The sequence below is a fragment of the Rathayibacter sp. AY1A3 genome (genome assembly GCF_002930975.1).
Classification (GTDB): Bacteria; Actinomycetota; Actinomycetes; order Actinomycetales; family Microbacteriaceae; genus Rathayibacter.
The window spans coordinates 1-56,733 of sequence record NZ_PSTO01000020.1 but is presented as its reverse complement, the minus strand read 5'-3'; the positions used below and the strand labels follow the sequence as shown (position 1 = coordinate 56,733).

Below are 56,733 nucleotides of genomic sequence, written 5' to 3'. Positions count from 1 at the left end.
CCCGGGAGTAGCTTCCCTGGCCATGATGCTCCCTCGATCGCGCTCCGTCCCCGCGACGGCCGCGACGGCGGCCCTCGTGCTCGCGCTCTGCGGATGCTCCGCGGACGGCGCGGCGGCCCGCCACGCGGCCGACGCCTTCCTCTCCGCGCTCGCCGACGCCGACGGCGCCGCGGCGTGCGCGCTGCTCACCGATTCCGCCCGCGAGGCCGTGGAGGACCGGGAGGGCGACTGCCCCGACGGCGTGCTGGAGCTCGGGATCACGGAAGACGGAGCAGGAGACGCCGAGGTCTACGGCCGGGCGGCGATCGTGCGCTCCGGCGGCACCGCGGTGTTCCTCACCCCGGGTGACGACGGCTGGCTGGTGCGCGCGGCCGGCTGCACGCCGGTGGCGGACGCGCCCTTCGACTGCGTCCTGGACGGGAGCTGATGTGCGCACCGTCTCCGCCCTCTACTACGCCGTGATCGTGCTCGGCCTGATCGGGTCTTCGCCGTCGGGATCCTCGGGAGGTGAGCCGGATGCGCCGCTTCCTGCGCGAGAACGGGCTCTCGCTGTTCTTCCTCGCGATCTTCCTGCTCGCTCTCCTCGGGCAGTCGTTCGCCGGGCTCGCCGCCTACAACGACACCCAGGTCGCGGAGGGGCTGCGGGAGGTCGGCTACTGGCGCTTCGTCACCTCCTCCGACTTCGCGATCGACGTCGCCGAGAACTGGCAGTCGGAGTATCTCCAGTTCTTCCTCTACATCGGCGCGACCGTCTGGCTCGTGCAGCGCGGGTCGCCCGAGTCGAAGCGGGTGGGCGAGGAGGGGCTCGAGACCGACGAGCAGCAGAAGGCGGGCGCGTCCGCGGAGGACGATTCACCGCCCTCGGCGTCCGCCGGCGGCCTGCGGCAGGCGCTGTTCTCGCACTCGCTGCTGCTGGTGATGGGGGCGGTGTTCCTGCTGTCCTGGGCGGCGCAGTCGGTGACGGGCGTCGTGGCCTACAACGAGGAGCAGCTGACGAGCCTGGAGGCGCCCGTCGACTGGCTCGGCTACGTCTCCTCCGCCGACTTCTGGAACCGGACGCTCCAGAACTGGCAGTCGGAGTTCCTCGCGGTGGGCAGCATGGCGGCGCTCGCCGTGTTCCTGCGCGAGCGCGGGTCGAGCGAGTCGAAGAAGGTGGGCGATCCGCACGGGCGGACGGGGATCTGAGCGGTCAGGGGGCGTCGGATCGGACGCGGATCTCGTCGCCCTCGAGGGCGAACCGCAGGGACGTGCCGATCGGGAACCGCTCGCGCAGGGCCTCCGGCGCCGCCGACGTCACGGTGAACTGCGCGACCGCGGGGAACGGTCCGGCCGTGCAGCCCTGGAAGAACAGGCCGTCCTGCGGCTCGGCGGTCCGCAGGATGTAGAGGCAGGAGCCGGCGCTCGAGGAGCGGCGCTGCCGGACGACGGTGAGCCCCGTGTCGGCGGGCAGGCTCTGCCGCACGACGGTGAGCCCGCCGAAGTCCTCGGTGGTGACCGATCCGTCGAACCCCAGTCCCTCCCAGCCGGGGAGGTCGGTGCCGTTCGACAGCGGCAGCACGGCGACCTCGCGGCCGGGCTGTCCGTCCCCGGCGGTGGCGAGGAGGGTGGCCCCCGCGGCGACGGCGGCCGTCGCGGCCAGCGCGGCGAGGAGGAGGAGGCCGCGCCGACGGGAGCGGCGGGGCGGGACGTGGCCGAGGGGGTCGGACTCCTCGTCGGCGGAGGCGTCCGCGGAAGGTGCCGCGTCCTCCGGCGCCGCCTCCCCGGAGACCGCGGGAACCACCGCGTCCGGCAGTGCGGTGCCGAGGGCGGGACGGACGCGGGCCTCGAGCGCGGAGAGCCGGGCGAGCGCGCCGGGGTCCCGCTCGATGTCGGAGCCTCGGCCGTAGGCGCGCCGCTGCAGCTCCGCGAGCTCGTCCGGTCGCTGATCGTCCACCCCCGGATCCTCGCAGGCCCGGCGCCCGAGCGGGACCCGCCGGCGCGTCGAGGTCCTGGCGGTCGAGCAGCCCGGACGGCTCATCGAGACCCGGTGGACGGTGCGGCCGCTCGGCCGGCGGGGGAGGTCAGTCGTCGTCGTCGTCGAGGTCGTCGTCGCGGTCGGCGGCGATCATCTCGACGATCGTGTCGACGGTGAGCCAGGGGCCGTTGCTGACCTCGCCGATCTTCTCGCGGTCCTTGAACACGACGATGCGGTCGCTGAGGCGCACCACCTCCTCCAGCTCGGACGAGATGTAGACGACGGTCACCCCCTCCTTCGCGAGCTGCGCGATGTGCGCCTGGATCTCGACCTTCGACGCCACGTCGATCCCGCGCGCCGGCTCGTCGAGCACGAGCAGCCGCGGACGGGTCGCGAGCCACCGCGCGAGGACCACCTTCTGCTGGTTGCCTCCGGAGAGGTACTTCACCGGGATGTCCGGGTCGGCCGGCGTGATGTTCAGCGCCTCGACGTAGGTGCGCACCAGGGTGTCGGTCTCGGCGGCCGACAGCGGGTGCGCCCAGCCGCGCAGAGCCTGCAGGCCCAGCACGAGGTTCTCGCGGAGGGAGAGGTCGCCGATGATCCCGTCCTCGCGGCGGTTCTCGCTCGAGTGGGCGATGCGGTGGCGCAGGCCCGACACCGGGTCGGAGATGTGCGCGGGCTGGCCGTCGATCAGCACCTCGCCGGTGTCCGGCTTCTCGACCCCGCTCACCAGCGACGCCAGCTCGGTGCGCCCCGAGCCGCGCAGGCCCGCGAAGCCCACGATCTCGCCGCGGTGCAGCTCCAGATCGGTCGGGCCCACGGCGCCGCGGCGGCCGATCCCGTGCGCGCGGTAGATCGCCGGGCCGACCGGCTGGCGGCGGTGCTCGCGGCGGTCGGAGCCGATCTGCCGCAGCGCGTCGATGTCCTTGCCGATCATCTTCGCGATCAGCTCGGCGCGGTCCATGGTGTGCGCCGGGTACTCGCCGACGGTGCCGCCGTCGCGGAGCACCGTCAGCCGGTCGCTGAGGGTGAGGACCTGCTCGAGGAAGTGCGAGACGAACAGGATCGCGACGCCCTGGTCGCGCAGCCTCCGCAGCACCGTGAAGAGGCGGGCCACGTCGCTGAGGTCGAGGCTGGAGGTGGGCTCGTCGAGCACGAGCACGCGCGGACGGTCGACCATCGCGCGGCTGATCGCGACAAGCTGGCGGATCGCCGGCGAGAGCGAGCGCAGCGGCAGGTGCGGGTCGAGGTCCTCCAGGCCCAGCTCGGCGAGCATCTCGGCCGCGCGGTGGTGGGTGCGCGACCAGGAGATGCCGAAGCGGCCGCGGACCTCGTGGCCGAGCATCACGTTCTCGCCGATGCTGAGGTTGTCGGTGAGGCGCTCGTCCTGGAACACGGCCGTGATGCCCGCCGCCTTCGCCTCCGCCGGACCGCTGAAGCGCCGGGCGACGCCGTCGACGAGGATCTCGCCCGCGTCGGGCTGGTGGATGCCGGTCAGCGTCTTGATCAGCGTGGACTTGCCCGCGCCGTTCTCGCCCATCAGCCCGTGGATCTCGCCCGGCACCAGCCGCAGGTTCCCGTCCTTCAGAGCGGGTCCGGAGGCGAAGGAGACGCGGATGCCGGTCATCTCGACGACGGGTGCCGCGGAGCTCCGGGTCGTCCTCGATGAGATCGCCACGTGCCGTCCTCGGTTCGTGTGCGGCGCGCCGTCAGGGTCCGGCGTGCCAGGGGCTGCCGCCGATGATACGCGAGCGCATGCGGCGGGACGGGAACAGGAGGGTCACGATCGGGGAGCGGCCGTGGAGGAGCGGATCACCAGCTCCGTGGGGATCCGGGTGCGCTGCGGGATCTCCTGGCCGCGGATCCTCGCGTGGATCACCTCGGCGACCGTCGTCCCGAGCTTGTCGAAGTCCTGGCGGACCGTCGTCAGCGGCGGGAGGAAGTGGCGGGCGGTGGGCAGGTCGTCGAAGCCGACGATGCTCACGTCCTCGGGCACGCGGATCCCGCGCTCGACGAGGCCGTGGATCACTCCGAGCGCCATCTCGTCGTTCGCGACGACCATCGCGGTGAAGTCGGGCACCGACTGCAGGCTCGCGGCGAAGTCGTACCCGGAGTCCGGGGTCCAGTCGCCGATGACGATGGGGCGCTCGTGCATCCCCCACGACTTCGCGCGGCTGTGGAAGGCGCGCTCGCGGGCGCGCGCGTCGAGCCAGTCGAGGGGGCCGGAGAGGTGCAGCACGTCGCGGTGGCCGAGGTTGCCCAGGTGGTCGACGGCCTGGAACATGCCGGCCTGCTGGTCGACCGAGACGGTGAGGAAGCTCGGATCCTTGTCGCTCTTCACCACGAGCGTCGGCACGCCGATCTCGACGGTGCGGAGGGTCGCCACGGAGGAGGAGCGCGGCGCGATCACGCAGAGCGCGTCGATCCCGAGGCCCATCAGGTGGTCGATCGCGTCGGTGGGGGTCATCTCGAGGTCCGGCCGCAGCGCGACGGAGGTGATCGAGTACCCCTTCTCGCGGGCGGCGCGCTCGATCGCGCGGAGGGTGCTCGACGGACCGTACTCGGCGCCGCTCTCGATCATCACGCCGATGCGGTCGGTGCGCTGCGTGACGAGGGAGCGGGCGGCGATGTTCGGCCGGTAGTTGAGCTCGTCGACCGCCTCGAGGACCTTCTGGCGGGTCGACTCCTTGATGTTGGGGTGCCCGCTGAGCACGCGCGACACGGTCATGTGCGAGACGCCCGCGACCGCCGCGACATGGCGGAGGTTCGGCCGATCGGCCATGAGAGGACCTCCTCCGCTCCCCGGGCGGGTGAGCCGCGCCACCCCGGCGCGGACGAGGCTCAGAGGGCTCGGCTGTCGGGGGTGGCACCAGCATAGTCAGGCGGGGCCGACCTCCCGGTGGGCGCCTCCTGAGCGGGCGGGCATCGTCCGTTCCGCTGCGGGATCCGCCGTGGCGCGGGGCGGGCGAGTACTCTCGGGAGCCTCATGGCACGCGACAACGAACCGACCGTCACCCTCACCGATCCGCTCGAGGAGCGCCTGCGCGCGCAGGTCGCCCGCGAGGGGGAGCGCAACGTCGCTCTGCGATCCGCGGCCCTGCTCACCGGCGGGTACGAGGGCGAGTCCTTCCTCCTCACCGTGGGCGGCGAGCACGCCGACGGGATCCTCAAGGGAGCGCCCTCCCTCTACTGGCCCGAGCTCTGGGGTGCCCGCGCGCTCCTCTACGTCTGGGACGACGACGCCGCCGACGCGGTGACCGCCGGACTCGCGAACCCCTCCTGGCGCGTCCGCGAGATGTGCGCCCGCGTCTGCGCCGAGCGCGTGCTGGGCGGGCAGAAGAAGCTGTCCCGCCTGACCACCGACGAGCACCCCCGGGTCCGCGCGGCAGGAGCGCGCGCTCTCGTGGCGGCCGCTCTGGCGGGGATCTCCTCCGGTCGCGACGCGAAGGGCGAGTTCGCGGCGAGCGTCGAGGCCGTCCTGACGGGCATGCTCCGCGACCCGGACCGCGACGTCCGCCGCGCCGCGCAGCAGTCGGCCGACGCGCTGCGGGACGCCCGCTCGGCCTGAGCGGACCGCCCGCCGGCGGTCGAGGCGTCGCGAAGGGCCGCCTCCCGGCTCGGATGACGACCGTTCGTGACGCCTCGGAGCCCCGGGGGCTCAGCCGACCAGGTGCGTCGCGCGCTCGAAGGCGCGCTTCAGCTCGTCGCGCTTGCGGGGCTGGCTCATCGCCCGCTGGCCGGGGCTCCACGAGTCGATGACCGTCGGGCCGTCGACCAGGTACGGCTCGATGTTCTTCTTCCAGCCGCTGGTCGGCGCGGTTCCGGCGTTGACGACGACCCGCAGGTCGGGGAGCAGCGGCAGGAGCCGGCGCAGCTCCATCGCGCCCTGCCGCACCTCGTCCGCGTCGGGGGCGCCGTCGAGCTGCCACGGCACGATGTTCCAGACCAGGGTGCGGGCGTGCAGTCCGACCTCGTCGCGGAGGGTCCAGGTCGAGGCGGCGGTCGCATCGTCGTTGTCGACCGAGACGAAGCCGGAGCCGTCGGGGCCGGCCGACATCGGTCCCGGGGCCTCCAGCACGATGAGCGCACGCGCCTCGACGCCGGCCTCGGCCGGGTCGAAGTCGGGCACCACGGCACCGGGATGCCTGCGCGTGCGCCGGGCGAGGAGCTCCTCGCGGAACGCCCGGAGGGGCTGCACCGAGGGCTCGTCCTCGAGCAGGGCCCGGCGCTCGTCGAGGGCGGAGCGGTCGCGGAAGCCGTAAGGCTCGGTCAGGAACACCCTCCGAGGCTAGTCGCGATCCGCCCAGCCGCGGGAGGCGGGCCTGCGGGCGCCCTCCTGGGTGACCCCGGCAGGGCCTGGCTCGCGCCGCCCCCGGCTCCTACGGTCTGACTGCAGTCGAGAATCTGGACCGGAGGGGGTCACCGTGTCGGACGAGCCGTCAGTGAGCATCGGGGTTCCGTACGTCGAAGGGGGGTCGTCGCCGCAGGTGCTGGACGTGTACAGCAGGTCGGTGTCCCCGGCCGAGGACGCTGCTCGGCCGGCCGTCGTGCTGATCCACGGCGGCGGGTGGTTCCGGGGGGACAAGAGCAAGGAGCGGGCGCTCGCGACGATGCTGGTCGACGCCGGCTACCTCGTGTTCGCGGCGGACTACCGCGAGGCTCCGGACTCGGTCTTCCCGGCCAGCAGGGACGACGTGCTCGCCGCGGAGCGGTGGGCGGTCGCGTCCGAGTGGGCGTTCGACCGGAGCAGGCTGGCGTTCTTCGGCGGATCGGCGGGCGGGAACCTGGTCGTGGAGGCCGCGATCGCCACCGGTCGGCCCGCCGTCAGCTGGTCGGGGATGTTCGACCTCCTCGGCATCGTCGAGGCGACCGACGACCTCCCGGCCACGCCGACGACGCAGGACCTCGACGCCATGAAGAGCGCCGACATCAACCAGACCGGCCGGAACGACGCCTTCCTGCGCTGGACGATCCTCAACGAGGTCGGGGGCGACCGCGGGCTGCTCACCGCCGCCTCCACGACGCGCCACGCCTCCCCGGACGGCGGGCCGGTGTTCCTGGCCAACTCGCTCGGCGAGTTCGTCCCCGTGAGCGACGCGCAGGCCATGCAGGCGGCGCTCTCCGCGGTCGGAGTCGCCAGCACGCTGCAGCTGATCCCGGGCACCCGTCACGCCGAGGGGTACACGGAGGCGGCCATCGGCCCCTCGCTCGCCTTCCTCCGCGACGCCCTCCCGCCGGCCCGAGCATGACGACGACGGAGTTCGCCGGAGTCGGAAACGTCTTCTACTTCGTCGACGACCTCGACGCCGCGATCGACTGGTACTCGGCGCGGCTCGGGCGCGAGCCCGTCGTCCGCGGCGGGGCGCTCGTGGCCTACGACCTGGACGGCACCCGCCTGACGCTGCACGAGCGGGACGAGCTGAACCGGCCCGGACCCGACGGCACGAGCCCGTACTGGACGGTCCCCGACGTCGACGCCGTCGTCGCCGACTGGACGGCGAACGGCGCCGTCGCCCACCGCGGTCCGAAGACGGTGTTCACGGGGGAGCGGCTGTGCCAGCTGCTGGACCCGTTCGGCAACCTCTTCTCCGTGCGGCAGGCCGTGCCCCGTGACTGAGGACGTCGCTCCGGCTCCCGCTCCCGCCGCCCCGGCGCAGACGTCCGCGCCGGCGCAGCCGTCGGCCTGGGCGCCCATGGCGATCACCGCCTTCCGCGTGCTGTGGTTCGCCCAGCTGGGCAGCAACATCGGCACCTGGATGCAGACCGTCGGAGCCCAGTGGTACCTGGTCGAGGCGGCCGCGGGCGCGGCGGTCGTCGCGCTCGTGCAGACGGCGAGCCTGGCGCCCTCGATCCTCGTCGCCCTCCCCGCGGGCGTGCTGGCCGACTCGCTCGACCGGCGGCGGCTGCTCATCTGGGGGTCGTCGGCCAGCGCGCTGCTGGCGGCCGCTCTGACGGTCGTGGCGGCGGTCGGCGCGCTGACGCCGTGGACGATCCTGGCCTTCACCTTCCTCCTCGGCATCACCTCCACCCTGACCTCGCCGGCCTGGCAGGCGATCCAGCCGGAGCTCGTGCCCCGGAACCTGATCGCGGCGTCGTCGGCCCTCGGCGGCGTGACCGTGAACGGCGCCCGCGCGGTCGGCCCGGCCCTGGCGGGAGTCGTCCTCTCGGCGTTCGGCGCTCCGGTGGTCTTCGGCATCAACGCCCTGAGCTTCATCGGCGCCGTGCTCGCCCTGCTCTGGTGGAAGCGGCCGGCGCAGACCGGCCTCGACGACCGCGAGCAGTTCGGCGCCGCGCTGAAGGGAGGGATCCGGTACGTCGCCTCCGCCCACCTCGTCCGCCGGATCCTCCTCCGCTCCGCGCTCTTCGCCCTGCCCGCCAGTGCGCTCTGGGCGCTGCTGCCGCTCACCGCGAAGCGCCTCCAGCTCGACTCCAGCGGCTACGGCTTCCTCCTCGGGGCCCTCGGTGCCGGTGCCGTGCTCGGCGTCTTCGCCCTGCCGCTCGCCCGCCGGAAGCTCTCGGACGACGTCGTGATCGGGGCGAGCGCCGTGCTGTTCGCGGCGGGGACGCTCGCGGCGGCCTTCCTGCCCCTCGTCCCGGCGCTGCTGCTGCTGGTCCTCGCGGGGCTGGCCTGGATCGGCACCCTCACCGTGCTGAACGCGGCACTGCAGCTCACACTGCCGCAGTGGGTGCGGTCACGCGGAGCCTCGATCTACATCCTGGTCTTCATGGGGACCATGGCGGTCGGCTCGATCGGCTGGGGCCTGGCCGCGCAGGTGCTCGGCACCGCGCCCGCGTACGCCGCGGCGGCCGCTCTGCTCCTCCTCGTGGCGGCCAGCGTGCGGGTGCTGCCCCTGCTGCCGGGGACGGGAACCGTCGACCGCAGCATCTCGATGTCGTGGCCCACGCCCACGCTGGTGTTCGAGCCGGAGCCGACGGACGGGCCGGTGATGGTGCAGATCTCGTGGACGGTCCGCCCCGACTCCCTCGCGGACTTCCGATCGGCCATGCGGCTGCTGGAGAGCTCCCGCCGCCGGACCGGCGCCTCGCGGTGGGCGCTCTACCGGAGCGGGGAGGAGGCCGACGTGCAGCTGGAGACGTTCATGGTGCCCTCGTGGGGCGAGTTCCGGCGGCAGGAGACCCAGCGGCTGACCGGCCGCGACCGCGAGATCCGCGCGGCGGCGCTGACGCACGCCGACGGCGATCCCGTCGAGCGGCACTTCTTCCCGAGCGCGACGCCCTCCTCCTGAGAGCGGGAGCGGCGGCGAGCCGTCCTCGCGATCGACGAGACGGCCGGCGTGCGAGCGGTGTCTCGGCGGCAGGCGGATGTCTCGGCGCGCGTCCCGGGCGCGCGGGCGGAGGTGCGCTGCGGTCAGCCGCCGACGGTGGAGCCGAAGCCGGACTTGCCGGAGGAGCCGAAGCCGCCCGAGAGGGTCGCCTTCGAGCCGACGGTCGAGCCGGCCGGCGCGCGCTGCACGACGTCGGGCTGGGTCGCTCCGCGGGCCGCGAAGCCACCGGACGCGACGGGCGCCCAGCTGGTCGCCCGCGTCGAGTTCCAGCGCGAGGACGCGAAGATCAGCGGGCCGAGCCAGAAGCCGCCGGCGTAGTGCCCGCGGTACTCGTCGGTCGCCTCGCACAGCTGCTCGGGGTCGTCGCCGACCTCCTCGCCCTGCGCCTGGAGCTGGGCGATCTGCTCCCGCACGTCGGCGAGGCAGTCCTCACGGCTCGCGTAGACGGGGCGCTCGGCGTTCTCGGGGATGACGTAGTCCTGGCCGTCGGCTCCCGTGGCGACGACGCCGTCGGTCGAGGGGCCGCCGTTCGCGAGGGCGACGGCGAGGCCCACCGCGCCGACCGCGACCGCGCCGCCGATGAGCAGGCCGCGACGGTTCTTCGCGATGCCGCTGATCCCGACGCTCCGGGAGCGGTGGGGAGCGGTGCGGGTGGAGCCGTCGCCTCGGCCGGTGCCGCCGCTCGTTCCGCCGCTCGGCGTGCCGGAGCCCGCCGCGGGCTCGCGGCTGCCCCAGTCGTTCCCGGAGCTCGACTTCCCGGAATCGCGGGGGGTGCGGTCGTCGTCCGTCATCGGGTCTCCTCGTCCTGCGGGCGGGCCGCGCGGGTGTCCTGCGGCCGGTCGTGCTCGGGGGCGCCGTACTCGGGCGCGGGGGTGCCGGGCGCGGGAGCGCCGTAGGCGGGGGTGGCGCCGTGCCCGGGGCGGGAGGCGGCCGACGCGGCGTCCGCGGCCGTCGCGGCCCCGTCGCTCCGTCCGCCCTCGATGTAGTGGGGGACGAACTCCGCCAGGTCGCCGGTGATCAGGCCGCTCGTCTCGCGCACGTCGATGCCGGCCGGGGTCTCGCCGACGATCCAGCTGCCGATGACGACGGTCTTCCCGTCGACCCGGGCCAGCTCGGCGCGCTCCTGGTGGATGAAGCCCTCGGCGCCGTAGCTCCCGCCGTTCTCGGCGACGACCGAGCCGTCGGCGTCGAGGACCGTCACGTTGGCGCCCTCCCGGCCCAGGCGCGGCTTGCGCACCTGGGCGGTGCCGGGCAGCGGATGCACGGAGGCGGGCAGCAGGTTCGGGTGGCCGCGGAACATCTCCCACAGCACCACCAGCAGCTGCTTGTTGCTGAGCAGGAGCTTCCACGCCGGCTCGACCCAGCGGGTGCGCTCGCGCCGGTCGAGGAGGAGGCCGCCGAACTGCTCGCCGAGCATCCACTCCCACGGGTACAGCTTGAAGACGTGGCGGATCGGCTCGCCGTCGCCGTCGAGGAAGCCGGCGCCGTCGAGCTCGTAGCGGATGTCCTCGACGAAGATCAGCTTGGGGTCGAAGCCGGCCTGCGCCGCGGTCTCGGCCATGTAGGCGACGGTGTCGGCGTCCTCGACGATCAGCTCGCCGTCTCCGGAGTCGTGCAGCGACGCGAGGTGCAGCCGGGCGCCCTCGTCGAGGCTCCAGCGCTCGAGGCGGAGGTGGCGCCACTGCTCGACGAGCTGCTCGTGCAGGCTGTTGAACTGGTCGGCGTCGGGACCCTTCGTCTCGACGAGCCACTGCCACTGGGCCGCGGCGGTCTCGACCAGCGAGGTCGGGGTGTCGGCGTTGAACTCGAGCAGCTTCACCGCGCCCGCGCCGTCGTAGGCGAGGTCGAAGCGGCCGTAGACCGTGGGGTCGTCCTCGTCCCACGAGGTGCGCACCAGCTCGTGGAAGCGGGGCGGGATGCCGAACTCGGCGAAGCGGCCCTTCCGCACCACGAGCTCGCACGCCTCCATGCAGAGGTCGAAGAGCTCCGAGGTCGTGCGCTCGAGCAGGTCGATCTCGGCGGGCTCGAAGGAGTACGCCGCGGACTCGTTCCAGTAGGGGCGGCCGCCCTCGGAGGGGAGGTCGTAGAAGCTGAAGCCGATCTCGTCGCAGCGGGCTCGCCAGTCCGGTCGCGGAGTGAGGGTGTGTCTGCGCATGATGTCCGGCAAGTGTAGGTCGGGCGTCCGCCTGAGGGCAGGGGGTGGCGCCGTCCTCCGCGCTAGCCTCGACGGGAGCGAAAGGCCGTGCCATGACCGCACCCCTCCCGCTCGCGGGCGTCCGCGTCCTCGAGCTCGGCAACTTCATCGCGGCGCCCACCGCGGGCCGGCTGCTCGCCGACTTCGGCGCCGAGGTGATCAAGGTGGAGCGGCCCGGCACGGGGGACGAGCTGCGCCGCTGGCGGCTGCACGAGGGGTCCGAGACCTCGCTCCTCTTCCACACGATCAACCGCAACAAGCGCTCGATCGCGCTCGACCTGCGCACGGACGAGGGGCGGGACGCCGTCCGCCGCCTGGTCGCCGAGTGCGACGTGGTGCTCGAGAACTTCCGGCCCGGCACGCTCGAGCGCTGGGGGATCGGGCCGGCCGTGCTCGACGAGGCCCGGCCCGGAATCGTGATCGGCCGCATCTCCGCGTTCGGGCAGACCGGCCCGCTGTCGGCCCGGCCCGGGTTCGCGGCGGTCGCGGAGGCGATGGGCGGGTTCCGCGAGCTGGTCGGCGACCCGGACCGGCCGCCCGTGCGCGTCGGCGTCTCGATCGGCGACTCGATCGCCGGGCTGTACGCGGGCTACGGAGTGATGATGGCGCTGTTCCAGCGCGAGACCCGCCGCTCCGCGGGGCTGGATCCGGCACCGCTGGCGGAGCGGGTCGTCGACGTCGCGCTGCACGAGGCGATGTTCTCGATGACGGAGTCGCTGATCCCCGACTACCAGGCGCACGGCATCGTCCGGGAGCGCGTCGGCGGGCGGATGGAGGGCATCGCCCCGACCAACGCCTACACCTGCGCCGACGGGGCGAGCATCGTGATCGCGGGGAACGCGGACGCGATCTTCCAGCGGCTGATGGCGGTGATCGGCCGCGCCGACCTGGGCGAGGACCCGGCGCTCGCCTCGAACGAGCAGCGCTGGGCCCGGCGCGACGAGCTGGACGCGGTGATCGGCGCGTGGACGGCGGGCCGCACCGCCGCCGAGGCGCTCGCGGTCCTCGACGACGAGGGCGTCCCCTCCGGCCCGATCTACACGGCCGCCGACATCAGCGCGAGCGAGCAGTACGCGGCGCGCGACATGATCCAGGCCTTCGACGTCGAGGACGCCGGCGGCACCCTGCGCGGCGTGGGCTTCCCGGGGATCGTGCCGGTGCTCGGCGGCCGCTCCCTCCCCATCCGCTCGCTCGCGCCCGACCTGGGCCAGGACACCGAGGAGGTGCTGGGGATGCTCCGGCGCACCGGTCCCGCTGCTCCCTCCGCCGGCGGGGCTCCTGCCGCTCCCTCCGCCGCCGCTGCCGAGGAGGCCGGCCGGTGACCGCGCTCACCTCCGCGCGCCTGCGAGACGTCACCCTCCGCGACGGCCTGCAGCTCACCGGCAAGCTCCTGACGACCGAGCGCAAGGTCGACCTCGCGCGCACGCTGCTCGCCGCGGGAGTGCCCGAGCTCGAGATCGGCTCGCTCGCGCGCGGCGACCTCGTCCCTCCGATGGCCGACACCCTCGACGTGATCGCCGCGCTCACTCCCGAGGAGCTGGAGCGGTGCTGGGTGTGGGTCGCGACTCCGCGCCACGTCGAGCGTGCGGCCGCCGCGGGGGCGCGCCGCTTCCAGTACTGCTTCTCGGCGTCGGACTCGCACAACCTCGCCAACGTCGGCAGGCCGACCGAGGCGAGCCTGGCCGCGATGCCGGAGGCGGTCGCGCTCGCCGAGAGCGTCGGCGGGCGGATCCAGCTGTGCATCGCCACCTCGTTCACCTGCCCGTTCGAGGGCCCGGTCGACCCGGAGCGCGTGCTCGCGATCGCGCGTGACCCGCGAGCGGCGGGAGCGGCCGACGTGGTCGTCTGCGACACGCTCGGTCAGGCGCACGCCGGCCAGGTGGCGTCGCTCGTCTCGCGCGTGGCCGCGGAGACCCCGCCCCGCGAGATCGTGTTCCACGGCCACGACACCTGGGGCTCGGGCGTCGCGAACGCGATCGCCGCCGTGCAGGCCGGGGCCGCGGTGGTCGACGGCGCGCTCGGCGGCCTCGGCGGCTGCCCCTTCGCGCCGGGCGCCAGCGGCAACACGGCGACCGAGGACCTCCTGTTCGCCCTGCGTCCCGACTGGTTCACGCCCGGCGCGCTGGCGGTCCTCGTCGGCGAGTCGGAGGCGCTGCTCGCCGAGCTCGGCGAGCCCGGCCGCTCGAAGGCCGCGCAGGGCGCCCGCTCGAACGCCCCCGCCTTCCCCTGGGCGCTCTGAGCGGATCGTCCCCCGCTCGCCGGTCCGAGGCGTCGCGAACGGCCGCCTCCCGCCGCGGAGGACGACCGTTCGCGACGCCTCGACAGCGTCGTGCGGGTCAGCGCGCGAGCAGCGCGCCGAGGCGTGCGCGCTCGGCGCGGAGGACGTCGACCAGGAGGGAGCCCTCGGGCGCGGCGAGCCAGCGCTCCAGGGCGAGGTCGAAGAGGGCGGAGGCCGCGAGGGCGGCGAGGGCCGCGTCCTCCGGCGCGACTTCGGCGTCGACGAGGGCGGCGCGCATGCTCTCGGCGAGGGCGGCCGACTTCAGGAGCTCGCGCTCGCGCAGCTGCGGCTCGGAGCGCACGACGGCACGGCGGGCGGCGATCGGAGCGCGCCAGGTCTGGAGGTCGCCCGAGGCGGCCGCCTCGAGGCCGTGCATCACGAGGTCCATCGGCGCGAGGCCGGCGGGGGCGCCGGCGAGCAGGCGGCCGACGATCTCGGGGAACTCGCGCTCGCGGAGGAAGAGGACGTCGCGCTTGTCGGCGAAGTGGCGGAAGAAGGTGCGGGTGGTGAGCCCGGCGCGCTCCGCGATCGCGGGGACGGTGGTGCCCGCGTAGCCGTGCTCGGCGAAGAGCTCCATCGCCGCCTGCTCGAGGCGGAGGGCGGCGTCGGGAGCCCAGCGTGACATCCGCCCAGGATAGCTGACGACACGACGTGTCATCAGGAGTAGTGTGACGACACGTCCTGCCATCACTTCCGACTGGAGCCGCCCGTGCCCGAGAACGCCGCCGCCCTGCTGACCGCCCCGCGGGCCGACCTCGTCGTCCGCCCCGCTCCGACGCCCGTCCCCGGTCCGGGGGAGGTCCTGCTGCGCAACCGCGCCCTGGCCGTGAACCCGGTCGACGAGATGAAGCAGTGGACGGGCGATCTGATGTTCCGGTGGGTGCCGTACCCGGCGGTGCTCGGGGAGGACGTGGCCGGAGTGGTCGAGGCGGTCGGCCCTGGAGTCACGCGCTTCGCCGTCGGCGACCGGGTCGTCGCGTACGCGGTCGGGATGGAGCGCGGGCGGCGGAACCGCGACGAGGGCGCGTTCCAGGAGTACACGGTCGTGCGCGAGGACCTGGCGGCGCCGATCCCCGACCGGCTGGGCTTCGAGGAGGCGGCGGTGCTGCCGCTCGCGGTCTCGACGGCGGCGACGGCGCTGTTCCAGCGGGACCACCTCGCCCTGCCGCACCCGAGCGCCCCGGTCCGGCCGACGGGCAGGACGGTCGTGGTCTGGGGTGGGACGACGAGCGTGGGGAGCAACGCGATCCAGCTCGCTGTCGCCTCCGGGCACCGCGTGGCGACGACCGCGTCCCCCCGCAACCACGATCGGATGCGCGAGCTGGGCGCCGAGATCGTCCTCGACTACCGCAGCCCCACCGTCGTCGCCGACCTGGTGGCGGCGCTCGCGGGCCACGAGGTCGCGGGGGTGCTCGCGATCGGGACGGGCTCCGGTGCCCCGTCGGTGGCGGTGGCCGCGGGCACCGGAGCGCGACGCGTCGCCCTGGCCAGCCCCTCCGTCTCGTTCGGCTCGCTCCCGCGTCGGCGCGGTGTCAGCGCGGCCTTCGTGCGGACGATGCTGCGCGTGGTCGGCGGCACCGCGGCGCTGCAGATCGCGGCCCGGCGCCGCGGCATCCGCGCCCGCTTCGTCTGGGGCGGCTCGCTGATGACGAACGAGGTGGGGCCGATGCTGTGGCGCGACCACCTGCCGGCGGCGCTCGCCGAAGGCCGTCACGTCTGCGCCCCGGCGCCCGAGGTGGTGGGTGAGGGGCTCGCCGCGCTGCAGCCCGCCCTCGACCGGCTGCACGAGGGTGTGTCGGCGGTGAAGCTGGTCGTCCGCCTCTGAGGGGCGGGCTCCGGGAGGCCGGGCTCCGACCGGCCCCGTGCGGAGGGATCGAGCGGGGTCCGGCCCCGAGCGACCAGCCCGGGGATCCGGCCGGGTTCCTCCGGTCCGCCGCCGCCCGCCGCAGCCGCTCCGCCCGAGCCGTGCCGCCGAGTGGCCGCAGCGCCGGAGCCTCGGTATCGTGGCGCGCTCCGACGCGACCCGAGGAGATCCCGTGATCCGCCGCACCGCCCCCGGAGCCGCCGCGCTCCTCCTGCTCGCCCTGACCGGCTGCTCCGCCGGGTCGTCGCCCGCGGCGTCCCCGTCCGCCACTCCGGAGCCCGTCGGCGGCCTCGGGGTCGCCGTCTCGGCGCTCTGCGAGCCCGGCTCCGATCCGCAGTGCGTCCCGGTCGGCGGGCAGGACGTCCTCGTCGATCCCGAGGACTTCACCCGCGCGGGCGTCGCCGCGGTCGAGGCCGATCCGAGCACGGGAGTCGTCGACGTCCGGTTCGACGAGGCGGGCGCCGCCCTCCTGCGCCGCGGCTCGCAGGCGGCCATCGACGAGGGGGCCGACGCCCGGCTCCTCCTCCGCGCGGGAGACCGGGTCGAGTCGGCGCTCTCCGTGATGCAGCCGATCGAGGGCGACACCGTGCAGATCGTTCCCGCGGAGGGCGACGCGCAGGGGCTGGTCGACCGGATCCTCGCCGGCTGACGCCCGCCTAGGATCGGCGCATGGCGAAGGGTTTCCGCACGGAGCGCACGCAGGCGCTCCTCCTCGCGCAGCCCTGGGCGCTCTCGCTGGTGAGCGCCGTCTTCGTGGCGGGGATGCTCTGGCTGGCGGCGGACGCGGGCTGGGATCTCGGCGCGGTCGTCGGCGGCGGACGCCGGCACGCGCCGCTGTGGCTGGTGCTCCTGCTCGGCCTGCCGCTGTTCGGCGCCGGAGTGGTGCTCGGCGCGGTCCGGCAGGTGCGGCTCCTGCGGCGGCCGGCGGCGCCGCCCGTCCCGAGTCCGGAGGCGGAGCGGCTGCGGCGCGAGGGCCCGGGCTGGCTCAGCCGGCGCGAGGACGAGCGAGCGGCGCAGGGCGGGACCGGGAGCGCGCAGGGCGGCACCGGCGGCACACCGGACGTGATCGGCAGCGCTCCCGACGGCACGGACGACCCGCGCGACGAGGCCCGCTGACCGCGCCTCAGAGGTGCAGCATCCCCCAGTCGATGATCACGGCCAGCGCCGTGTAGGCCGCGGCCACTGCTCCGACCGCCTTTCCCGCGCGGTCGAGGTCGGCCTGCGGGTCCGGACCGGCGTCGGCGACGACCCGGAGCAGCGCTCCGACCAGCGCGATCAGCGTGATCGCCAGGATCCAGACCTTGAGCGACGCGTGCGGATCGACGTGCGCGAGCGTCAGCGCGACGACCGGCACCGCCACCACGAGCACCGACGCCAGCACCAGGAGGCAGCCGCGCCGGGTGAGGCCGGTCGGCCCGAAGGAGCCGCCGCGCATCCAGGCCCGCACGCGCTGCCTCCGCGACGCGGGCGGACCGCCGGCGGAGTCCGCGTCGGTCGAGGGCCCCCAGTCCTGCGCGGTCGTCATCGCGCGGTGCCGGAGCGGTCGGGAGTCGGGCTGGGCCGCATCGGGTCCTCCAGGAGACGAGGGGGCACGTCGGACGGTGGTGCCGACCCCTCAGTCTCGGGAGCGCCTCCGGCAGCGGCAAGCGCCTCTTCCGGACATGTCCGGAAGAGGACGCTCAGGCCCGTCCCTGCAGGATCAGGTTCCAGTACACCCACGGCAGGACGCGGCGGTCGGCGAGGTAGGTGAGGCGCCGCTCCTTCGCCAGGCCCGTCCAGAAGGGGACGGTCGGCTTCGGGCGGTAGCGGTCGTCGAACTCGGCGAACACCACGCTCGAGCGCGAGACCACGAAGGGGCAGACGGAGTAGCCGTTGTACACGCGGGGGAGCGGGCGCCCCTTCTGCGCGGCGACGAGGTTCCTCGCGAGCGTGGTGGTCTGCTGGCGCAGTGCTCCTCCGGACTTCGAGTTGACCGTGGCCGCCGCGTCGCCGAGCGCCCAGACGTCGGGGAACCGCGGGTGCCGCAGGGTCAGCGGGTCGACCTCGACGAAGCCGCCCTCGTCGCCCTCGGCGGCCAGCCCGGTGCCGGCCAGCCAGTCGGGGGCCGACTGCGGGGGCACGGCGTGCAGCACGTCGTACGACAGCGTCTCGCGCGGGCCGTCGGTCGAGCGCCGCGCGCGGTCGGGGCCGGGGAGGGCGGTCGCGCGCTCGTCGACGGCGAGGACGACCCGCCGCTCGGCCGCGTCGACCTCGACCAGCTCGCGGCCGTAGCGGACCTCGATCCCGTACTCCGCCACCTTCCGCTCGAGCTCGGAGTCGATCAGCGGCATCCCGAACAGGGTGGGGGTCGGCACGACGAGCACGACGCGGATGCGGTCGAGGACGCCGGTCGCGCGCCAGTAGTCGCAGGCGAGGTACATCGGCTTCTGCGAGGCGCCGGAGCAGGTGCCGGGGCCGCCGGGCTGCGTGAAGACGACGGTGCCGGAGCGGACCTCGCGGAGCACCTGCGACGCCTTGCGGGCGTACTCGTACTCGTAGTTGGACACTCCGAACGGCGAGTCCATCGCCTCCTGGAGCCCGGGGACCGCGGCCCAGTCCTTCTGGATCCCGGGGCAGACGACGAGCTGCCCGTAGCCGACGGTGCGGCCGGAGAGGAGGGTGACCGTGTGCGCGACCGGGTCGATCGTCTCGACGCGGTCCTGGATCCAGACGACCCCCTTCGGCGTCACCGAGCCCTGGGGCCGGGTCGCCGCGGAGGCGGGTGCGGTGCCGCCCGCGACGTGGGAGAGCATCGGCTGGTAGACGTGGGTCGACCGGGGCTCGATCACCGCGACGTCGTCCACTCCGGAGCGCCGCAGCCGTCCCGCGGTCGAGAGTCCGGCGTTGCCGCCGCCGATGATGAGGACGTCGTAGCGGGCCGCGCCGGGATCGGTCATGGCCTCACCCTAGGGGCGCGCCGGGGCGAGCGGACGGGCTTGCGCAGACCCGCGGAAGGGGGGTGCGCTCGGAGCGCCCCGGGACGGTGATCCCGCACGGCCGCCCGGCTCGCGTCAGGCCGCCTCGAGCGCCTGGATCGCGGTCCTCGCGGTCGCGCAGGGGTAGGAGTCGTACCCGTCGTGGGCGTCGAAGGCGCGGCACTCGGCGCAGCGGAGCCGCACTCCGGCGCCGCCCTCGAGGACGCGCTCGGGGCGGTGCCCGTGCAGGATGACGGCGAGGCTCGCGACGAGGGGGTCGCTGCTCACCAGCGCGCTCCGCAGCGCCTCCGACCGGCGGCGGAGGTAGTCGTCCGCCACGGCGTCGATCGACTGCTCGGGGAGGTCCGGCTCGGGCCAGGAGGCGGGCCGCTCGACAGGCAGGTCGAGCTCGTCGAAGCCCATCGACCAGTCCGGGAAGCGGCGCTGCTCGTGCACGCTGGTCCAGACGGTGACCACGCCCTCGTGCCGCGGGTCGGCGAGGATCCGCGCGTAGAGCGAGCGCACGTCCGACTCCTCGCCCTCGAGCAGCTGCATCACGCGGCGGCCGCGGAAGACGAGCATCCCCGAGATGCCGTGCTCGACGTTGTTGCGGCGGCTCGTCTCGAGCAGCCGGCGGATCTCCCCCGAGCCCAGGTCGCGGTCGAGGGTGCTGACGTAGACGACGGTGAAGACGAGGGAGTCGCGCCGCGGCGAGTGCTCGACGAGGTGGAGCGTCGCGGGGGAGTGGGCGCTGGTCTCGGGGTCCATCAGGGCCGCGACCTCCGGGAACTCGAGCCAGATCAGGTCCTCCGGAGCGCTCGGCTCCACGGCGGTGACCGCCGGGACCGCGTCCAGCCACTGCGTCCGCTGGCGGAGGTCGGCGGCGACCGCCTTCTCGTCGAGCCCGGGCAGGAGGCCTGCGGCGCCGGAGACGAAGAGGCTCGTCGCGGAGTTGAGCAGCAGTGTCACGACCGTCGCGTGGCCGTCGCCGCCGAGCACGGGGAGCTCGACACTGTCGGTGCGGCCGTGAGCGGCGAGCCCGGAGGCGTAGGAGACGAGTGCGTCGGCGACCGCGTCCCCCACCTGGAAGGTCGCGCCGGCGTACTGGATCTGCTTCACAGCCCTACGATGCGCCTGCGGCGGATCCACGGGTAGGGGTACCGGTGCCGGGTGGAGCGTGCAGGGGTCGCGGCTGCTCCTACCCGAGGAGCACGGAGCGGCGGGACCGCGCCCAGTCGGCCGTCGAGCGGGCCGGCGTCCCCGTGATCCGCTCGACTTCGTCGGTGAGCACGTCGACGCCGTCCAGGCCGCGGCGGGCGACGACACCGAACTGCCGGCGGAGCCCCTCCGCCTGCCACGCGGACATGCCGGTGAGGCGCAGGACACCGGCGAACACGCGGCTGGGCAGGTGCAGGTAGCGGACGCGCCGCCCGAGGCCCGCGGTCAGCTCGCGGGCGGCGCCGGGCCCGTCGAGCAGGGCCGGTCCGGTGAGGACGGGCTCGGCGCCGGTGTGCCCTCCCGCCTCGAGGACGCGCGCGGCGACCCGGGCGATGTCGGCGGTGTCGATCCACGGGATGACGCCGCGCCCCATCGTCTGCGGGAGCAGACCGCGCGAGATCGCGGGTGCCGAGGGCTCGAGGTTCGTCAGGAAGCCCGAGGCGTGGAGGATCGTCGCGGGCAGCCCGGAGGCGCGCACCCGCTCGTCGGTCCGCCAGATCGCGCGGCCCCAGGGGAGCGGCGAGTGCTCGGCCGCGTCGCCGCCGGAGAGCTGCACGAGCGCGCGGACGCCCGCCTCCTGGGCGGCGCGGACGGCGGTGGCGCCGTGCTCGGCCTGGCGCGGGGTGGCGGCGGTGACCAGGAAGAGCTGGTCGGCGCCCCGGAGGGCGGCGGTCAATGCGGCCCCGTCGCCGAGGTCGGCGATCCGCGCGTCGAGGCCGCGGGCCGCGAGGGCCGCCGCCTGCTCCGGCCGGCGGACGATCGCCCGGACGGGCGCGCCGGCCGCCACGAGCCGCTCGAAGGTCTTGCCGCCGACGTCGCCGGTGACTCCGGTGATCGCGATCACGTCGCTCATGATTCCTCCTAGGTATCAACTAACTGATACTTGAAGACTACGCCGCTACGCTCGGTCCATGTCCTCGGAGTTCTCCCTGACCCGCGACGACGTCGACGCGATCGCCGCCTGGACGGTCATCCGCGCCGCCCGCGACCTGGCGAGGCGGGTCGGCGACGCGCTCGCGCCGGTCGGGCTCAGCCCGGTCGAGTTCGGCGTGCTGGCGCAGCTCTCGGCGGCCGACGGGCTGACGCAGGCCGACCTCGCCCGCGCCGTCGGCGTCCGCCCGCAGAGCATGACCGCCCTGGTCGCCGGGCTGGCGGAGCGGGGCCTGCTCGACCGGGGCGCCGAGCGCGGCCGCGGCCGTCACTCCCGGATCGCCCTGACCCCGGCGGGGCGCGACCTCCTCGAGGCCGCCTACCCGCTCGTCCGGGCGGGCAACGCCTGGTTCGGCGGCGAGGAGCGCGCGGACGCCGTCGCGACCGCGCTGCGCCCGCTGCTCGGCGGGCAGGCGGGCCGGGGGCACGAGGTCCCCTGAGTGGAGCGGGCGAGGTGGCTCGGCTGCGGGAGGGGCGGCTCCTCCTCCGAGCGCTCGTGCACACCCGGCCCCCTCGCGGGTGCCACCGGTACCCTGGTGCGGTGCCCCTGACCCTCCCTCCGCTGAGCCGCGCCCGCGCGCGCGCCGCCGCGGCGTACCCGACCCGGCAGCTGCTGACCAAGCGCGCCTCGGGCACGAACGGATGGCTCAGCTCGTGGGGGACGAACGCGCACGGCGAGATCGCCGGCTGCCCGCCGCCGCGCGGCTGACCCGCGACCGCCCCTCCTCCGGAGCCCGCGGCCGCGTCCCCGCGCTCACCCACCCCTCCGGACGGAACCCCTCATGCCGCACCAGCCCCTGCCCGCCGATCAGGCCCCCCACTCGATCTGGCGGGGACTCCGCCAGACCCTCCAGAAGGACACGGTCGGCGGAGCGTTCCTGCTCACCGCGACCCTCCTCGCCCTGATCGTCGCCAACAGCCCCGCGTCCGCGCTCTACAGCGCGGTCCGCGACTTCCGCTTCGGCCCCGAGGCCCTGCACCTCGAGCTGAGCGTCGGGTCGTGGGCGGCCGACGGCCTGCTCGCGATCTTCTTCTTCGTCGTCGGGCTCGAGCTCAAGGAGGAGTTCGTCGCCGGCAAGCTCCGCGACCCCAAGACGGCGCTCGTGCCGATCGTCGCGGCCGTCGGCGGCGTGGCCGTCCCCGCCCTGATCTTCACCGCGGTGAACCTGCCCCGCGGAGGAGCCGCGCTGGACGGCTGGGCGATCCCCGCCGCCACCGACATCGCCTTCGCCGTCGCGGTGATCGCCGTGGTCGGCCGCTTCCTCCCGCCGGCGCTGCGGACGTTCCTCCTCACGCTCGCCGTGGTGGACGACCTCATCGCGATCACGATCATCGCCGTCTTCTACACCGCCGGCATCGACGTGGTGATGCTCCTGCTCGCGCTGGTGCCGCTGGCGGTCTTCGCGGTCTGCGTGCAGCGCGGCGTGCGCGCCTGGTGGGTGCTGATCCCGCTCGGAGTGGCGACGTGGGCGCTCGTGCACGCCTCGGGGATCCACGCCACGGTCGCGGGCGTGCTGCTCGGCTTCACCGTGCCGGTCGTCGCGTCGAGGCGCGCCCGGGTGCAGGTGGGGTCGGATGCGGAGGGGCGCCCGGTCTACGACGGCCTCGCCGCCCACTTCGCCGACCGCTGGAGCGTCCTCTCGACCGCGGTCGCGGTGCCGGTCTTCGCGTTCTTCTCGGCCGGAGTGACGGTCGGCGGAGTCGCGGGCCTGGTCGACTCGTTCCAGGACTCGATCGCCGTGGGTATCATCGCAGGCCTCGTGCTCGGCAAGCCGCTCGGCATCGCCGGGAGCACCTTCCTCCTGACCCGGTTCCGCGGCATCGGCCTGGATCCGTCGCTGCGCTGGGTGGACGTGATCGGCATGGCGTTCGTGGCCGGCATCGGATTCACGGTGTCGCTGCTGGTCGGCGAGCTCTCGTTCGGCGCGGGCAGCGAGTCCGACGACCACGTGAAGGTCGGCGTCCTGGCCGGCTCGTTCCTCGCGGCGGTGATCGGAGGCGCGATCCTCTCGGTCCGCAACCGCCACTACCGCCGCCTGCAGGGCTGACGGCCGACGGGATCTCGCGGCGCCCGCTGCTCGATCAGCAGGCGCCTCCTGCTGGTCGAGCAGCCGCCGCAGGCGCCCTGTCGAGATCCCGCGCGGCCCAGCCGTGCAGGCCGTGGACGACTGCGTGGCCGCGGCCGCGGGAGATGAGCAGGCGGTTCACCGGGGTCGTGACGACGAAGGCCAGGGCCAGGGCGCCGGCGAGCGAGCCCCAGAAGAGGCCGGACGAGAGGCCCGCGTCCATCGCTCCGGGGATCGCGAGCACCACCGTGTTGTCGACGACCTCCATCACGGCGATCGAGACGGTGTCGGCCGCCAACGCGATGCCGACGGCGGCGCGCCACGTCACTCCGGAGCGGAGCACGCCCCGCAGCGTGAGCGCGTAGCCGAACACGAAGGCGAGGACGATCGAGAGGGCGACCGTCGCCAGGGCGGGCAGCCCCAGGGCGGAGCCGATCACCATGCCGAGGACCTCGCCGATCGCGCAACCGGTCAGGCAGTGCAGGGTCGCGAGGGCGGCGGCGCGCCAGGTGGTCGGGTGGTGGTGGGCGTGGTCGGCCATGGTGTCTCCTCCGGTTCGGTCCAGGGGAGTGCAACATACCCCCGGGGGGTATATTCCCGACTCGGTCGCCCGCGTGTCCTCCGGCTCCGCAGGCGCGCGAGCTGTTCGCCCGGGCGCGCTACCCTCGCTCCGTGCTCCTCCGAGCACCGCCCCTCGACACCAGGAGCCCCGATGGCCGCCCCCACCGTCCTCTTCGTCTGCATCCACAACGCCGGCCGCTCGCAGATGGCCGCCGGCTACCTCCGCGCCCTCTCCGGCGGCGCCGTCGAGGTCCGCTCCGGCGGCTCCGAGCCCGGCGACAGCATCAACCCGATCGCGATCGAGGCGATGGCGGAGGAGGGCATCGACATCTCGCAGGCCGTCCCGCAGCTGATGACCACCGAGCAGGTCCAGGCCTCCGACGTCGTGATCACGATGGGCTGCGGCGACGTCTGCCCCGTCTTCCCCGGCAAGCGCTACGAGGACTGGGACCTCGCCGACCCGAAGGGCCGGCCGCTCGAGGAGGTCCGCTCGATCCGCGACGACATCAGGGCCCGCGTGCAGGCGCTCGTCGCGGAGCTGCTGCCCGCCTGAGCCGGTCGATCCCGTCCGGCCGCGTCAGCGTTCGGCGCGAGGCGGGAACATCCGCCCGACCGGAGGCGAGCCCGCAGGGAGCGCCGCGCGCGCCCGGTGCAGGAAGACGGCGGTCATGACGACCCGGGCGCGGGCCGGCGACGAGTCGAGCGGGCCGATCAGCTCCTCGATCCGCGCGAGCCGGTCGTAGAGGGTCTGCCGGCCGATGCCGAGCGCGGACGCCGTCGCCGTCTTGCTCCCCCACAGCGACGCGAAGGCCTCGAGGGTGGCGAGCAGCTCGCCGCGCTGGGCGCGCAGGGGCCCGAGCACCTCCTCGACGAGGTCGTCCGCCTCCGGATCGTCCTGCAGGGAGCTCGCGAACCGCTCCAGGCGGTACTGGCGCGAGTCGACGACTCCGCCTGCGGGCGCCCACTCGAGCGCGCCGCGCACCTCCGCCAGCTCCCGGGGCACCCGCTCCTGCCCGCCGAGCCCGCTTCCGACGCAGAGCAGAGCGTCCGAGTCGAGGGCGGCGCCGAGGCGCAGGAGCTCCGTCCGGCCCTCCTCCATCGCGGCGGCGGTGGCGAACGGCAGCAGCGCCAGCAGCTCGGAGCCGACCACGCAGAGCACCGGGCCGGGATCCGCTCCCGCGCCCGTCAGGAGGCGGAGCAGAGCGCGGAGCCGCCGGTCGTCGTGACCGGTGTCGGCCCGGACGCCGAGGTAGCGCTCCCGGGATCCGGCGCCGAGGCGGCCGAGGAAGGCGTCGATCTGGAGGTCGGCCGCCGGGTCCGCACGCTCGACGGACGCGATCGCGAAGAGCTGGGCGGTCAGCCGCTCGGTGACCGACGGCGGGCGGTGCCGGAGCACGGCGATCGCGAGGACGTCCGGCGCCCGGTCGAGCGCGACGGCGACGGCGTGGAGGTCGGCGTCGGCGTGGGCCCGCAGATGCAGGGTGCCCAAAAGGGAGTCGCCCGCGTGCAGCACGTTCGAGAACGTCCCGGCCGTCGGCTCCGTGTCGACGCCCGGCCCGGGCGAGGCGCGGGCGATCTCGTCGCCCGTGAGCGAGACGAGCGAGGCGGAGGCGCCCGTCGCGGAGGCGACGACCTGCAGGAGCTCGTCGACGCCGGCGTCCCCGGAGGCCCCGTCGGCCAGCAGACCGGACACTCTGTCCGCCAGTCGGATGCTCCGGAACTTCTGCTCGGTGAGGTGGGTGTTGATGCTCTCGCAGACCTGCACGAAGGGGACGCGCCGGGGCAGGGCGAGCACGGGGAGGCCGAGCTCGTCGGCCGCCGCGACGATCGGCGGCGGCACCGCGGGCAGGCGCGGCGAGAGCTCGAGAGCGAGGGCGCCGACTCCCGCGTCGACCAGAGACCGCACGTACTCGCGGCACTCCGCCGGGTCCTGGTCGGTCGAGAGGAGCGCGCCCTCCATCAGGAGCAGCTCGCCTCCGAGGAGGAGGGGCGCGATGTCGAGCTGCTCGCTCGTGTGGGCCCAGCGGATCACGGCGCGCTCGGCGGCCGCGTGCCCGGCGGCCACCACCGGGAGCATGGCGGCGAGGCGCGGATCCCGCATCGCGTCCGACAGCAGGTAGGCCATACAGAACGTCCTCTCGCGTCACGGCGAATTTACACGCGGACGCGCCGCCCGAAACGGGTCCGCACGAGAGTGGAGCCTCACCGGGCGCCCCGCCCTCCCCTTCATCCCCCTCCCCGAGAGGATCCGCCATGAGCACCGACACCCTGCACGGCACCGCCGACGCCGAGGACGCGCTGAGTCCCCTGCCCGACTCCCGGCGCACCGCCCGGCTCGACGGGCAGTTCTGGATCTGGGCCGGCGCCAACATCGCCCCCATCAACTGGGTGCTCGGCGCCCTCGGCGTGAACATGGGCCTCGGCCTGGCGGACACCGTCACCGTCCTCGTGCTCGGCAACGTGGTCGGGATGGCGGTGTTCGGCTTCTTCGTCCTCCTCGGCCAGCGGACGGGGGCGACCGGGATGCTCGTGGGACGGGCGATCTTCGGCCGGCGCGGCAACTACGTCCCGGCCACGATCCAGGCCGTGGTCGTGATCGGCTGGTGCGCCATCAACACCTGGATCGTCCTCGACCTGGTCATCGCGCTCCTCGGCTCCGTCGGCGTCGTCGACCCGGAGCAGGCGAACGTCGGCTGGAAGATCGCGGTGGCGGCGGTGATCATGGCGGTGCAGGTCGCGATCTCCTTCCTCGGCTACCGCGCGATCGCCGCCTTCGAGCGTTGGACCGTGCCGCCGACCCTCCTGGTGCTGGCGATCATGTCGGTCGTCGCCTGGTTCTTCCTCGACATCGACTGGTCCTACGCCGGCCCCGCGGAGGGCGCGCTCACCGGAGGCGACCGCATCGCGGCCATGTCCATCGTGATGACCGCCATCGGCATCGGCTGGGGCCTCACCTGGCTCGCCTACGCCGGCGACTACTCCCGCTTCGTCGGGCCCCGCTCCTCGAAGCGGGGGCTCTACCTCGCCAGCGTCCTCGGCCAGTTCATCCCGGTGGTCTGGCTCGGCGTCCTCGGCGCGACCCTCGCGACGAAGAACGGCTCCGTGGATCCCGGGGAGCTGATCGTCGAGAACTTCGGCGCCCTCGCGATCCCCGTGCTGCTCCTGGTGGTGCACGGTCCGATCGCGACCAACGTCCTGAACATCTACTCGTTCGGCATGGCGACCCAGGCCCTCGACATCAGGCTCGGGCGCCGCGCGCTCAGCCTCATCGTCGGCGTGCTGGCCTTCGCGGCCGCGGTGTTCTTCGTGTTCCAGGACGACCTCGCCACCACGCTCGACGCGTGGCTGGTCGGCCTCGTCGGCTGGGTCGCCCCCTGGGGTGCGATCGTGCTGGTGCACTACACGGTGTTCGAGCCGCGCGTCCGCTCCTTCGGGCACCTGTTCGCCCCGGTCGGCTCGCCGCTGCTGCCGGACGTCCGCTGGCGGGCGCTGCTCTCCTTCGCGATCGGCGCGACCCTGACCTGGCTGTTCATGAACGGCTCGGTGCCCGCCCTGCAGGGTCCGGCCGCGACCGCCCTCGGCGGCGTCGACGTCTCGTGGCTCGCGGGCGGAGTCTCGGCCGGCATCGCCTACCTCCTGCTCGGCCGGGACGCTCCCGCCTGGGTCGAGCGCCGGGAGTCGGCCGCGCCGGTCGCCGCGGAGCCCGAGCCCGTCCGCGGCTGAGCCCGAGCCCCTCCGCGGGCCGGCCCCCTCGCGAGCCGGCCCGCCCCGTCCCACCCCGCACCACGAACGGAACCGCCATGCCCCTCTTCCTCTCCGACGCCGCCGTGATCACCATGGACCCGGTCTCGGGCGCCGTCCCGATCACGGCGAGCATCCGCATCGTCGACGAGCTGATCGTCGCGATCGGACCGGGCCTCGTCCCCGAGCCGGGCGACGAGGTGATCGACGGGCGCGACCGCCTGGTCGTCCCCGGCTTCGTCAACGCCCACACCCACTCGTGGGAGTACCTCTACAAGGGCCGCTACGACAACCTGCCGCTCGAGCTGTGGATGCTGCTGTCGTACCCGATCCTCGGGAACAGCCGCGTCGCTCCGGATCTGGTGCGGCTGCGCTCGTCGCTCTTCGCCCTCGAATCGCTGAAGGCCGGGGTCACGACCCTGGTCGACGACGTGCTCGAGAACCCGGACCAGGACGCGGAGCAGCTCGCCGCGGTCTTCGACGCGTACGACGAGATCGGAGTCCGCGCCAACATCTCGGGCCACGTGATCAGCAGGCCCTTCCACGAGACGATGCCGTTCCTCGAGGAGTACGTGCCCGCGGAGATCCTCGACCAGGCGCGGTCGGCGTCGCGCCCGACGACGGAGGGCTACCTCGCCTTCAGCCGCGAGGCGTTCGCGACCCAGCACGGGAGGGGAGGCGGGCGGCTGCGCTACATGGTCGCCCCGTCCGCTCCTCAGCGGTGCGGGCCCGAGCTGCTCGTGGGGGCGACCGAGCTGGCGCTCGAGCACGGGGCGGAGTGCCACATCCACGTCCTCGAGACGAAGACGCAGCTGGTGACCGGCGAGCTGTCCTACGGCTCGACCCTGGTCGAGTACATGGAGCGGATCGGCGCGCTCTCGCCGAACACGACCTTCGCCCACGGGATCTGGCTCACCGACTCCGACATGGAGCGGATCGCCGCCGCCGGCACGTCCGTCTCGCACAACCCGATCTCGAACCTCAAGCTCGGCTCGGGCATCGCCCCGTGGCGCGCGCTGCACGACGCGGGCGTGAACCTCGGCCTCGGCACCGACGGCTGCTCGAGCAGCGACTCGCCGCGCATGCTCGACGTCGTGAAGGCCGCGGCGCTCCTGCACAAGGTCACGGATCCGGACATCGCCACCTGGCCGACCGTGTCCGAGGTGCTCACCGCCGGCACGATCGGAGGCGCGCGCAGCGCCGTGCTCGACGACGTCACCGGCAGCATCGAGGTCGGCAAGCAGGCCGACCTCGTCGTCTACGACCTCGAGACGCTGAACTTCACCCCGCGCCAGCGGCTCGAGAACCAGCTCGTCTACTCCGAGAACGGCTCGTCGATCGACACCGTGATCGTCGCGGGCCGGATCGTCGTCTCGAAGGGCGTCTCGACCACCGTCGACGAGGCGGCCCTCCGCGCGGATCTCGCCGCGCAGCTGGGGGAGATCGTGGCCTGGCAGGACTCGCTGGACCGCACGAACGGCGTGCTCACCGAGCCGTTCCGGCGGATGTACGAGCGGGCGATGCGCCACGACGCCCCCGTCGACCGCTTCAGCGGCCGCCGGCTGGTCTGAGGGCGGGCCGGCTCCCGGCGGACTCCCGGCCCGGCACACGGACGGGCGGGGGCGCGGCTCCAGTAGGTTGCGCACATGAGGTGGCGAGCGGGAGCGGTGGCGGTGCTCGTCCTCGCGCTCGCCGGGTGCACCGCGCCGGCCGACCCCGAGCCGACGACCGGGCCCACGGCCGCCCCCGTCTCCGGGCAGGTGGTCGGCGGCTACGGCGACCTGCACGTCGCGCCCGACGGGTCGATGATGTTCTGCTACTCCGACCCCGACCCGGGATTCACGGGCGTCTGGCGCGAGTGCCAGGACGGGATCCGCACCGTGGGCGTCGACTCGGCCGCGATCGACGCGACCCTCGGGGAGACGGCGACGGCCGATCCGGGCGGGCACCGCTGGGTCGGCGCGGCGGCCGGGAAGCGCACCACCGAGGACGGCACCGATGTCTACACCGTCTTCCTCGCGGGGACCCGCACGGACGACGCGTTCACCGTGACCGCGGTCGGCGAGGGCTCCTACCGCGTGCCGTCCGAGTACCAGGAGCTGCAGCCGGGAGTGCCGGGCGGGTTCCTGGTCCGGCTCGAGCCGATCGGCTGAGCGGGGGCGCCGGCGCGGCCGGTACCGCTCGATCAGCGCGTCGAACAGGCCGTTCATCCGCTCGTCGACCACGCGGCGCGACTCGTCGGCGTCGTACCACTCCACGATCTCGCGGGCGCCGTCGCGGAAGCGCACCGAGGGGGAGTAGGCCGGGACGAGGCGGCGGATCTTCGCGTTGTCGAACACCATCGAGTGCGCCTTGTCGCCGACGATCCCGGCGCCGAGCTCGGGGTCGGCCGCGGCGATCGCGTCGGAGGCGACGTGCACGAGGCGCGGCTCGACTCCGGCCGCCGCGGCGAGGTCGCGGTGGATCTCGTCCCAGGTCGGCGTCTCGTCGCCGGTGATGTGGAAGGCCTCGCCGATCGCGGCGGAGGCGCCGAGAAGGCCGACCAGGCCGACGGCGACGTCGTCGGCGTGCGTGAGCGTCCAGAGCGAGGTGCCGTCGCCGAGGACGACCACCTCCTGGCCGCGGCGCATCCGGTCGACGACGGTCCAGCCTCCGTCGACGGGCAGCGCGGTCCGGTCGTAGGTGTGCGAGGGGCGGACGATCGTGACCGGGAAGCCGCTCGCGCGGTACTCGGCCACGAGCAGGTCCTCGCACGCGATCTTGTCGCGGGAGTACTGCCAGTAGGGGTTCCGGAGCGGAGTCGACTCGGTGACCGGGAGGCTGCGCGGCGGCTTCTGGTAGGCCGAGGCCGAGCTGATGAAGACGTACTGGCCCGTGCGGCCGGCGAACAGGTCGATGTCCTGCTGCACGTGCTCGGGCGTGAAGGCGACGAAGTCGATCACGGCGCCGAAGGTCTTGTCGCCGAGGGCGGCGGTGACGGAGTCGCGGTCGCGGCCGTCGGCCTGCACCTCGCGGACGCCCTCGGGCAGCGGGCGGAGCGACGTCCGCCCCCGGTTCAGCACGGTCACGTCGTGGCCGAGCCGCAGCGCCTCGCGGACGCAGGCGGCGCTGATGATGCCCGTCCCGCCGATGAACAGCACGCTGAGCGACATGGATCCTCCTCCGGCGGCGCCCGCAGCGGACGCCTCCCGATCCGATTCCCCCACATCGGGACGCCGCACGCGAGTCCCTTGACCCGGCTACCGCTCGACGGGACGCCGTTGCTCGTCCTCCGGCTCGGGGGCGAGCAGCGCCTCCGGAGCGGCCGCCGCGGTCGGCACGTCGGGCGCCGTCCGCTGCTCGAGGGAGCGGCCCCAGGCCGTGCCCGCGAGGATCAGCGCGATGCCGAGGAAGCCGACCGGCGCGATCGGGTCGCGGGCGAGCGCGACTCCGACGACCGCGGCCCACACCGGCTCGGTGCCCAGCAGGAGGCTGACGCGGGAGGGGGAGGTGCGGCGGACCGCCCACGTCTGCACGAGGAAGCCGAAGACGGTGCAGACCAGGACGAGGTAGAGGAACAGGCCGGTGCCCACGGGGTCGAGCCCCGCGACGTACTCGGGGATCGGCACGCCGACGACGAGCGACGCGGCGCTGAAGACGACGGCGCAGGTGCCGAGCTGCACCGTGGTCAGGCGGAGGGAGTCCATCGGCGCCCGCGCCGAGAGGCGGTGCATCGACGTGACGTGCACGGCCCGCACGACGGCGGCGCCGAGGATCAGCAGGTCGCCGGGGGAGAGCGGGCGGAGGGCGCCGTTGCCCGCGAGCAGCGCGACTCCGACGACCGCGACGAGGCATGCGAGCAGGAAGCGGCCCGGGAGGCGGCGCTTCGAGACGGCGGAGTCGAGGATCGGCGTGATCACGATCGTCAGGCTGATGATGAGGCCCGCGTTGGTGGCGGAGGTGCCGGCGATGCCGTAGGTCTCGAGCGCGAAGATCGTCGCGAGCAGCGCCCCGATGGTCACGCCGACCCGCCACTCCGCCGCGGTGATCCGGTGCCGCCGCGCCGCGACGATCACGGCCAGGCACAGCGCGGCGAGGGTCATCCGCGAGCCGAGCAGCGCCATCACGCTGGAGTCGGTGACGAGCTCCTTCGCCGCGAAGTAGGTCGAGCCCCAGGAGGCGGCGACCACGAGCAGGAGGAGGTCGACCCGGGAGCGGGAGAGGAGAGCGCGCACGGCTCATCGTGGCGGCACGGAGACCCGAAGGACAAGACTGCATCTTCTTCGCCGACGCGTAAGTTGGAACTCATGGAACTCGGACAGCTCAGGGCTCTGCGGGAGCTCGGCGAGCGCGGGAGCATCGCCGCCGTCGCCGCCGCGATGCGGGTGTCCCCCTCCTCCGTCTCGCAGCAGATCAGCGCGCTGCAGCGCCGCACTCCGACGGCGCTGACCTTCCGCGACGGGCGCCGGACCGCGCTGACCCCCGCCGGCCGCGCTCTCGCGGCGGCCGTGGTCGAGGTGGAGGTGGCGCTCGAGCGCGCGGCCCGGGCGGTCGCGGACTTCGAGGGGGAGCCGAGCGGCACCGTCTCGGTCGCCGCGTTCCACAGCGCGGGGCTGGCGATGTTCGGCCCGCTGCTGGAGGCGCTGCGCGCACCGGGTCGGCCGGGCGTCGCGCTCGCCGACTTCGACGTGGCGCAGAGCGCCTTCGCCGGGCTGACCGCGGACCACGACCTGGTCGTCGCGCACCGGCTCGCCGGCAGCGCCGAGTGGCCCGGGACCGTGCGCTCCACGCCCCTCCTCTTCGAGCCGCTCGACCTCGCGCTGCGGCGCGATCATCCGCTCGCCGCGAAGGACGTCGTCCGCCCCGCCGACCTCCGCGACGAGGAGTGGGTCGCGGTGCACGAGGGCTTCCCCCTGGAGCGGGCGATCGACGCCATCGCGGTCCTCGCGGGCGGCGACGCGCGCATCCCGCACCGGATCAACGACTTCCTGGTCGCGGCGGCGGTCGTGTCGGCGGGCGACGGCGTCGCGCTGCTGCCGCGGTACACGACCGACCTGCGGCGCACGCCGGAGGTGGTGCTGCGGCCGCTCGGGATCCCGGGGCTCGGCCGTCACATCGACTGCCTCGCCCGGCCCGAGACGCTGGAGCGCTCGGCCGTGCGGGTCGTGCTCGAGCAGCTGACCGGGATCGCCGCGGGGCTCGCCGCCGCGCCGTAGCATCGTGCCGTGCACCGCCTGATCGAGACCACGGCCGGAGACCCGGCAGCCACGGACCTCTTCGCCCTGCAGGAGGCCGACCTCCTCGCCCGCTACGGCGGCGACGACACCGGTCCGCGTCCGCCCGCCGACGCTCCGACCCTGCTGCTCGAGGTCGACGGCGGGCTCGTCGGCTGCGTGGCGCTCGCGGTCGAGGACGGGATCGGCGAGATCAAGCGGATGTTCGTGGTGAGCGCCGCGCGGGGCCGCGGGCTCAGCCGCGTGCTGCTCGCCGGCGTCGAGCGGCTGGCGGCCCGCGAGGGCGTGGAGCTGCTCCGACTGGTCACCGGCACGGAGCAGCCGGAAGCGATGGCGCTCTACGCGAGCGCCGGCTACGACCCGATCGCGGGCTACGGCTACTGGGGCGACGAGCCGAGCGCGCGCTGCTACGCGAAGCGGCTCGACCGCGAGGCGCTGCTCGCCGACGCGGGCTGACGCCGGGCTGGCGCTGGGCTGATACCGGGCTGATGCCGGGCTGGCCGTTCGGCCGTCGGGGCGTGACGCCGGGCTGACGCCGGGCTGCCCGTTCGGCCGTCGCGGGCCGGCGCCGGACTGACGTCGGGTTCTGCGCTCGGCCGTCGCGGGCTCGCCGGGCCACTCGGTCCGGGGTGCTCGCGAGTCGGGCCGCCCGCTCGGAGCGTCCGTGTCGGCGAGTCCGATGGGGCATCTGCGACGTCGTCCACGACTGGTCGGCGCTGCGGAGAAGCTGCTGAGGATGAGGCGCGGGGGGCGCGGCGCGCCGCCTCTGGGCAGGTTCGCGCCAGAGCGGCCTCGAGCGGCGCGCCCCGTCGCGGAGCAGGCGACTCTGTCGGAGCGGCACGGGCATCCTCCCGCGCCTCTCACCCGACTCTGCCCCCGATACCCAGGGGTGCACGATGACAGAAGGACTCCGATGCAGAACGAAGACACCAGCACGCCGAGCGGCGCCCCCGATCGTCTGACCCAGCGCCGAACCGTGGTGAAGGGCGCCGCATGGGCGATTCCTGTTGTGGCCGCCTCGATCGCCGCTCCGATGGCGACGGCCTCAACCGCCCCCCAGTGCGCCCTGCAGGACGCGCAGCGCATCGACGCCACCTCGACCACCGCGCTCGCGGCCCGGACGATCCCCGTGCCCGCGGGAACCCAGTGGGTCCGCTTCACGGCGGTCGGCGGAGACGGCGGCGGCGTCCGCACCGGGTCGGACGTCACCAGCGCCGGTGCGCGGGTGACGGGCACCATCCCCGTCGACGCGCTCGGCGGAGCGTCCGAGATCGTCATCACCGCGGGCTCGGGCGGCAGCAACCAGGCCGGCGGCCGGGGGCTCGGCAACGGCGGGGCTCCGGGCACTCCGGGCTACATCGGCTCCGGAGGAGGGGGCGGGGCCAGCGGGATCACCGCCGCGGGCTCCCTGCTCGTCATCGCGGGCGGCGGCGGCGGTAGCGCAGCCGGCTTCACCTCGAACGACTTCACCCGGTCCGCCCGCGTCGGGCCGAACGCGGGGTCCGGCGGTCCCGTCGGCGGCTCCGGCTACGAGAGCGCCGTCTCGCGCGCGGACAGCAGCACCGGCTCCACCGAGCAGGCCCGGAGCACTGGCGGAAGCCAGACCGGGCCGGGGCAGCCCGGTGTGACGACGGTCAACGTGACCGAGACGGTTCTCGGCAGCCCGGGCTCCGGGCGCGACGGCGGTGCCGGCGCAGCCAGGACGAACGCGAGCCGCCAGGTGACCTACGCGTCCGGTGGTGGCGGCGGCGGCTACTTCGGCGGTGCCGGCGGCGGCACCTCCCTGTGGGTGCGCGGTGGCGGCTCCTACGCGGCCAACGCGTCGACGGGCGCAGGAGGCAGCAGCTTCGCCGCGTCCGGCGTGACCGTCGAGAACTCCGACGTCGACACCCGTTCGCAGACGATGGGCTACGTGGAGGTCGCCTTCTTCGTCTGCGAGTAGCGCCTGCCCGAAGGCCAGGTGAGCCTCCGTGGTCGCCCGCTCCGGCGTGCGACCACGGAGGCTCGTCGTCGTCACCGTCCGCTCCACGTCGTCCCCGTCCTCCTGATGTCTCAGCACCATATCAGTATGGGACGGGAGGCGCCAGCCCTCACTCCTCCTGCGGCTCCGCGCCGTCGTGCTGCAGGCGCACCAGGACGCGGCGGAGGTGCATCGCCGCGAGGACGCCGGGCCCGAGGGTCCGGGAGGTCGCGGCGGTCCGCTCGTCGACGACCTGCACGAGGTGCCGGATCGCGCGGGCCGCGCCCCCGATCGCCCGGTGCGCGGCGGGGGAGCCGGCGTCGTCGCGGTCGATCGCGTCGGCGACCGCCCGGCAGGCCTCGCTCAGCGGCGGGCCGAGCGCCGGATCGAACGGGAGCGCGCCCGGCCGCTCCCAGATGGTGTCCGCGAGGGCGCCGCTCAGATCCCGGACGTGGAAGAGGATCGCGTCGAGCGTCTCGAGGCGGAGGTGGTCGGGTCGGGAGTCGCGCCGGTGCAGCAGTGCGCGCGGGTTGCCCTTGCGGCTCTCGTCCGCGTCCGCGAGGGCCGCGCGGACCTCCTCCGCCGTCCGGGCCAGCTCCTCGCCGTTGCGCGCCCACGCCTCGTGCTCGGGCGGCCACGTCTCCTCGAGCGCGGCGGCCAGCTGGCGCAGGTGCTCCGCGAGCTCGCGCTGGAACGCGTCGACCCGGGCGGACGCCGCCTCGACGGTGAGCCCGGGGGCGACGACGACGTTCACCAGCAGCCCCACCACCACGCCCACCGCCATCTGCACGAGGTAGCCGAGGGAGTAGTCCTCGGCGTCGGCCCCGCCGATGATCAGCACGAAGAGGGCCGCCATCGGCACGTACTCGCGGCCCGCGCCGAACCACCCCGTCCCCGAGAGGACCACGCCGATCCCGACGACGAGCGGGATCGTCCACCAGGTCGGGCCGACGGTGACCACCACGAGGGCGGCGAGCCCGATCCCCGCCGCCAGGCCGAGCAGGGTCTGCAGTCCGGTGCGGACCGAGCCCATCAGGGTCGGGTACATGCTGACCAGGGCGCCGAGCGGCGCGTAGTACGGGTACTGCTCCGCGACTCCGGGAGCGAGCGGCGCGACGGCCCAGGCGATGCCGACCGCCAGCGCCGTCTTGAGAGCCAGCATCAGGCGCGAGCCGGTGACCGCCTCCCGCCAGGCGAGGGCGGCGCGGGACGTCCGGGTGCGGGGCATCCCGGCACCCTAGGCGAGGGGCGCGGCCCGTCTCTCCCCTCTTGACAGCGGCGGCGGAGGTGCGGAGTGGCGGCAGAGGAGGGCCGGGAACGGCGGCTCGGGAAGGCAGTGCTGTTCGCAACTCAAGGGCGAACGTCCGATCCGGCCCTCCTGATCCGCGCCGTTCCGCGGGGCACCGCGAACCCTTCCTCCGTGACGAACGCGACCGCGGGGACCGCAGGTGCCGCGAGCCGATGCCACCCCCTCTGACGGGGGCCGTTGAGTTTGCGCAAACGCCCTGTTACCGTGAACAAACCGTGCGGCCAGCGGCGTCGGAGACCTCGAGGTGGAGGTCGCGCCGAATCCTGCGAGTCACGGCCAGTCCTTCTCCGAGGTCCACCGGGCCTCTCCCCACGGCGCCCTCCGGCGCCTCTCTCCGCGGTGCCCGCCGGCGCCTCCCCGGAGTCCTCCGCCCCCGGGGGCGCGCCGCTCACGGTGCGTCTCCGGGCCCCACGCCGCCCCCTGACGATGGAGTCACGATGACGACCGCACCGACGCCCGCCGACACCGAGCGCCCCCGATCCGCGGGGCTCCGGCGCCGCCTCACGGCCGGGCTGCTGATCCTGCTCGCCGCGGTGGTGGCCCTGCCCTTCACCGCCGCCTCCCCGGCCGTCGCCCTCGGCGAGCCGACCTTCACCAACCCGATCGCTCCGGACACCGCCGATCCCACGATCGAGTTCCACGACGGCAACTACTACATGGTCGCGACGACCTGGGACAACCGCGTCGTGATGCGGAAGGCGCCCACCCTCGCGGCGCTCGGCACCACCGCCCCGACCACCGTCTACACCGACACGAACCCCGGCCGGAACGCCAACATGTGGGCGCCCGAGCTGCAGCGGCTCCAGGGCCCGAACGGCTGGCGCTGGTACCTCATGTACACGATGGGGACCGCGGGGAACTTCGACGGCCAGCACCTGCAGGTGATCGAGAGCGCCGGGGACGACCCGATGGGCCCGTACACCTACAAGGGCCGCCCCGTGCCGACCGACCGGTGGAACATCGACGGCGCGTACCTGGAGCTGAACGGCGAGCTGTTCATGACCTGGTCCGAGTTCCAGCCCGGGAACGGCCTCCAGAGCAACTACATCGCCCGGATGTCGGACCCGTGGACCGCGACCAGCACCGGCACCGTCCTCTCGGAGCCGGTCGAGCCGTGGGAGACCATCGGCATGCCTGTCAACGAGGGTCCGATCCCGCTGCAGAAGGACGGCCGGACCTGGATCGTCTACTCGGCGAGCTTCTGCGGCACCGAGGACTACCAGCTGGGCACCCTCGAGTACGACGGCACCGGCGACCCGGTGCTCGCCTCCTCCTGGACCAAGAGCGACGGACCCGTCTTCTCGAAGGCGAACGGCGAGTACGGCACCGGTCACAACGACTTCTTCGACTCGCCCGACGGCACCGAGACCTGGAACCTGTACCACGCGAACCCCGGCCCGAACGACGGCTGCAGCCGCCAGCGCTCGGCCCGCGCGCACATCGTGGAGTGGACGGCGACCGGCGAGCCCGACTTCGGCGCTCCGCTCGGCACCGCGGCCCGCATCCCCGTCCCCAGCGGCGAGAACGCCCCGATCACCGCTCGCGTCGAGGGCGCCCCGTGGCAGCTCGTCAGCCGCAGCACCGGCCTCTGCGCCACCGTCTCCTCCGCGCAGAGCGGCGACGGCGCCGGCGTCGTGCAGGGCTCCTGCTCGACCCCGCGCGCGAACTGGATGCTCGACGCCACCGGCGAGGGCACCCTCCGCGTGATGAACGCCTCGAGCGGCAAGGCGCTCGGACCGGTCGGCTGCGCCACCGGAACCGCCGGGCTCCAGCAGTCCGCATGGCTCACCACGAGCTGCCAGCAGTGGACGGTCGCCCCGGCCACCGGCGGCTACTCGACCCTGACGAACCGCACCAGCGGCAAGCTGCTGGAGGCGTCCGGCTCGACCGTCCGCCAGGCGGCCGCCACCTCCGCCGCGGCTCAGGAGTGGGTACTGCGCCCCGCCGGACCCGTCGCCGTCACGTCCTTCGTCACCGGCAAGTCCTTCGACCTGCCGAACTGCTCCACGGCCGACGGCGCCCTGCTCCAGCAGCAGGACTGGCTCGGCTCGCCCTGCCAGCGCGTCACCTTCGGCTCCGCCGCCGACGGCGCGCTCGAGATGCACCCCGTCTCGGCCGCCGCCAAGTGCCTCGCGGTCACCGGGGGCTCCACCGCCGACGGCGCGACCGTCACCCAGGGCGCGTGCGGCGTCACGGGCAGCAGCTGGCGCCTCCGCCCGGGCAACGACGGCACCGTCGAGCTGCGGGCCGCGCACAGCGGCAAGGCGCTCGACCTGTCGAACTGCTCCGCGCAGAACGGCACCAGGATCGGTCAGTGGAGCGTCCTGAACAACGACTGCCAGCGCTTCCGCGTCTCGCTCGGCGCCCCGGCGTCGACGGTGCCGCTGCAGCCGGTGGCGACCTCGGCCGCGCGGTGCGTCGCCGGCAAGGTCGTCGTCACCACGGTCGTGAGGAACGCGGACGACCTGCCCGTCGACGTCACGATCGGCACCGGTACCGCGGCGAAGCGGGTCACCGCGCTCGCCGGCGGAGTGAGCACGTCGACCGCCGTGACGACCCGTCAGACGAGCGTCCCGGCCGGATCCACGACGGTCGCCGTCGCGGGCACCGACGACGCCGGCCGCACCGCGACCGTCACCGCGAGCCACCCCGCGCTCACCTGCGGCTGACCCCCTCCTGCCGGTCGAGCAGCCGGCGCAGCGGCGTATCGAGACCTCCTGCTCCGTGCACGGGTCTCGATACGCCCCTCACGGGGCTCCGCATCAGCAAGGACTCCGCCGTCTGAGCCGCCCCCTCTGCCGGTCGAGCAGCCGCTCAGCGGCGTGTCGGGACCCCCGTGCTCCGCACGCAGGTCCCGACACGTCCCTGACGGCGCTGCTCGACCCAGCAGGGCCCTGCACCCCGAGACCCTCCCCTCGAACAGCACCACTCCACTGAAGGAGCACCATGCCCCCCACCACCACACCCGCGCGGCGAGCGCCGCTGCGCGCAGCGCTCGCCGCGCTCGGCCTCGGAGCAGTGCTGCTCTCGGGCCTCGTCGCCCCTGCTCCGGCCGCGCAAGCGGCCGATGCCGTGATCCCGCAGCAGGGCCTCCTCGCCGACTACCGGTTCACGCAGACCACCGGCAGCACGGTCCCGAACACCGTGAGCGGAGGCGTGGGAGCCGCCACCGTCCGCAACGCGACCGACGCGCTCTGGACCGGCACGTCGCTCCGCCTCACCGGCGGCCCCAAGAGCAGCACCACGGCCCCCTGGGTGCAGCTGCCCGCGAACCTGCTGACCGGCCGCTCGTCGGCCACCGTCACGATCGAGACCCGCGCCGACGCGTCGATGCTCTCGAACTTCCACTTCCTGTGGAACATCGGCAGCGACAGCACGAACCAGTACTGGTTCGCGTCCGTCCGCGACCGCGTGCGCACCGCGATCACGACCAGCGGAGGGAACGGCGAGAACAACGCCCGCAGCGCCTCCGCCCTCACCGCCGACCGCTGGTACAGCCTCACCTCGGTGATCGACGGCAGCGCCGGCACGATCTCGTTCTTCGTCGACGGCGTCCGGGTCGCCTCGGCGCCCACCGCCCTGCGCCCCTCGTCGGTGGCCGACCAGTCGCTCAACACGATCGGCCGCGCACCGTACCCCGACCCGTTCTACACGGGCGAGGTCTCGGCGTTCCGCGTCTACGACCGCGCGCTCACCGGGGCGGAGGTGGTGGCCGTGTCGACCGTCGACGCGAAGCCGCACGCCTCCACGTTCTCCCCGATCGCCGCCGCCGTGCTGGCCGGGGTCGCCCCGCTCACCGTCGACGACTCGACCACGAACCTGCCCGACTACGGGGGAGCGGTGACCTGGTCCTCCAGCGACCCGACCCTGCGCGTCTCGGCCGACGGCCGCACCCTCAGCGCCGACCGCCCCGCCGTGGGCCAGGCCGCGCGCGCCTCGACGCTCACCGCGACGGCGTCGATCCGCGGAATCGTGCAGACCCGCGCGATCGCCGTGACCGTCGAGCCGCAGGTCGGCGTCGACACCCCCTACGGCTACCTGATGGTCCACTTCGTCGAGGACTCCGAGGGCTACGCCGAGAAGATCTACCTCGACGTCTCCCGCGGCGACGACCCCGAGAAGTGGGACCCGCTGAACGGCGCGAAGCCGATCCTGGCCTCCGACCTCGGCACCACCGGCGTCCGGGACCCGTACCTGACCTACAACCCCGACACGAAGAAGTACTACATCATCGCCACGGACCTCCGCGTCTTCGGCGGCGACCGGGGCCCCAGCACCTGCGACACCTGGTGCTACTGGACCACCGAGGGCAGCACGAAGATGAACGTCTGGGAGTCGAGCGACCTCGTGTCGTGGAGCGACCTGCGCCAGTTCGACGTGGCGCTCGACGCCGCGGGGACGAAGAAGCTCGAGGCCGGCATGATGTGGGCTCCCGAGGCCACGTGGGTGCCGGACTACGCGGGACCCGGCAAGGGCGCGTTCGTCGTCTACTGGTCCTCGACGGTCTACCCGACCGCGGCGCACACGCCGGGCACCGGATCCTCCCGCGTGCTCTGGGGAGCGACCACGGACTTCACGCAGGCCACCTACTCGTACGGCGGCACCTTCATCGACACCGGGGCCGACACGATCGACACCACGCTGATCCAGGACTCCGGCACGACCTACCGCATCTCGAAGGACAACGGCACCGGCAAGGGCATCTACATGGAGTCGACCACCTCGGCGACCTGGTGGCTGCCGACGACCTCGTGGACGCAGATCCAGTCGCGCATCGGCGCGGTGTGGTCCGGCGGCAACCCCGGTGGGGTCGAGGGCCCCGCGGTGTTCAAGGACCACGGCGAGGACACCTGGTACCTGTACGTCGACGTGATCCCCGCGACCGGCTACAGGCCGATGGTGACGAACGACCTCGACGCGGGCTGGACCCAGCTGACCGACCCGGGCTTCTCGCTCGCCTCGTCGACCAAGCACGGCGGCATCGTCTCGCTGACCGCGGGGCAGTACGCCGAGGTCCGCTCGGCCGACGCCGCCTCCGCGGTCCGCTCGGACCTCGGCGAGGTGACGGTCGCCTCCGGCGCCGACGCCGTGGCGGCTCTGCCCGCCCGCGCCGACGTCGTGCTCGCCTACAACCGCGGCACCGCCTCGCAGCCGGTCACCTGGAACACCTCCGCGGTGGCGACGGCGCCCGGCCGCTACTCCGTCACCGGAGTCGTCCGCACGATCGGTGCGAACGACAACCAGTGGGTGGGCGCGAACGGATCGACGGCCTACGACGCCGCCGACCGCCGGCTCTCGAGCTCCACGGCCGTCACGGTCACCGCGACCGTGGTGGTGACGGCACCGACCTCGACGCTCACCGCCTCCACCCGCTGCGTCGCGGGCAGGGTCGTCCTCACCGGAGTGGTGAAGAACACGGGCACGACGCCCCTCTCGGTCGTCATCCGCTCGCCGTTCGGCGCCTCGCAGACGCTGACCGCCGCCCCCGGCGCCAGCGCCTCGGCCGCCTTCACCACCCGCCAGGCCTCCGTCCCGGCCGCCTCGCTCACCGCGGGCGCCCTGACCGCGGCCTACCCGGCGCGCACCTGCTGACGCACGCGCGCCGCTGACGCCGAGACGGCCCGCCCGTCCGAGACACCGCCTCACCGCGGTGCCTCGGCCGGGAGCGGGCCGTCTCGGCGTCAGGCGCCTCAGCGCTCCGCGCGGGCCGCCCCACATCCCGGCACGGCAGGCTGTACGGATGAGCGCGCCTGGAACCACCGATCCCCTCGACCGCGTCCGCGTGCGCGGCGCCCGCGAGAACAACCTCCGGAGCATCGACGTCGACGTGCCGCGCGACGCCCTCGTCGCCTTCACGGGGGTCTCCGGATCGGGCAAGAGCTCGCTCGCCTTCGGCACGCTCTACGCGGAGGCGCAGCGCCGCTACTTCGAGTCGGTCGCCCCCTACGCGCGGCGGCTGATCGACCAGGTCGGCGTGCCGGACGTCGACTCGATCGAGGGCCTGCCGCCGGCCGTCGCCCTCCCGCAGCGGCGCTCCGGAGGCTCGGCCCGCTCCACGGTCGGCAGTGCGACGACGCTCTCGAGCGTGGTGCGGATGGTGTACTCGCGCATCGGCGCCTACCCCGAGGGCGCGCCGATGCTGCTCGCGGAGGACTTCTCGGCCAACACTGTGCAGGGCGCCTGCCCGAGCTGCCACGGCATCGGCCGGGTCTACGACGTCCCCGACGAGCTGATGGTGCCGGACGACTCGCTCTCGATCCGCGACGGGGCGCTCGCCGCCTGGCCGACCGCCTGGCACGGCAAGCAGCTGCGCGACAGCCTGATCTCGCTCGGACACGACATCGACGCTCCGTGGCGCGACCTGCCCGCGGAGGACCGCGACTGGATCCTGCACACTCCCGACTCCCCGCAGGTCCCCGTGTGGACCGACCGCTCGCCCGCGGAGGTGCGCGCGTCCGTGGCCGCCGGGGACGAGCCGCGCTACATGAGCACGTTCCTCGGGGTGCGCCGCTATGTGCTCGACACCTTCGCCGGCTCGAAGAGCGCCCGGATGCGCGAGCGCGCGGCCTCGTTCGTCGTCAGCGTCGCCTGCCCGGTGTGCGGCGGCCGGAGGCTGAAGCCCGACGCGCTCGCCGTCACCTTCGAGGGGCTCGACATCACCGAGCTGTCAGCGCTCCCGCTCGAGGAGCTGGTCGTCGTCGCGCGGCGCGTGCTGGAGCCCGGCTGGACCCCGGCCGACGGCGCTCCGCAGACCCGCCTGGCCGCGCAGCGGCTGGTCGAGGACCTCGTCGCCCGCCTCGCGCCGATCGTCGACCTGGGCCTCGGCCACCTCTCGCTCGACCGCTCCACGCCGACGCTCTCCTCGGGGGAGCTCCAGCGGATGCGCCTCGCGACGCAGGTGCTCTCGCGCCTCTTCGGCGTCGTCTTCGTGCTCGACGAGCCGTCCACGGGCCTGCACCCCGCCGACACGGAGGCGCTGCTCGGCATCCTGCGGACCCTGCGGGCGACCGGCAACACCGTCTTCTTCGTCGAGCACTCCCTCGACGTCATCCGCGAGGCCGACTGGATCGTCGACATCGGCCCGGGCGCGGGGTCGGGGGGCGGCACCGTCGTCTACTCCGGCCCGCTCGACGGCCTGCCGGGCGCCCGCGACTCCGTCACCCGCCGCTACCTCTTCCCCGAGGGCGACCCGGCGCCGCTGCGCTCCCGCCGCACCGCGGAGCAGTGGATCGAGCTCGCCGGAGTCTCGCGGCACACCCTCGACGACCTCTCCGTCGCGTTCCCGGTCGGGGTGCTCACCGCGGTCACCGGCGTCTCCGGGTCGGGCAAGTCGACGCTCGTGAACCAGGCGCTGCCCGATCTGCTGCGCGCCTCGCTCCGCGCCGACGTCGCCGAGGACGCGCCGGCCGAGGAGGGCGGGGAGGCGGACCCGCTGCTCGACGCGGCCGCGGCGGCGACCCGCGGTACCGCCTCCGGGCCCGCGGACCGCCTGCGCCGCGTGGTGCAGGTGACCCAGACACCGATCGGCCGGACCTCGCGCTCGAACGTCGCGACCTACACGGGCCTGTTCGACCGGGTGCGGACGCTCTTCGCGGCCACTCCGGAGGCGAAGCGCCGCCGCTTCTCGGCGAGCCGCTTCTCCTTCAACCTGCCCAGCGGGCGCTGCCCCGTCTGCAAGGGTGAGGGCTCCGTGGAGGTGGAGCTGCTGTTCCTCCCGACCGTCGAGGCGCCCTGCACGGCGTGCGGCGGCACGCGGTACAACGACGAGACCCTCGAGGTCACCCTGGGCGGCCGGACGATCGCCGACGTCCTCGCGCTGAGCGTCGCCGCTGCGCGCGAGGCCTTCGCCGAGGACCGCGAGGTCGCCCGCCACCTCGACGCGCTGGTGGACGTGGGGCTCGGCTACGTCTCGCTCGGCCAGCCGGCGCCCGAGCTGTCCGGGGGAGAGGCGCAGCGGGTGAAGCTCGCCTCGGAGCTGCGTCGCGCCCAGCGCGGGGACACGCTCTACCTGCTCGACGAGCCGACGTCGGGCCTGCACCCCGCCGACGCCGACCGCCTGCTCGAGCACCTGCAGCACCTGGTCGACGCGGGCAACACGGTGATCGTCGTCGAGCACGACATGCGCGTCGTCGCCGACGCGGACTGGGTCGTGGACCTCGGCCCGGGGGCGGGCCGGGCCGGCGGCTCGGTGGTCGCGACGGGCACTCCGGAGGAGGTCGCCGAGGCCGCGGGCAGCCGCACCGCTCCGTACCTCCGGGCGGCTCTGGACCGGCGCCGCTGAGCGCTCGAGGACCCTGTCAGTCCTCTCACCGAAACCTCACCGAAAACTATTGTTAACGGTAACATTCGAGGCGGCCCGCCCCCCTGGGCCGGATTTCTCAACGACGAGAGGCCTCACGAATGAGACGACGACTCCCCCTGGCCACCGTGGCGGTGATGGCGCTGACGGCGGGTCTCCTGTCGGTCGGCCCCACGGCCCAGGCCGCCCCCACCACCTCGCTCGACGCCGCGAAGGTGCTCGAGCTCCCGTTCGACGGGTCGCTCGCCGACACCAGCGGTCGTGGTACCGCCCTCGGGATGCAGAAGGGCACCGCCTCCTACGGCACCGGCCTGAACGGCCGGGCGTTCGAGTTCACCGGATCGAACGCGATCTCGCTCGGCACTGCGGCGGCGCTGCAGCCCGCCGACCTCACCGTCTCGTTCTGGTACAAGCCGACCAGCGCGATGACCGGTGAGCAGGTCTTCACCTGGAACAAGACCGCCTACAACTCCGACGGCTGGTACCTCACCTCCGAGGGCGACGGCACTCCGCTCGCCCTCTCGATCGGCCCGTCCGGCGGTCAGCCGTACAAGGTCGCCGTCGAGACCGCCCGCTCCGGCTTCTTCCCCGCGGGGGAGTGGACGCACGTGGTCGCCACGTACGACAAGAGCACCAAGGCCGTGGCCTTCTACCGCAACGGGGTGAAGCAGACCGCCGTCGTCAAGACCGCGCCGTCCTCCTCCGCATCCGGCGTCCTCGGCTCCGAGAGCACCTCGACGAAGACCCTCGGCTTCAACGGCCCCCAGTACAACGGCGCGCACCTGCGCGGCCTGCTCGACGACTACGCGCTCTACAACGGCGTCGCGACCACCACCGACGTCGTCGCCCTGACGAAGGCCGGGAACCCCTCCTTCGACCCCGCGAGCATCGCCCGGGCCGACCTCGAGCTGGTCGCCCCGCCCGCGAGCACCAGCACCGGCTTCACCCTGCCCACCGTCGGCGCGAAGGGGTCCGCCCTCAGCTGGACCTCCTCCGACCCGGCGACCGTCGCGATCAGCGGAGGCACGGCCGCGGTCACGCCGCCCACCGGCTCCGCGACGCAGGTCGTCCTCACCGGCTCCGCCACCTACGGGGGCAGCACCGCGGTCACGAAGACCTACACTCTCCAGGTGCAGCCCCGGGGAGTGAAGACGTCGAACTACCTTCTGGAGGCCGGCCTGTCCGACGTCTCCGTGCAGGACCCGTACCTCGAGAACGGGGAGCAGCAGACCGTCGAGTACCTGCTGAGCCTCGATCCCGAGATGTTCCTCTACTCCTTCTACCGCGAGGCCGGGCTCGCCCCGACCACGAGCGGCGGATACGGGGGCTGGGAGCGCGAGAACGGCACCCGGTTCCAGGGCCACTTCTTCGGCCACTACGTGTCCGCGCTCTCGCAGGCCTACGCCACCACCGAGGACCCGACCACGAAGGCCGCCCTGCTCGCGAAGCTCACCGCCTCCGTCGACGGGCTGAAGAAGGTCCAGGACGCCTACGCGCTGAAGGACCCCGCGAACGCCGGCTACGTCTCGCCGTTCCCGACCCGCTACCTCCCCTCGGGCGGCGACGGCCTGCTCGTCCCCTTCTACAACCTGCACAAGGTGCTCGCGGGCCTCCTCGACGCCCACGAGCACGCCCCCGACGCCGTCTCGCAGAAGGCGCTCGTCGTCGCCGGCGGCTTCGGCAGCTGGATCACCGCCTGGGCGGGCCGTCAGGCGAACCCCGGTCAGCTCCTCAACACCGAGTACGGCGGGATGAACGAGGCGCTCTACCGCCTCTACGAGACCACGCACGACCCGGCGCACAAGCGCGCGGCGGAGTACTTCGACGAGACGGCGCTGTTCCGCAAGCTGGCGGACAACGAGGACGTCCTCAACGGGCTGCACGCGAACACCACGATCCCGAAGCTGATCGGCGCACTGAAGCGCTACCGCGTCTTCACCGACGACCCGGCGCTCTACGCGACGCTGACCGACGCCGAGAAGTCGGACCTCGACATGTACCGCCGCGCCGCCGAGAACTTCTGGCGCATGGTCGACGAGACCCACACCTACGCCAACGGCGGCAACAGCCAGTCCGAGCACTTCCACGCCCCCGGCACCCTCCACGAGTACGCGACCAACGGCCAGACCACCGGCTACGGCGAGAACTCCACCTCCGAGGGCTGCAACATCTACAACATGCTCAAGCTCACCCGGTCGCTGTTCCAGGTGACGGAGGACGTGAAGTACGCCGACTTCTACGAGGAGGCGTTCATCAACGGCGTCCTCTCGGTGCAGAACCCGGACACGGGCATGGTGACCTACTTCCAGCCGCAGACCGCGGGCTACGCGAAGGTCTTCGGGCACGAGCACGACGAGTTCTGGTGCGACCACGGCACCGGCATCGAGAGCTTCACGAAGCTCGGCGACTCGATCTACTTCGAGAAGCCGAAGACCGTCTTCGTGAACCAGTTCCGCTCCTCCGTGCTCCGCTCGTCGGCGAACAACCTGAGGCTGAGCCAGACGGCGGACATCCCCGCCACCGACACCGCGACCCTGCGGGTCGAGGCGCTGGCGGGAGGAGCCGTGGCCGCGGGCACGACCCTGAAGCTGCGCGTCCCGTCCTGGATCGACGGAGCACCGACGCTGACCGTGAACGGCGCGACCCGCACGGTCACGGCCGAGGCCGGCTACGTCTCCGTCTCCGTCGCCGCCGGTGACGTCCTCACCTGGACGCTGCCCGCCGCGGTCGCCGCCGTCGCGGACACCGAGAGCGCCGACTGGACCGCCTTCCGCTACGGACCGGTGCTGCTGGCGACCGAGCTCAACCGCTCGAACGTCGAGGCGTCCTACGTCGCCGGCGTCCTGGTGCGGATGGGCACGGCCGACAAGTCCGTGAACTCGAACATCGTCGTGGGCGACTCCGCGGCCTGGACCTCGGCGATCCGCGACAACCTGGTGCGCCTGCCCGACGGCGCGGACGGCAACGGCCGCACCACGATGCGCTTCGGCATGAAGAACGTCGACGCCGCCTCCGCCGCCCGGGTCTTCACCCCGTACTACAGCCTCTACAACGCCCGCTACGCGACGTACATGACCCTGATCGAGCCCGACTCGGCCGCGGCGCAGGCGCTGATCCGGACCCAGAAGGAGCAGCTGCGCGTCGACGAGACGACCATCGACTCCCTCACCTCGTTCGACAACAACAACAGCGAGGCCGACAAGAACTACAAGACCGCGCGGTCCGGAGTCGGCACCTGGCGCGGGGAGGGCTACCGCGACGGCGAGCGCTCGGCGGAGGCGTACTTCCAGTACGACATGATCGTCGACCCGACCCTGCCGGCCAACTACCTCGGCGTCCGCTACTACGGCGGCGACGCGGGACGCACCTTCGACGTCTACCTCAACGACGTGAAGCTCAAGACCGAGGTGGTCTCGGGAGCGGCCGGAGCGACGAGCTGGTACGTCCAGTACGACCGGATCCCGGCGTCCGTCCTCAGCGGCCTCGCCGCGAAGGACAGCTACAAGCGCGACCAGAGCGGGAAGTACGTGCTCGACGCGCAGGGGCGCATGATCCCCGTCGTCACGGTGCGCTTCCAGGGCACCGGGTCCAGCTACGTCGGCGGCGTCTTCGGGGTCTACACCACGGAGTCGACCACCTACGCGGTGGACCCGGAGCTGACGAAGCTCTCCTCCGACGTCGGGACGCTCTCGCCGGCGCTCGCCGCCGGGGTGCGGGACCACACCCTGACGGTGCCGGCCGGCACGACCAGCGTCTCGCTCGACCTCGACCCGGCCGTGCCCAGCGGTCTGGTGAAGGTCGACGGCGTGCTGATCGACGACACCCTCCGCCGCACGGTGCCGCTCGCGGCGTCGGGCACGACGAGCGTGGTCGTCGAGTCGTCGGCGCAGGACCACACGACCACCGCGACCTACCGCCTCTCGATCGTCCGCGCCTCCGCGGCGACGGTGCCGACCACCGTGACGGCCACCAGCCGCTGCGTGGCGGGCAGGGTCGTGGTGACGGTCTCCGCTCGGAACGACGCGAAGGTCCCGGCGGCGATCACCATCGCGTCCTCCTGGGGCTCGAAGTCGTTCACCGGGATCGCTCCGGGGTCGAGCGCGTCCCACGCCTTCACCACCCGCGCCGCCTCGGTGGCCGCGGGCTCGGCGACGGTGACCGCGACGGCCACCCTGGACGGAGCCGCGGTGACGACCACGAAGCAGGCCGCGTACTCCGCTCTCACCTGCAAGTGACGTGACGACGACGGCCGCCGGGGATCGCCCCCGGCGGCCGTCGTCGTCAGTCGGAGGTGCGGTAGAGGCCCTGGAGCAGCCCGATGACGTCGCCCAGGACGGGCGGCGGGTCGCTCCGGATCCACGCGGCGTGCACGGGGACCGGCGGGGCGTCGCGGACGACCCGGTAGGCGAGGCCCTGCCGTCGGTACTGGCTCACCGTCGATTCCGCGGTCACTCCGCGGGCGGAGCCGCTGCTGATCACCGTGAGCCAGTCGTCGACGTCGGTCGTCGGGACGGTGATCCGCGGCCGGTCGTGCTCGGGCCAGAGGTCGAGCCGGGTGCTCCCGGTCCGGTCGTCGAGCGCCAGCGGAGCGGTCGCCACCTGGGCGAGGGTGACCGTGCGCTTCGCGGCGAGCGGGTCGTCGACGGACAGGGCGCAGTAGCGCTTCTCGGTGCCGATCAGAGCCGACTCGACGTCCGCAGCCGGGGATCCGCGCCGCAGGATCGCGAGATCGCTGAGGCCCTCCGCGAGCCCCGCGGTGGGCGTGTTGGAGCGGATCAGCCGCAGCTCGTGCCGGGGGAGCGCGGCCGCCCAGCGGCGCTGGAACTCCTGGGTGTGCTCGCCGAGAGCCGACCAGGCGTACCCGATCCGGATCGTGTCCGTCCCGGCCGCCGCCTCCTCGCGCAGATCGTCGACGACGGCCAGGACGCGGCGGGCGTGCCGCAGCACCCGCTCGCCCGCCGGCGCGAGCTCGACGCTGCGAGTCGTCCGGTGGAGGAGCCTTCGTCCGAGGACGGACTCGAGCGCCGCGACGTTGCGGGAGACCGCCGTCTGGGAGATGCCGAGGTCGATCCCCGCGTCGGTGAAGGTCCCGGCGTCCACGACGCCGACGAACGACCGGAGGTGGCGCAGTTCCAGTTCCATGACCGCATCCTATTCATGCGGTTCCCGCATCGATCGGACCGGTTATGCATTGTGAGCCGGGGCCGGACGGCTCGCAGACTTCCGGCATGACGAAGCAGCTCCCCGGCGACGGCCGGACCGTCGGCGTCGCGACCGCCCTCGCGAGCGCCCTCTCGAACCAGCTCGGGGCGGCCTCCGGGACTCTGGCCTTCCCGGTCCTGGGATCCGTCGGAGTGGTCGCCGTCCGGCAGATCGTCGCCGCGCTGATCCTCCTCCCGGTCGTCCGGCCGCGGATCCGCGACCTGACCCGCGCGCAGTGGTGGCCCGTCCTGCTCCTCGCCGTGGTGTTCGGAGCGATGAACCTCACGCTCTACGCGGCCATCGACCGCATCGGGCTGGGGCTGGCGGTGACCCTGGAGTTCTGCGGGCCGCTGGCGGTCGCGCTCCTCGGCTCCCGGAGCAGGACCAGCGCGCTCTGCGCCCTCGTCGCCGGAGCGGGCGTCGTCGCGATCGCCGGGCCGAGGCCCTCGTCCGACCAGCTGGGGATCGCGCTCGGTCTCGCGGCCGCGTGCTGCTGGGCCGCGTACATCCTGCTCAATCGGATCATCGGACTCCGTCTGCCCGGAGCGCAGGGGACCGCCACGGCGACCGGGATCTCCGCCGCCGTCTTCCTGCCCGTCGCCGTCTGGACGCTCGTCACGACGCGCCCCGACGTGGGCACCGTGCTCCTGGCGGTCGGCGCCGGCGTCCTGGCGACGGCCGTCCCGTTCGTGGCGGACGTGATCGCGCTCCGGAGGCTCCCGGCGAGCGTGTTCGGGACGCTCATGAGCGTCAACCCCGTCCTGGCCGCCCTCATCGGCGCGGTCGTGCTCGGGCAGGACGTCGGCGCGGCCGGATGGCTCGGCATCGCCCTCATCGTCACCGCGAACGCGGCGGTCCTCCGGCGGGGGCGTCGCGGGCGGTGAGGCCCGGCGGCGGGCCGAGCAGCTCGACGACGGCATCGAGCACCGCATCGGTCCTCCGCGCCAGGGGGGAGTCGGCGGAGACGAGCGCGCTGATCCGCTCGCGGGCGACGCGGCCGAGCGGCGTGATCCCGATGATGCGCTGCCGCTGGTCCGTCGGCGACACCCGGCGCTCGACCAGTCCCCGCGCCTCGAGCTGCCGGCAGAGGAAGGTGACGTTCTGAGGGGTGCAGTGCGCTCGGGCGGCCGCCTCGCTCATGGACGGAGCGGGCTCGTCGGGGTCGATGCTCCAGAGGAGGTGGGCGGTCGTGGCGGTGATGCCGTACTCGCGCAGTGCCGGAGCGAGCGCCTCGTCGGTGCGCGCCACTACGTCGTAGACCGCGGCCAGTGCGTCCGCCAGCCGCTCGTCCCGTCGCGTCGCCATGCGAGCAGAATATCGCTTCAAGTCCTGAAGCATATACCTTGAAGCTTCAAGGATTGAAGGGGATCTGAGCCCTTCCGAGACCACCGCGCCCCTTCTCGGGCGCCGAAGGGAGACCGCCGTGGAGATCGCACGACTCGACGGGCGCACCGTCGTCGTCACCGGGGCCGCCGGCGGCATCGGCTTCTTCGTCGCGGAGGGACTCGCCCGCCTCGGCGCACGGGTCGTCGTCGCCGCCCGCTCGGCGGCCCGGGCGCACTCGGCCATCGGGCTGCTCCCCGAGCCGGGCCTGCACCGCCACCTGCCGCTGGACCTCTCCGACCGGGAGTCGATCCTGTCGGCGGGGGACGCCCTCCGGCGCCTCGGCACCCTCGACGGCATCGTCCTCAACGCGGGGATCATCGCCGCGCCGAGGACCGCTGCGACGGGCGCTTTCGGCGTCGAGTCGACGGTCGGCGTGAACGTCCTCGCGCACCTCGAGCTCCTGCGCTCCGCACTGCCGGCGCTCGAGGAGGCGACGGCCGCGCGGATCGTCAGCACCGGCAGCATGCTCACCCGGCGGATCCCCTTCAGCCCCGACGACTGGCTCTCGCAGAAGTCCTACCGCCCCCGCGTCGCCTACGCGATGTCCAAGCACGCCGCGGAGATCCTGGGGTTCGAGCTCGACCGGCGCCTCCTCGAGGCGGGGTCGCGGATCCGCTCCGTCGTCGCCCACCCCGGCGGCGCCATCGACGCCCTCACCCCCGAGCGGCCGCCGCTCCACGAGCGGCCGCTGCCCGTGCGGCTCCTCGCACCCGCCCTCGCGCCGCTGGTCTCGCGCCTGGTGCAGGGGAAGGACTCCGCGGCGCGACCCGCCGTCGCCGCCGTCGCCGCACCGACACTGCCGCGGAACGCCTACATCGGCCCGCGCCGCGGAGCCGCGGGAGAGCCGGTGCTCGCGACTCCCGTGCCCAGCTCGACCGACGCGGCGCTGGGCGCGCGGCTCTGGCACGAGGCGGAGGCGATCCTCGGCGGCCCGGTCCTCGGGGCGCTCTGACGGACCGGCCCTCGAGGGGGGCCGCTGGAAGAAGAGGCGCTGCGGCGAGCAGCCGACCCGAGCGGTCCGCGGCACCGTCACTCCGGACCGCGGAGGGGGAGCGGGACGCGAGTCCGTCGCGCGGGTCCGAGCGCGCCTGCTCCGAGCCCACCGCACGGGACCGGCGTCGACGATCCTCGCCGTCGGCGATCTCGAGACGGATCCGGGCCGACGCCGGGCCGACCTCCCGGGTCGGCCCCTCGACCGACCCGCCCGCGGTCACGCCGCTGTGCGTTACCTGTTCGTTATGAAAAAGGCGCCTACACGACCAAACCAGGGACACCCTGGGAAACGGCAGGTCGCGGGAGAAAACTCTCCTCCATGAACCAGACAGCGGCACCCGTGCGCGAGCATCGAGCTCTCTACTTCCTGCTCGCCGCCCTCGCGGGCATCGTCACGGGCGGAGTCCTCCTCGCCGTCGCCGAGCTCATCGCCCTCGCGGTCGCCCGCACCGCGAGCCCCGTGCTCGCGCTCGGCGCCTTCATCGTCGACATCGTCCCGCGCCCGCTCAAGGAGTTCGCGATCGAGACGTTCGGCGAGAACGACAAGACCTTCCTGCTCGGCAGCGTGGGCGCCGCGGTCGTCGTCGCCGCCGCGATCGCCGGAGTGCTCCAGCTGGTCCGCCCGCCGCTCGGCCAGGTTCTGCTCGTGATCGCCGGCGGCCTCTCGATCGCCGCCATCGTGACCCGCACCGGAGCGTCGCCGCTCGCTGCGGTGCCCACGCTGGTCGGACTCGTCGTCGCCGTCGTCGTCATGCACCTCCTCTTCACGCGCCTGCGCGGCTGGCGTGCGGCCCGGGCCTCGGAGGCCAGGGGAACATCCTCCGAGGCCCGTCCGGGCGCCCTCGAGCGCCGCGGCTTCTTCCGCATCGCGCTGATCTCCGCCGTCGGCGCGGCCGTCGTCGGCACCGGTGCCCGCCTGGTCAACGCGGCGACCTCCTCCCTCGCCGGTGTCCGCGACGCCCTGCGCCTGCCGTCCCCGCGCAGCACCGTCTCGGTCCCCGCGGGCGCCGAGCTCGACATCGAGGGCATCACCCCGCTCTACACGCCGAACGCCGACTTCTACCGCGTCGACACCGCCCTCACCGTGCCCAACCTGGACCCGTCGGCCTGGTCGCTGAAGATCACCGGCATGGTCGACCGCGAGGTGACGCTGAACCTCCAGCAGATCTTCGACATGGGCCTCGACGAGTACGGCATCACCCTCACCTGCGTCTCGAACCAGGTCGGCGGCAACCTCGTCGGCAACGCCAAGTGGCTCGGCGTCCCCCTGCGCGACGTGCTGAAGATGGCCGGCGTGCAGAGCGGAGCCGACATGCTCCTCTCCACCAGCAGCGACGGCTACACGGCGTCCACCCCGATCACCGCGGTCACGGACGAGAACCTCGACGCGATCCTCGCCGTCGGCATGAACGGCGAGCCCCTCCCGTTCGAGCACGGCTTCCCGGTGCGGATGATCGTGCCCGGCCTCTACGGCTACGTCTCGGCCACCAAGTGGCTCACCGAGCTCAAGGTCACCACCTTCGAGGCCGACCAGGCCTACTGGACCCCGCGCGGCTACTCCGCCGAGGCCCCCATCAAGATGTCCTCGCGGATCGACACCCCGCGGATCGGCGTCCCCGTCACCTCGGGCGCTCTCAAGATCGCGGGCGTCGCCTGGGCGCAGAGCATCGGCATCGAGAAGGTCGAGGTGAGCATCGACAACGGCGACTGGCAGGAGGCGACGCTCTCGACCCCGGTCAACCTCGACACCTGGGTGCAGTGGTTCGTCGACTGGGACGCCCAGCCCGGCTCGCACTACGTCGCGGTCCGCGCGGTCGACAAGAACGGCATGGTCCAGATCGAGGACCGCGCGCCGGTCGCGCCCGACGGATCCTCCGGCTGGCAGCGCACGCTCATCAACGTCACCTGACGCCCTGCGGAGGCGCCGATCCCCGGGGGTCGGCGCCTCCGGTGCGTCCGGCGTCCGTCGCGACGACGCCCCCGCAGTGCGGACGGCCCTGACGCGACGTCGCCTTGGCGGCAGGCACCGCGGCACGTCCCGGCCGGGCGCGCAAGCCTCCGCGGCGGCGCAGCCCGCGAGGAGGCGCCGCTCTAGCCTTCGAGGATGCGCTCCCGGCTCCTCCACCTCCGCGAATCCTTCTGGTTCCTCCCGGCCCTGTTCGGCGTCCTCGCCGTCGGGCTGGCGCTGGGGCTGGTCGAGGTCGACCACCTGCTGGTCCGCGCCGGCGTCAGTGACATCCCCCTGATCGAGGACCTGTCTCCGACCGGCGGCCGGGCGATCCTCTCGGCGATCGGCGGGACGATGCTGGGCGTCGCCGCGACCTCGTTCTCGATCACGATCTCGGTGCTGGCGACCACGTCCTCCGCCTACGGGCCCCGGCTTGTCCGCAACTTCATGGCCGACCGCGGCAACCAGGTCGTCCTGGCGGTGCTCACGTCCACGTTCCTGTACTCCCTGATCGTGCTGCGCGCGGTGCACACGGAGGAGGACGCGTCGCTGACGTTCGTGCCGGTGGTGGCCGTCTCGTTCTCGGTGCTGCTCGCGGTGGGCGACGTCGCGGTGCTCGTCTACTTCATCCACCACATCGCGCTGTCGGTGTAGGTGACGACGCTGCAGCAGCGGGTGCTCGGCGAGCTCGTCGACGTGATCGAGCGGCTGCACCCGGAGGACGGGGAGGAGCCGGCGGAGGCGGAGGGGGCCCTGCTCGCGGAGGAGGCCCTGCCGCCGGCGGGACGCGAGCCGGTCGTCCTGCGGGCGGTGCGGGGCGGCTACGTCGAGCAGCTCGAGGTCGAGCGGCTGGTCGCCCTGGCCCGCCGCGGCGACGCGCGGCTCCGGGTGCTCGCGCTGCCCGGCGACCACGTCCTCGTCGGCGACCCGGTGCTCGAGGTCCTGAAGGGGTCCGTCGCCCAGGAGGAGGCGGTCGCCGCGGTCGTCGTCGCCGACGCCCGCACCCCGCACCAGGACCTCCGCTACGCCGTCCAGCAGGTGGTCGAGATCGGAGTCCGCGGGCTCGCGACCGGCACCAACGACCCGTACACCGCGGTCGGCGCCGTCGAGGCCCTGACCAGCGCGCTCGTCGACCTCTGCGGCCGGCCGGAGGCGCGCGGCCGCTACTCCGACGCCGACGGAGTCGTCCGCCTGGTCGTCCCGTGGCCTCGAGCGGGCGAGCTTCTGGCCGACGTGTTCCTCGCCCTGCGCTCGTACGCGATGGAGCAGCCGCTCGTCGTCCGCGCCGGCGTGCGCCTCGCCGAGCGGCTCGCGGTCGTCGCCCGCGGCGGGACCCGCGTCGAGCTGCACCGCCAGGTCCAGGCGTTCGCCGCCGCGCACGCCGCCGCCGACGGCGACGCCCTCGAGGCGCCGGCCCTGCGCGCGTCGCTCGCCGCGCTCGAGGCGCGTCTCGCGGCCTGACGCCCGGCCTGCCCAATGCTCCGGGAAGCCGCCCCGCCCGTGGAGTGCTCGAATCGATTCGAGTAGGCTCGGCGCATGACAGAGAACGCCACTGAGCTGCGCGTGGGGGTCGTCGGCCTCGGCTTCGCCGGCACCACCCACCTCGACGCCTTCCAGTCCCTGCCCGGCGCCCGCGTCGTCGCGCTCGCCGGCCAGGAGGAGGCGCGCCTGCACGAACTCGGCGCGACCCGCGGGGTCCCCGACCTCTACGCCGACTGGGAGGACCTCGTCGCTCGCGACGACCTCGACGTCGTCTCCATCGGCGTCCCGAACCACCTGCACCACCCGATCGCCGTGGCCGCGCTCGGGAGCGGCAAGCACGTCTTCTGCGAGAAGCCGCTCGCCACCACCGCCGAGCTGGCGGCCGAGATGGTCGAGGCCGCCCGCACGAACGACCGGGTGCTCGAGATCGCCTACAACCACCGCCGCCGCGCCGACGTCGCCTTCCTCCGCGACTACCTCGACGACGCACCGCTCGGCGACGTCTACCACGCCCGCGCGAGCTGGCAGCGGCGCACCGGCATCCCCGGCATCGGCTCCTGGTTCACCAGCAAGGAGCTCGCCGGCGGCGGCCCGCTGATCGACCTCGGCTCCCACGTGCTCGACATCGCGCTGCACCTGCTCGACGAGCCGCGCGTGACCAGCGTCTCGGCGGTCGCGTACGGCGAGATCGGCCGCTCCGGCCGCGGAGGGCGCCCGCACGGCGTCGCCGCCACCGGCACGCACGCGTTCGAGGTGGAGGACTTCTCGAGCGCCCTGCTGCGCCTCGACAACGGCCGCTCGCTCCAGCTCGACGCCTCCTGGGCCAGCTACTCGAAGGTCGACGAGGACATCGAGGTCGAGCTGCTCGGCTCGGCCGGGGGCGCGCGCCTCCACATCGCCGACTACGCCACGGAAGGGACTCTGACGCTCTACTCCGAGGTCGCCGGAGCGCCGACCGTCTCGCACCCCGACGTGAAGGTCCCCGCCGGGCACCACCGCTCGGTCATCGCCGAGTTCCTGGAGGCCATCGCCTCGGGAGCCGACGCGCCCGCGGGCGGCCCCCGCTACTCCGGCCACTACGGCGAGTACGCGCTGCACCGCAGCCGGGTGGTCGACGCGATCTACCGCTCCGCCGCCGAGAAGCAGGAGGTGGCGGTCGCATGAGCGCCCCGATCGAGGTCCTCGTCTGGAACGAGTTCCGCCACGAGACCCGCGGCGACGAGACCGTGCTGCGCCACTACCCGGACGGCATCCACCGCGTCATCGCGGACGGACTCGCGGAGTCGCTCGGCGACGCCGTCTCGGTGCGCACCGCGACGCTCCCCGAGCCCGAGCACGGGCTCACCGAGGAGGCGCTCGCGACGACGGACGTGCTGCTGTGGTGGGGGCACATCGCGCACGAGGAGGTGTCGGACGAGGTCGTCCAGCGCGTCCTGCGGCACGTGCAGGAGGGGATGGGGATCCTGGTCCTGCACTCGGGCCACTACTCGTCGATCTTCAAAGCGCTCATGGGCACGACCTGCTCGCTGAAGTGGCGCAACGACCGCGACCGCGAGCTGGTCTGGACGATCGCGCCCACCCATCCGATCGCCGAGGGCGTGCCCAGCCCGCTGATCATCCCCGAGCAGGAGATGTACGGCGAGTACTTCGACATCCCGGTGCCGGAGGAGACGGTGTTCCTGTCGACCTTCACCGGCGGCGAGGTGTTCCGCTCCGGCGTGACCTACACCCGCGGCCTCGGGAAGGTCTTCTACTTCTCGCCCGGCGACCAGGACTACCCCGTTTACCACCACCCGGACATCCGGCGCGTGCTGGCGAACGCCGTCCGCTGGGCCCGCCCGGGCCCGCGGCCTCAGCCGCCGCGCCCTGGCCTTCGGCACCTTCTCGGTGGTCGC

At 73.8% G+C, this 56,733-nt stretch carries 47 protein-coding genes and 2 pseudogenes; 31 read left to right on the top strand and 18 right to left on the bottom strand.

Annotated elements, in window-relative coordinates; all coding sequences use genetic code 11:
• Window positions 1-22: 22 nt before the first annotated feature.
• On the top strand, window positions 23-427 hold the full coding sequence (locus C5C10_RS10915) for a hypothetical protein (protein WP_104282985.1): 405 nt from the start codon (window positions 23-25) through the stop codon (window positions 425-427).
• Window positions 428-516: 89 nt separating this feature from the next.
• The gene (locus C5C10_RS10910) at window positions 517-1,185 is read left to right on the top strand and encodes a DUF6766 family protein (protein ID WP_104227010.1); all 669 of its coding nucleotides are present in this window, start codon (window positions 517-519) and stop codon (window positions 1,183-1,185) included.
• A gap of 4 nt (window positions 1,186-1,189) precedes the next feature.
• Here C5C10_RS10910 and C5C10_RS10905 read toward each other — a convergent pair whose 3' ends face one another.
• The 3 genes from C5C10_RS10905 to C5C10_RS10895 all read right to left on the bottom strand — a co-directional run bounded on the left by C5C10_RS10905 (window position 1,190) and on the right by C5C10_RS10895 (window position 4,736).
• Window positions 1,190-1,933, bottom strand: a complete 744-nt coding sequence (locus C5C10_RS10905; RefSeq protein WP_104329230.1) for a hypothetical protein — start codon at window positions 1,931-1,933, stop codon at window positions 1,190-1,192.
• Window positions 1,934-2,060: 127 nt separating this feature from the next.
• Window positions 2,061-3,581 carry a sugar ABC transporter ATP-binding protein gene (locus tag C5C10_RS10900; protein WP_104329234.1) on the bottom strand — a complete coding sequence of 507 codons (1,521 nt, stop codon included), beginning with the start codon at window positions 3,579-3,581 and terminating at the stop codon, window positions 2,061-2,063.
• A gap of 153 nt (window positions 3,582-3,734) precedes the next feature.
• A complete protein-coding gene (locus C5C10_RS10895; protein ID WP_104238662.1) occupies window positions 3,735-4,736 on the bottom strand; it encodes a LacI family DNA-binding transcriptional regulator in 1,002 nt (333 codons plus the stop codon).
• A gap of 204 nt (window positions 4,737-4,940) precedes the next feature.
• Between C5C10_RS10895 and C5C10_RS10890 the strand changes: the two genes are divergently transcribed.
• The gene (locus C5C10_RS10890) at window positions 4,941-5,522 is read left to right on the top strand and encodes a HEAT repeat domain-containing protein (RefSeq protein ID WP_244230570.1); all 582 of its coding nucleotides are present in this window, start codon (window positions 4,941-4,943) and stop codon (window positions 5,520-5,522) included.
• 90 nt (window positions 5,523-5,612) lie between these two features.
• On the opposite strand, the gene C5C10_RS10885 is transcribed toward C5C10_RS10890, so the two are convergent.
• Window positions 5,613-6,233 carry a uracil-DNA glycosylase gene (locus tag C5C10_RS10885; RefSeq protein ID WP_258060547.1) on the bottom strand — a complete coding sequence of 207 codons (621 nt, stop codon included), beginning with the start codon at window positions 6,231-6,233 and terminating at the stop codon, window positions 5,613-5,615.
• Window positions 6,234-6,465: 232 nt separating this feature from the next.
• Here C5C10_RS10885 and C5C10_RS10880 point away from each other — a divergent pair, with 232 nt between their 5' ends.
• The 3 genes from C5C10_RS10880 to C5C10_RS10870 are packed head-to-tail and all read left to right on the top strand — an operon-like array spanning window position 6,466 to window position 9,201.
• Window positions 6,466-7,203, top strand: a complete 738-nt coding sequence (locus tag C5C10_RS10880; RefSeq protein ID WP_159940689.1) for an alpha/beta hydrolase — start codon at window positions 6,466-6,468, stop codon at window positions 7,201-7,203.
• A complete protein-coding gene (locus C5C10_RS10875) occupies window positions 7,200-7,571 on the top strand; it encodes a VOC family protein (RefSeq protein ID WP_104257734.1) in 372 nt (123 codons plus the stop codon). Before C5C10_RS10880 ends, C5C10_RS10875 begins: the two co-directional genes overlap by 4 nt.
• Window positions 7,564-9,201, top strand: coding sequence for an MFS transporter (locus C5C10_RS10870; protein ID WP_244229506.1), 1,638 nt, complete (start codon window positions 7,564-7,566; stop codon window positions 9,199-9,201). Before C5C10_RS10875 ends, C5C10_RS10870 begins: the two co-directional genes overlap by 8 nt.
• Before the next feature lie 122 nt (window positions 9,202-9,323).
• Here the strand turns inward: C5C10_RS10870 and C5C10_RS10865 are convergent, their stop codons facing one another.
• Both C5C10_RS10865 and C5C10_RS10860 read right to left on the bottom strand, forming a co-directional pair.
• Window positions 9,324-10,031, bottom strand: a complete 708-nt coding sequence (locus C5C10_RS10865) for a hypothetical protein (RefSeq protein ID WP_104329229.1) — start codon at window positions 10,029-10,031, stop codon at window positions 9,324-9,326.
• Window positions 10,028-11,395, bottom strand: a complete 1,368-nt coding sequence (locus C5C10_RS10860; protein ID WP_181073446.1) for a glutathionylspermidine synthase family protein — start codon at window positions 11,393-11,395, stop codon at window positions 10,028-10,030. Before C5C10_RS10860 ends, C5C10_RS10865 begins: the two co-directional genes overlap by 4 nt.
• Window positions 11,396-11,487: 92 nt before the next feature.
• Between C5C10_RS10860 and C5C10_RS10855 the strand changes: the two genes are divergently transcribed.
• The gene (locus tag C5C10_RS10855; protein WP_104329228.1) at window positions 11,488-12,756 is read left to right on the top strand and encodes a CaiB/BaiF CoA-transferase family protein; all 1,269 of its coding nucleotides are present in this window, start codon (window positions 11,488-11,490) and stop codon (window positions 12,754-12,756) included.
• A complete protein-coding gene (locus C5C10_RS10850; protein WP_104329227.1) occupies window positions 12,753-13,673 on the top strand; it encodes a hydroxymethylglutaryl-CoA lyase in 921 nt (306 codons plus the stop codon). The genes C5C10_RS10855 and C5C10_RS10850 overlap by 4 nt, the downstream gene beginning before the upstream one ends.
• Window positions 13,674-13,770: 97 nt before the next feature.
• Here the strand turns inward: C5C10_RS10850 and C5C10_RS10845 are convergent, their stop codons facing one another.
• Window positions 13,771-14,337, bottom strand: coding sequence for a TetR/AcrR family transcriptional regulator (locus tag C5C10_RS10845; RefSeq protein WP_181073445.1), 567 nt, complete (start codon window positions 14,335-14,337; stop codon window positions 13,771-13,773).
• 84 nt (window positions 14,338-14,421) lie between these two features.
• Between C5C10_RS10845 and C5C10_RS10840 the strand changes: the two genes are divergently transcribed.
• From C5C10_RS10840 to C5C10_RS10830, 3 genes are all read left to right on the top strand, one after another.
• Window positions 14,422-15,537, top strand: coding sequence for a zinc-binding alcohol dehydrogenase family protein (locus tag C5C10_RS10840; RefSeq protein ID WP_104329225.1), 1,116 nt, complete (start codon window positions 14,422-14,424; stop codon window positions 15,535-15,537).
• Between the two features lie 211 nt (window positions 15,538-15,748).
• On the top strand, window positions 15,749-16,225 hold the full coding sequence (locus C5C10_RS10835) for a hypothetical protein (protein WP_104329224.1): 477 nt from the start codon (window positions 15,749-15,751) through the stop codon (window positions 16,223-16,225).
• A 20-nt stretch (window positions 16,226-16,245) separates the two neighbouring features.
• Complete coding sequence (locus tag C5C10_RS10830; RefSeq protein WP_104247793.1) at window positions 16,246-16,692, top strand: hypothetical protein; 447 nt, start codon at window positions 16,246-16,248, stop codon at window positions 16,690-16,692.
• 7 nt (window positions 16,693-16,699) lie between these two features.
• Here C5C10_RS10830 and C5C10_RS10825 read toward each other — a convergent pair whose 3' ends face one another.
• The 4 genes from C5C10_RS10825 to C5C10_RS10810 form a co-directional block, all read right to left on the bottom strand.
• Complete coding sequence (locus C5C10_RS10825; RefSeq protein ID WP_104226999.1) at window positions 16,700-17,101, bottom strand: hypothetical protein; 402 nt, start codon at window positions 17,099-17,101, stop codon at window positions 16,700-16,702.
• Window positions 17,102-17,255: 154 nt separating this feature from the next.
• Window positions 17,256-18,512 (bottom strand): NAD(P)/FAD-dependent oxidoreductase, encoded by a 1,257-nt coding sequence (locus C5C10_RS10820; RefSeq protein WP_104329223.1) that lies wholly within the window; start codon window positions 18,510-18,512, stop codon window positions 17,256-17,258.
• Between the two features lie 114 nt (window positions 18,513-18,626).
• Entirely contained in the window at window positions 18,627-19,649 is a 1,023-nt protein-coding gene (locus C5C10_RS10815; RefSeq protein ID WP_104329222.1) for a BLUF domain-containing protein, read from the bottom strand.
• A 79-nt stretch (window positions 19,650-19,728) separates the two neighbouring features.
• Entirely contained in the window at window positions 19,729-20,601 is an 873-nt protein-coding gene (locus C5C10_RS10810; protein WP_104329221.1) for an NAD(P)H-binding protein, read from the bottom strand.
• 58 nt (window positions 20,602-20,659) lie between these two features.
• Here C5C10_RS10810 and C5C10_RS10805 point away from each other — a divergent pair, with 58 nt between their 5' ends.
• The 3 genes from C5C10_RS10805 (at window position 20,660) to nhaA (ending at window position 22,726) form a co-directional block, all read left to right on the top strand.
• A complete protein-coding gene (locus tag C5C10_RS10805; RefSeq protein ID WP_104329220.1) occupies window positions 20,660-21,118 on the top strand; it encodes a MarR family winged helix-turn-helix transcriptional regulator in 459 nt (152 codons plus the stop codon).
• A gap of 101 nt (window positions 21,119-21,219) precedes the next feature.
• Window positions 21,220-21,387 (top strand): hypothetical protein, encoded by a 168-nt coding sequence (locus tag C5C10_RS17850; RefSeq protein WP_181027217.1) that lies wholly within the window; start codon window positions 21,220-21,222, stop codon window positions 21,385-21,387.
• 73 nt (window positions 21,388-21,460) lie between these two features.
• Window positions 21,461-22,726, top strand: coding sequence for a Na+/H+ antiporter NhaA (gene nhaA / locus C5C10_RS10800; protein WP_104329219.1), 1,266 nt, complete (start codon window positions 21,461-21,463; stop codon window positions 22,724-22,726).
• A 34-nt stretch (window positions 22,727-22,760) separates the two neighbouring features.
• On the opposite strand, the gene C5C10_RS10795 is transcribed toward nhaA, so the two are convergent.
• Window positions 22,761-23,285, bottom strand: coding sequence for a DUF4396 domain-containing protein (locus tag C5C10_RS10795; protein ID WP_104329218.1), 525 nt, complete (start codon window positions 23,283-23,285; stop codon window positions 22,761-22,763).
• A gap of 171 nt (window positions 23,286-23,456) precedes the next feature.
• Here C5C10_RS10795 and C5C10_RS10790 point away from each other — a divergent pair, with 171 nt between their 5' ends.
• Window positions 23,457-23,858 carry an arsenate reductase ArsC gene (locus C5C10_RS10790; RefSeq protein WP_104222419.1) on the top strand — a complete coding sequence of 134 codons (402 nt, stop codon included), beginning with the start codon at window positions 23,457-23,459 and terminating at the stop codon, window positions 23,856-23,858.
• A gap of 24 nt (window positions 23,859-23,882) precedes the next feature.
• On the opposite strand, the gene C5C10_RS10785 is transcribed toward C5C10_RS10790, so the two are convergent.
• Window positions 23,883-25,430: a PucR family transcriptional regulator gene (locus C5C10_RS10785; protein WP_104329217.1), complete on the bottom strand. Its 1,548-nt coding sequence runs from the start codon at window positions 25,428-25,430 to the stop codon at window positions 23,883-23,885.
• 128 nt (window positions 25,431-25,558) lie between these two features.
• Here C5C10_RS10785 and C5C10_RS10780 point away from each other — a divergent pair, with 128 nt between their 5' ends.
• The 3 genes from C5C10_RS10780 to C5C10_RS10770 all read left to right on the top strand — a co-directional run bounded on the left by C5C10_RS10780 (window position 25,559) and on the right by C5C10_RS10770 (window position 29,199).
• The gene (locus C5C10_RS10780) at window positions 25,559-27,028 is read left to right on the top strand and encodes a cytosine permease (RefSeq protein ID WP_104329216.1); all 1,470 of its coding nucleotides are present in this window, start codon (window positions 25,559-25,561) and stop codon (window positions 27,026-27,028) included.
• 77 nt (window positions 27,029-27,105) lie between these two features.
• Window positions 27,106-28,617, top strand: a complete 1,512-nt coding sequence (locus tag C5C10_RS10775; protein WP_104234486.1) for an amidohydrolase family protein — start codon at window positions 27,106-27,108, stop codon at window positions 28,615-28,617.
• A 75-nt stretch (window positions 28,618-28,692) separates the two neighbouring features.
• Window positions 28,693-29,199 (top strand): hypothetical protein, encoded by a 507-nt coding sequence (locus C5C10_RS10770; protein WP_146082157.1) that lies wholly within the window; start codon window positions 28,693-28,695, stop codon window positions 29,197-29,199.
• 363 nt (window positions 29,200-29,562) lie between these two features.
• On the opposite strand, the pseudogene C5C10_RS18355 reads toward C5C10_RS10770, so the two are convergent.
• Together C5C10_RS18355 and C5C10_RS10760 are read right to left on the bottom strand one after the other, a co-directional pair.
• Window positions 29,563-30,198 (bottom strand): annotated as a pseudogene (locus tag C5C10_RS18355) (NAD-dependent epimerase/dehydratase family protein); the annotation flags it as partial.
• An 87-nt stretch (window positions 30,199-30,285) separates the two neighbouring features.
• Window positions 30,286-31,260, bottom strand: a complete 975-nt coding sequence (locus C5C10_RS10760) for a DMT family transporter (protein ID WP_219813253.1) — start codon at window positions 31,258-31,260, stop codon at window positions 30,286-30,288.
• A 72-nt stretch (window positions 31,261-31,332) separates the two neighbouring features.
• Between C5C10_RS10760 and C5C10_RS10755 the strand changes: the two genes are divergently transcribed.
• The 3 genes from C5C10_RS10755 to C5C10_RS10745 all read left to right on the top strand — a co-directional run bounded on the left by C5C10_RS10755 (window position 31,333) and on the right by C5C10_RS10745 (window position 34,201).
• On the top strand, window positions 31,333-32,241 hold the full coding sequence (locus tag C5C10_RS10755; RefSeq protein ID WP_104226987.1) for a LysR family transcriptional regulator: 909 nt from the start codon (window positions 31,333-31,335) through the stop codon (window positions 32,239-32,241).
• Between the two features lie 9 nt (window positions 32,242-32,250).
• Window positions 32,251-32,715: a GNAT family N-acetyltransferase gene (locus tag C5C10_RS10750; protein ID WP_104226986.1), complete on the top strand. Its 465-nt coding sequence runs from the start codon at window positions 32,251-32,253 to the stop codon at window positions 32,713-32,715.
• Between the two features lie 457 nt (window positions 32,716-33,172).
• Window positions 33,173-34,201 (top strand): hypothetical protein, encoded by a 1,029-nt coding sequence (locus tag C5C10_RS10745; protein WP_146082156.1) that lies wholly within the window; start codon window positions 33,173-33,175, stop codon window positions 34,199-34,201.
• 148 nt (window positions 34,202-34,349) lie between these two features.
• Here the strand turns inward: C5C10_RS10745 and C5C10_RS10740 are convergent, their stop codons facing one another.
• A complete protein-coding gene (locus tag C5C10_RS10740; RefSeq protein WP_104283006.1) occupies window positions 34,350-35,447 on the bottom strand; it encodes an aromatic acid exporter family protein in 1,098 nt (365 codons plus the stop codon).
• A gap of 518 nt (window positions 35,448-35,965) precedes the next feature.
• On the opposite strand from C5C10_RS10740, the gene C5C10_RS10735 reads away from it, so the two are divergent.
• The 4 genes from C5C10_RS10735 to C5C10_RS10720 all read left to right on the top strand — a co-directional run bounded on the left by C5C10_RS10735 (window position 35,966) and on the right by C5C10_RS10720 (window position 48,062).
• A complete protein-coding gene (locus C5C10_RS10735; protein WP_104283015.1) occupies window positions 35,966-38,197 on the top strand; it encodes a family 43 glycosylhydrolase in 2,232 nt (743 codons plus the stop codon).
• A 277-nt stretch (window positions 38,198-38,474) separates the two neighbouring features.
• A complete protein-coding gene (locus C5C10_RS10730) occupies window positions 38,475-41,120 on the top strand; it encodes a LamG-like jellyroll fold domain-containing protein (protein WP_104329213.1) in 2,646 nt (881 codons plus the stop codon).
• A 148-nt stretch (window positions 41,121-41,268) separates the two neighbouring features.
• Window positions 41,269-43,809: an excinuclease ABC subunit UvrA gene (locus C5C10_RS10725; RefSeq protein WP_104329212.1), complete on the top strand. Its 2,541-nt coding sequence runs from the start codon at window positions 41,269-41,271 to the stop codon at window positions 43,807-43,809.
• 119 nt (window positions 43,810-43,928) lie between these two features.
• Window positions 43,929-48,062 (top strand): beta-L-arabinofuranosidase domain-containing protein, encoded by a 4,134-nt coding sequence (locus C5C10_RS10720; protein ID WP_104329211.1) that lies wholly within the window; start codon window positions 43,929-43,931, stop codon window positions 48,060-48,062.
• A gap of 46 nt (window positions 48,063-48,108) precedes the next feature.
• Here the strand turns inward: C5C10_RS10720 and C5C10_RS10715 are convergent, their stop codons facing one another.
• Entirely contained in the window at window positions 48,109-48,969 is an 861-nt protein-coding gene (locus C5C10_RS10715; RefSeq protein WP_104288141.1) for a LysR family transcriptional regulator, read from the bottom strand.
• 86 nt (window positions 48,970-49,055) lie between these two features.
• Here C5C10_RS10715 and C5C10_RS10710 point away from each other — a divergent pair, with 86 nt between their 5' ends.
• Window positions 49,056-49,913 carry a DMT family transporter gene (locus C5C10_RS10710; protein ID WP_104329210.1) on the top strand — a complete coding sequence of 286 codons (858 nt, stop codon included), beginning with the start codon at window positions 49,056-49,058 and terminating at the stop codon, window positions 49,911-49,913.
• On the opposite strand, the gene C5C10_RS17845 is transcribed toward C5C10_RS10710, so the two are convergent.
• The gene (locus C5C10_RS17845) at window positions 49,867-50,334 is read right to left on the bottom strand and encodes a MarR family winged helix-turn-helix transcriptional regulator (protein WP_181073444.1); all 468 of its coding nucleotides are present in this window, start codon (window positions 50,332-50,334) and stop codon (window positions 49,867-49,869) included. The two genes, C5C10_RS10710 and C5C10_RS17845, sit on opposite strands and share 47 nt — an antisense overlap.
• A gap of 118 nt (window positions 50,335-50,452) precedes the next feature.
• On the opposite strand from C5C10_RS17845, the gene C5C10_RS10700 reads away from it, so the two are divergent.
• From C5C10_RS10700 to C5C10_RS10675, 5 genes and pseudogenes are all read left to right on the top strand, one after another.
• Window positions 50,453-51,367 carry an SDR family NAD(P)-dependent oxidoreductase gene (locus tag C5C10_RS10700; protein ID WP_181073443.1) on the top strand — a complete coding sequence of 305 codons (915 nt, stop codon included), beginning with the start codon at window positions 50,453-50,455 and terminating at the stop codon, window positions 51,365-51,367.
• A gap of 360 nt (window positions 51,368-51,727) precedes the next feature.
• Entirely contained in the window at window positions 51,728-53,317 is a 1,590-nt protein-coding gene (locus C5C10_RS10695; protein WP_104226578.1) for a molybdopterin-dependent oxidoreductase, read from the top strand.
• A 195-nt stretch (window positions 53,318-53,512) separates the two neighbouring features.
• Window positions 53,513-54,817, top strand: a pseudogene (locus tag C5C10_RS18205) (DUF2254 domain-containing protein).
• A gap of 75 nt (window positions 54,818-54,892) precedes the next feature.
• Window positions 54,893-56,002 (top strand): Gfo/Idh/MocA family protein, encoded by a 1,110-nt coding sequence (locus C5C10_RS10680; protein ID WP_104329205.1) that lies wholly within the window; start codon window positions 54,893-54,895, stop codon window positions 56,000-56,002.
• A partial coding sequence (locus C5C10_RS10675) for a ThuA domain-containing protein (protein ID WP_104329204.1) occupies window positions 55,999-56,733 on the top strand: 735 nt, incomplete at its 3' end. The genes C5C10_RS10680 and C5C10_RS10675, both read left to right, overlap by 4 nt.

Excerpts from the sequence above, each read along its gene's own strand:
- C5C10_RS10735 (WP_104283015.1), top strand. The coding sequence starts at position 35,966 with ATGACGACCGCACCGACGCCCGCCGACACCGAGCGCCCCCGATCCGCG.
- C5C10_RS10680 (WP_104329205.1), top strand. The coding sequence starts at position 54,893 with ATGACAGAGAACGCCACTGAGCTGCGCGTGGGGGTCGTCGGCCTCGGC.
- C5C10_RS10780 (WP_104329216.1), top strand. The coding sequence starts at position 25,559 with ATGAGCACCGACACCCTGCACGGCACCGCCGACGCCGAGGACGCGCTG.
- C5C10_RS10770 (WP_146082157.1), top strand. The coding sequence starts at position 28,693 with ATGAGGTGGCGAGCGGGAGCGGTGGCGGTGCTCGTCCTCGCGCTCGCC.
- C5C10_RS10910 (WP_104227010.1), top strand. The coding sequence starts at position 517 with ATGCGCCGCTTCCTGCGCGAGAACGGGCTCTCGCTGTTCTTCCTCGCG.
- C5C10_RS10845 (WP_181073445.1), bottom strand. The coding sequence starts at position 14,337 with ATGTCACGCTGGGCTCCCGACGCCGCCCTCCGCCTCGAGCAGGCGGCG.
- C5C10_RS10805 (WP_104329220.1), top strand. The coding sequence starts at position 20,660 with ATGTCCTCGGAGTTCTCCCTGACCCGCGACGACGTCGACGCGATCGCC.
- C5C10_RS10715 (WP_104288141.1), bottom strand. The coding sequence starts at position 48,969 with ATGGAACTGGAACTGCGCCACCTCCGGTCGTTCGTCGGCGTCGTGGAC.
- C5C10_RS10810 (WP_104329221.1), bottom strand. The coding sequence starts at position 20,601 with ATGAGCGACGTGATCGCGATCACCGGAGTCACCGGCGACGTCGGCGGC.
- C5C10_RS17845 (WP_181073444.1), bottom strand. The coding sequence starts at position 50,334 with ATGGCGACGCGACGGGACGAGCGGCTGGCGGACGCACTGGCCGCGGTC.
- C5C10_RS10710 (WP_104329210.1), top strand. The coding sequence starts at position 49,056 with ATGACGAAGCAGCTCCCCGGCGACGGCCGGACCGTCGGCGTCGCGACC.
- C5C10_RS10860 (WP_181073446.1), bottom strand. The coding sequence starts at position 11,395 with ATGCGCAGACACACCCTCACTCCGCGACCGGACTGGCGAGCCCGCTGC.
- C5C10_RS10745 (WP_146082156.1), top strand. The coding sequence starts at position 33,173 with ATGCAGAACGAAGACACCAGCACGCCGAGCGGCGCCCCCGATCGTCTG.
- C5C10_RS10895 (WP_104238662.1), bottom strand. The coding sequence starts at position 4,736 with ATGGCCGATCGGCCGAACCTCCGCCATGTCGCGGCGGTCGCGGGCGTC.
- C5C10_RS10915 (WP_104282985.1), top strand. The coding sequence starts at position 23 with ATGATGCTCCCTCGATCGCGCTCCGTCCCCGCGACGGCCGCGACGGCG.
- C5C10_RS10755 (WP_104226987.1), top strand. The coding sequence starts at position 31,333 with ATGGAACTCGGACAGCTCAGGGCTCTGCGGGAGCTCGGCGAGCGCGGG.
- C5C10_RS10855 (WP_104329228.1), top strand. The coding sequence starts at position 11,488 with ATGACCGCACCCCTCCCGCTCGCGGGCGTCCGCGTCCTCGAGCTCGGC.
- C5C10_RS10695 (WP_104226578.1), top strand. The coding sequence starts at position 51,728 with ATGAACCAGACAGCGGCACCCGTGCGCGAGCATCGAGCTCTCTACTTC.
- C5C10_RS10875 (WP_104257734.1), top strand. The coding sequence starts at position 7,200 with ATGACGACGACGGAGTTCGCCGGAGTCGGAAACGTCTTCTACTTCGTC.
- C5C10_RS10820 (WP_104329223.1), bottom strand. The coding sequence starts at position 18,512 with ATGACCGATCCCGGCGCGGCCCGCTACGACGTCCTCATCATCGGCGGC.
- C5C10_RS10790 (WP_104222419.1), top strand. The coding sequence starts at position 23,457 with ATGGCCGCCCCCACCGTCCTCTTCGTCTGCATCCACAACGCCGGCCGC.
- C5C10_RS10730 (WP_104329213.1), top strand. The coding sequence starts at position 38,475 with ATGCCCCCCACCACCACACCCGCGCGGCGAGCGCCGCTGCGCGCAGCG.
- C5C10_RS10775 (WP_104234486.1), top strand. The coding sequence starts at position 27,106 with ATGCCCCTCTTCCTCTCCGACGCCGCCGTGATCACCATGGACCCGGTC.
- nhaA (WP_104329219.1), top strand. The coding sequence starts at position 21,461 with ATGCCGCACCAGCCCCTGCCCGCCGATCAGGCCCCCCACTCGATCTGG.
- C5C10_RS10900 (WP_104329234.1), bottom strand. The coding sequence starts at position 3,581 with ATGACCGGCATCCGCGTCTCCTTCGCCTCCGGACCCGCTCTGAAGGAC.
- C5C10_RS10795 (WP_104329218.1), bottom strand. The coding sequence starts at position 23,285 with ATGGCCGACCACGCCCACCACCACCCGACCACCTGGCGCGCCGCCGCC.
- C5C10_RS10865 (WP_104329229.1), bottom strand. The coding sequence starts at position 10,031 with ATGACGGACGACGACCGCACCCCCCGCGATTCCGGGAAGTCGAGCTCC.
- C5C10_RS10830 (WP_104247793.1), top strand. The coding sequence starts at position 16,246 with ATGGCGAAGGGTTTCCGCACGGAGCGCACGCAGGCGCTCCTCCTCGCG.
- C5C10_RS10725 (WP_104329212.1), top strand. The coding sequence starts at position 41,269 with ATGAGCGCGCCTGGAACCACCGATCCCCTCGACCGCGTCCGCGTGCGC.
- C5C10_RS10890 (WP_244230570.1), top strand. The coding sequence starts at position 4,941 with ATGGCACGCGACAACGAACCGACCGTCACCCTCACCGATCCGCTCGAG.
- C5C10_RS10825 (WP_104226999.1), bottom strand. The coding sequence starts at position 17,101 with ATGACGACCGCGCAGGACTGGGGGCCCTCGACCGACGCGGACTCCGCC.
- C5C10_RS10720 (WP_104329211.1), top strand. The coding sequence starts at position 43,929 with ATGAGACGACGACTCCCCCTGGCCACCGTGGCGGTGATGGCGCTGACG.
- C5C10_RS10740 (WP_104283006.1), bottom strand. The coding sequence starts at position 35,447 with ATGCCCCGCACCCGGACGTCCCGCGCCGCCCTCGCCTGGCGGGAGGCG.
- C5C10_RS10785 (WP_104329217.1), bottom strand. The coding sequence starts at position 25,430 with ATGGCCTACCTGCTGTCGGACGCGATGCGGGATCCGCGCCTCGCCGCC.